The sequence below is a fragment of the Xanthomonas sp. NCPPB 1068 genome, from assembly GCF_041479385.2.
Taxonomy (GTDB): Bacteria; Pseudomonadota; Gammaproteobacteria; order Xanthomonadales; family Xanthomonadaceae; genus Xanthomonas; species Xanthomonas cannabis.
Map to the genome: position 1 here is coordinate 3,960,132 of NZ_CM192986.1, position 56,981 is coordinate 4,017,112.

The window sequence follows — 56,981 nt, forward strand, 5'->3', positions numbered from 1 at the left end:
CGTTGGCCTTGACGTAGAAATAGCCCTCGCGAATTTCCGCATTGGTGCCGACGCCGATCAAGGTGGTCTTGGTCGGGATGTCCAGGCGCGCACGCGTCTTCATGTCCGAGGTCTTGGTGTAGGGCTTGCCTTCGCTGATGTCGATGACACCCTTGACCTTGATGATGCGCCCGTTGCTGCCGACGCTGGCCTTCAATGCGGCCTTCAATTGTGCTGCGGTGCTGACGGTGTAGATGTTCGCGGCCGCTGCCTTGGAACCGCCCTTGGTACCACCGTTCTGGGTGGCCCAACCAGTGGTGGCAACCTCCAGCGCAGGGTCGGCGGCGTGGGCCGTGGTCGACAACAACGTGGCGCTCAACATGACGCCCACAACGGTACGTCCCACAACAGTCGATGCTTTCGACATGGTGATCAAATCTCTTGAATGAGTGGTGCATGGCACACCGCCATGCGGTGTGCTCCCCGTGCGCTCGCCCAGGCCATCAGGCCAGTCCCCTAGCGAGCCCGTCCGATGCTAATGCGTATGTACATTTTTTAACAGTACATTTCGCACATATTGCACCTGCGTTTTTGGAATGACTCCGCAGCACATGCAGCACGCGACGTCGCGCACTGCATGTGGCACGTCATGTCGAAGGTGCGATCGCTTACAGCTTGCCGGCGCCTGCTTTTGCCTTGACGTCGGCGGCGACCTTGTCGGCCGACAACAGGCTGTAGGTGTAGGGCGGGGTCCAGCCGATGTTGCTGTTCCACGAGCAGCTCAGTGCCTTGCCGTTGAGCAGCGAGCCCTGGTCGCGGTACACGCTGCCGCCGTAGTCGGCGGCGATCTTGTCGCAGCTGCTCACGCCACTGATGTCGAACACATTGCGCTCGGAGAAGATCTTCGACTCCTTGCCCACGCCATGTGCGTGCGAGAACGGGTACACCTTATGGCTGGTGCTGCCCACGTGGTAGTTGTTGTACAGATGCACCTGGCCAAAGCGCACCCGCGGCGCACGCGCGGAGATGTTTTCGAACAAGGTGTTGTGGATGGTGACCTTGAGCTTGCCGCTATCGGTACTGGAAGCGCTGTCGCTGGAACCGATCAAGTCGTTCTTCTCGTGCGACTTGAACGCCGAGTACGAGATGGTCACGAAGTTGGCGCCTTTCTTGACGTCCATCGCGCCGTCGTGGTGCTGCTTGGGGCGGCCATTGGCGGTGCCGTTCTGGTCGTCGGTGCGGCGACCATCGGTGAAGGTGACATGGTCCACCCACACATTGGTGGCGCCTTCCACGGTCAGGCCGTCGTACTCGGAATTCCAGTTGCCGGCACTGCCATCATCCGGGTCCCACACCGGCTGCGGGTCCCACGGATTTTCGATGGTGATATTGCGGATGATGACGTCGTTGGCCTTGACGTAGAAATAGCCTTCGCGGATCTCGGCGTTGCTGGTGATGCCGATCAGCGTGGTCTTGGTCGGGATGTCCAGACGTGCGCGGCTCTTCATATCGGCCGTCGTGGTATAGGCCTTGCCTTCGCTGATATCGATGATGCCGCTGATCTTGATGATGCGTCCGTTGCTTCCCACGCTGGCCTTGAGCGCGTTCTTCAATTCCGCAGCAGTCTTGACCGTGTAGATGTTGGCGGCGGCGGCTTTCGAACCGCCCTTGGTGCCACCGTTCTGCGTTGCCCACCCGGTGGTTGCCACTTCCAGCGCAGGGTCGGCATAGGCAACGCCGGTGAGCAGCAACGACCCGACAAACAGCGACGCGGCGGCCGCCGTTGATAATTTCGGCTTCATCTTGGATGTCTCCCTCGAATGGGTTCGATGCACCGCGCAGCGGCACATCCCTCGTCTATCGACTACGGAACGTACTTTTCAGGTTTGTAATTTTCAGTTCCGCGCCACCGATACTAGGAGCATCGCAATCGCTTGTATCTAGGCAATGCATCGATATGCACGCGCAGTCACGCAAACGGTTGCGAGACACACGAGAGAGGACAAAACGCTGCAATCAAGACACGCGAGGACAACGCCAAGGACACTGCAACGCAACATGATGCGTGTCGCAGTGCAGCCGTGCATGGGTCGGATACCGGGTGTCGCTGCGATCACACGCAGGCTGCGTCAACCTGCGTGCGGTGCACAGTGACGTGTCGCTTGCCACGCGTTCAATCGCTGCGCATGTGGTTGCCGCGATAACGCGACCGGTGATGCCGTACGCGTTGGAAGTTCGTCGACGCGCTGCATAAGCGACACGTATCCTGACAGACCCACGTGGCGTGCGCGATCCGGCCGAGACATCCTGCGCACGGGTGCTTGACGCAAGGCACGCAAGAGACGCCGTGATCGCAGACGAAGCATCTCACCGCAACTGCTGGCGATGATGCGGTCCATCAGCGCGTTTGGACCGTCTCGCCTGCGACCAAGCGCAGCATCCGTAGCGGCACGCATGCGGCGCGACGGTGCACATATGTTTCACGAGCGCCCAGCGAAATGTCGCGAGCAGCCGTCATGTGGTGCGGGCGGCATATAGGGTCCGGAATCGACAGATAGCTGTCCATCTCGGGCACCGGCCGCGCCCGCCTGGCGGTGCACGTAGCCGTCTCGTTCGCTGCTCTACCCGCATGGCGAGCCGTGTCCATCGCCAGGATCGTGGTCTTCTCACGCGTACGCTTGCGCCTCTCGCATCGCACCGATGCGCGCCAGATCCGCACTCAAGTCAACGCACAGCGCCCCGCCATGGCAGGACTGCCGCGCTCGCTCAGGAGAAGCCTTCGAAGAACAACTCGATCGCCATCACCAACGCATCCTCGCGGCCGGTGTGGGAGGGGTAGTACCGCGGACGCCGCCCGATCTCGTTGAAGCCTTCGGAGTGATACAGCGCAATCGCCGACGGATTGGATGGGCGTACTTCCAGAAATGCGCGCCGCGCGCCGCGGTCGCAGGCGCCCTTGATCAGCGCGCGCAACAGCACGCGCCCGTGCCCTTGCGATTGTGCTTCGGGCGCAATGCAGACATTGAGCACATGTGCCTCGTCGGCAGCGACGCTGATGACGCCATAGCCGATGACCTGGCCACCCTGCTCCATCACCCATCCCGGGTAACCGGCCTGCAGGCAATCGCGAAAGATGCTGCGCGTCCAAGGGAACGGGTAGGCGCGCAGCTCGATCTCCATCACCACGTCCAGATCGCTTTCGCGCATGGCACGCAACGTGGCGGGCAGCGGCGCGTTCATCGCGCTCATGCCGGGTCCTGGCGACGACGCAACGCGCGCAGCTGCGGCCACAGCGCCCGCTTGGCGGCCGGGTTGCCACGCAATTCGGCCAACGGCCAGGACGCCATCAAGGCTTGGGTGCTGGGATCACCGGGGTTGCAACCGGACGCGCGCAACAGCGCCATCTGCAGTCGATCGGGCAGACCGACACGGCTGCGCCGCTGGGGCGCGGTCGTGGCGGTGGTGTCCGGCACGCGCGGCGGCTCGGCCGGCGCAACAGGCGCCGGACGCCGCGGCGATGCGCTGGCAGCCGGCGCGGTTTGCGGTGCGCGTGGCGCACGCACTGGCGCCGACAGCGGCGCGCTGTCGGCCACGTCCACCGGTGCAGGCAACGCATCGGCCGCATCACGGTCCAGATACACGGTGTGCCCCATTGCCTGCAGGCACGACACCTGCAGATCGGACCACACCGGTTCGCTGGCTGCCTGGTTCATGGACGCCGGCTCACGGGAGCTCGGGCACGCGCCGCCAGCGCCGCCACAGCCACATCACCGGGCCGGACAACGCATACAACACGCCGATCACCAGCAGCGAGCGCGCCAGATCGATCACCAGCAACGCGATCACCACCGTGGCGATGGCCAACGCCAGAAACGGCACACGGTCGGCACGCGGGCCGCGTGCGCCACCCTTGAAGCTCCAGAAGCGGATCCGGCTGACCATCAACAGCGCCGACACCACCGTGACGGCCAGCGCCACATAGCGCAGCTGCTCGCCATCGAAGCCCAGGCTGTCGTCGGCAAAGGCCCACACAAAAGACATCATCAGCCCCGCCGCCGCCGGGCTAGCCAAGCCGATGAACCAGCGTTTGTCGACCACGCCAACCTGGGTGTTGAAGCGCGCCAGCCGCAGCGCCGCGCAGGCCGCATACAGAAAGGCAGCCGACCAGCCTACCCGGCCCATCACGTTGCTGTCGTACTTCAGCGCCGACAGCGACCAGTGGTACATCACCAGCGCCGGGGCCATGCCGAAGCTGACCAGATCGGCCAGCGAGTCGTACTGCACGCCGAACTCGCTGCTGGTGTTGGTCAGGCGCGCCACCCGGCCGTCCAGCCCGTCCATCACCGCAGCCACGAACACCGCCATCGCCGCCTGCACGAACTGGCCATTGGCGGCGGCAATGATGGCGTAGAACCCGGAAAACAGCCCGGCGGTGGTGAACAGGTTCGGCAGCAGGTAAATCGTGCGCGAGCGCGGAGGCGGTCTCATTTCATCCATCCGCCAAGTGTAGGGCCTGAGGTCCGTCCGGCGGTAGCGCGCCCTGCACGCGCGATCACTTGCCAGGGCAGGCGCCGGATGCTGCAATCGCGGCGGGAATCATCCAGGGGAAAGCCACATGCACCTGCCGTCCGGGCTTTGCGCCCTGTTGCTGCTGGTAAGCGCCACCGCCGGCGCTACCGATCTGTACAAGTGGAAGGACGCCAAGGGCGTGACCCACTACACCGAAACCCCGCCACCGACCGGCCAGCGCTATGAGGCGCGCCGGATCGATGCGCGCAGCGGCACCGCCGCCATTGCGGCCCCGGAGACCACCGCGCCCGAGTCGGCCGACTGCCTGACCGCCCGCCGCAACCTGGAGCTGCTCAGCGGCAAGGGCGAGGTCAGCATGAGCGCCGGCGCCGACGGCAAGCCCGGCGCGGTGCTGGATGCGGACGCCCGCGCCGCGCAGCGCAATCTTGCCGACGCCGCCGTCAAGGCCTACTGCAAGCCGGCAGCCACCGGCACCCCGGCCACCTGAGCCGGACGGCATCGCCAGCGCACGAGCGGCGCTGTCCTGCCTGCGGACCGAGGCCCATGCACCGCTCATGCTGCCAATACCGGAAGCATCCACGCGGCTGACGTCCTGGCAGCACGACTGCAATACCGGAATGGCCGCAGTGGCCTGACCCATTGCACGATCTCCGGGCTCGCGTGATGACCACCTTGAACCGGCATCGGATGGCTCGCCCACTGCCGATGTCTGCGCGCGGCCGCTCCCCTGGCGAGGCACTCGCGAGCGCAGGCCAGGGCGCCCGAGAGCCGCCGGGCAGCCGCCCTGCCGGCCGGCGACCACCGGCAAAGCGCGCCCGGCGATGACCGGCAGGGCGCGAGACTGGCAAACTATGGGCTTTCCGCCCAAGCGAAGCCCGATGCGTCTTTCCCAGTTCCACCTGCACACCACCAAGGAAACCCCGGCCGACGCCGAGCTGGTCAGCCACCGTCTGATGCTGCGCGCGGGCATGATCCGCAAGCTGGCCTCCGGGCTGTACACCTGGTCGCCGCTGGGCCTGCGCGTGCTGCGCAAGGTCGAGGCGATCGTGCGCGAGGAAATGAACCGTGCCGGGGCGGTGGAAGTGCTGTTCCCCACCATCCAGCCGCGCGAGCTGTGGGACGCCACCGGCCGTTGGGAAAAGTTCGGCGGGCAGCTGCTCAAGATCAAGGACCGCAAGGAGCAGGAGTTCTGCTACAGCCCCACCGCCGAAGAAGCCGCGGCCGAATTCGCGCGCCAGGAGATCAACAGCTACAAGCAGCTGCCGCTGAACTTCTACCAGATCCAGACCAAGTTCCGCGATGAAATCCGCCCGCGCTTTGGCGTGATGCGTGCGCGCGAGTTCCTGATGAAGGACGCCTACTCCTTCCATCTCACCGACGAGGACATGGCGCGCGAATACGACAACATGCGCGCCGCCTACACCCGCATCTTCACCCGCCTGGGGTTGGAGTTCCGCGCGGTGCAGGCCGATTCGGGCGCCATCGGCGGTGACGCCTCGCAGGAATTCCACGTCATCGCCGCCTCCGGCGAAGACTCGCTGGCGTTCTCCACCGGGTCCGATTACGCGGCCAATGTGGAAACCGCCAGCGCCGCACTGCCTGCCGCGCGCCCCGACGCGAGCGAAGCGATGCAGCAGGTGGCAACGCCCACCCAGAAGACCTGCGACGACGTCGCACAGCTGCTGGGCATCGCGTTGCAGCGGACGGTCAAGTCGGTGGCGGTGATGACGCAGGCCGGCTTCGTGCTGGTGCTGGTCCGCGGCGACCATGCGGTCAACGAGATCAAGCTGGGCAAGGTGGCTGGCCTGGCCGACTATCGCCTGGCCAATGAAACCGAAATCCGCGAGCACCTGGGCTGCGAGCCGGGTTTCCTGGGCCCGGTGAACACTGCGCGCCCGGTCCGCGTGGTCGCCGACCGCGATGTCGCGGCAATGGCCGATTTCGTGGTCGGCGCCAATGTGGTCGGCGCGCATCTGGTCGGCGTCAACTGGGGCCGCGACCTGCCGGAACCGGAGACGGTGGCCGATGTGCGTAACGTGGTCGAAGGCGAGCGCGCCGCCGATGGCGGCGAACTGCGCCTGGCGCGCGGCATCGAGGTCGGCCACGTGTTCCAGCTGGGCAGCCAGTACGCGCAGGCACTGCAGGCCACCGTCATCGACGAAAACGGCAAGGCCGCAGTGATGAAGATGGGCTGCTACGGCATCGGCATTTCGCGCATCGTGGCCGCAGCGATCGAACAGAACCACGACGAGGCCGGCATCATCTGGCCGGCGCCGATGGCGCCGTGGCAGGTGGTGGTGTGCGTGATCAATCCCAAACAGGACCCCAGCGTGGTGGCCGCCGCCCAGGCATTGCTGGACGAATTGATTGCCACCGGCATCGATGCAGCATTGGATGACCGCGGTCTACGTCCGGGTGCCATGTTTGCCGATATGGAACTCTTGGGCATTCCGCATCGGGTGGTGGTCTCGGAACGGGGATTGGCCGCCGGCACATTTGAATATCGCGCCCGCACCGCCGATTCGGCAGAAAACCTGGATAAGGCCGGATTATTCTCCCGCCTGGGCCGTTGATCAAACAACGCGCCCCCGCTCCAATTGGATGAACGCAAGGCGCCGAAGTATTTCGGCGCATTTGTCATACCGGTTTTCTGACATTATGATGGCCGCCGCTGCCACGGACCGGCATTCTTTCTCTCTCATTCTTCCGGAGTAGTGATGTCGATCGATCTCACCGGCCTGTCGGCCAAGCAATTGGGCGCCTTGATCAAAAACGCAAAGAAGCAACAGACCGTGGTTGCCAAGCGCGCCCCGATCGCCAAGGTTCGCACTCAGCTGACCCGTGCGGCAAAAGCCCAGGGGTATTCCATCGAAGAATTGTTCGGTAGCGCCGCCAGTGCCGGGCCAGGTCGTCCCGCCGCTGCCGGCAAGCCGGGCCCGCGTGCCGGCCGCAAGCTGGGCAAGGTTCCGCCGAAATACCGCAACCCCGCCAATGCCCAGGAGACCTGGACCGGCCGTGGCAAGCAGCCGCGCTGGCTGGCCGAATTGACCGCTGCCGGCAAGAAAGTGGAAGACTTTCTGATCAGCAAGGTGGGCGGTGCTACAAAAAAGGCAGCGACAAAAAAGACCACGCCGCGCAAGACGGCAACCAAGCGCGCCAGCAAGAAAGCCAAGGCCGCTTAAATCCAGACCAATAAAAACGCCGGCATTGCCGGCGTTTTTATTGGGCGATGATCGGCTTATTCATAAATTCTTGCGCGCCGGAATCAGCAGATTGCCGAACAGCAGGCCGGCCATCAATGCCATCACGATATTGGTCACCGCCAACAATGCCGCTTGCCCGACACTGACATCCTGCTGCTGCACCAGGGTCAAAAATCCCCGCAGGCTGACACTCCCGGGAACCAGCATGATGATGCCCGGCAACCGGATCAGCGCACCGGGTTTTTGAACGACCCGCCCAAACAGATTCCCGGCGGCGGTCAGTGCCATGGCCGAGGCGAATACACCGGCCGGGCCACCCCAGGCATGGCCGGCATAACGCGCGATGACATAACCGGACATTGCCGCGGCCATGATCCATAAATAATCGCGCCGATTGGCCTTGAACAACACCGCAAACGCGTACGCGGCCACCAGCAGCGAGGCCCACTCCACCCATCCAGACTGCGGACGCAAGGCCGCCACCCGTGGGTGCAGGCCGACCAGCTGGGTCAGCGTCACCGCGATCACCGCGCCGACCGTGAGTTTGAGCACCGTAGTGACCGCACCGGCCAGGCGCGCAGTCCCGGACACCCAGTGCTGGCTGGCCAGCTCGTTGAATGCGTTGGTCAGCGACATGCCGGGCAGCAACACCACCAGCGAGGCGATGATCACCGTATTGAGGTTCAACGGCCCGACCAGCGAGGCCACCACTGCCGCCACTACGCCGGCCAGCAGCCCGGCCAGCGCTTCGCCGGCTTCCTTGGTCGCCGGCCGCTTGTCGGTGTACTGGGTCAGCAGGCCGATCGACATGCCGATGGCGCCGGCAGTGGCGATGTCCAGCCAGGGCAGCTTCCACAACCCGGCCACGCCGGCGGCGGCCAGCCCGAACGCCAGCACCTGCATGGTCTTGCCGCGCCGATCGACCTCCCGGTCCAACCGGCGCAAGGCGGTGTGCCCCTGGGCAATGCTCATGCGCCCATTGGCCACGCTGTCGGCCACGTAGTCGGCCACGCTGAGCTTGTACAGATCGTTCTCGCCCGGCGCGAGCCGGATCACCCGGGTGATGTCGCTGGAGCCGATCGCCTTGGTCGGGTCGCTGAAGCTCAGGATGATGCCGGTGGGGTTGGACCAGGGTTCGCAGTCCAGACCGAGTTTTTGCGACAGCCCGACCACTGCCGCCTCCAGGCGCTGCGCAGTGGTGCCATAGGAATGCAGGCGCCCGGCGATTTCCGATACGAAGGCGACGCGCTGGGCGTAGGTGGCGCTGGCGGACGGTAAGACGACGGTGGCAGCGGACATGCGTGGCGGGTCGGGCCGGAGAAACGCCGTGTGGCGAGGCCGCCAGTGTATGCCGCAGCGCGCGTGGCCGGCGCCCCGATTGCCGGGGGCAAGGCGATCGCCGCCGCCGCGTCCCCATCTTTCGCTCACGCCGGCCCTGTATGCTGGTGCCACGGACAGGCCACCCATGATCAAACCGCAACCTCCCCGCATCGAACAAGACTCGCAGGATCAGGCACAGATCCGCCTCGCCGGCAGTTGGGTCCTGGCGACCGCCCTGCCCCAGGCAGAACTGTTGCAGACCGTGCCCGATGGGGTGCGCCGCATCGACGCGCGCGGCATCGGGCAACTGGATTCGGCCGGCGTGCTGCAGTTGCTGCGCTTTGCCGGCCGCATGGGGCTCAAGGAAGACGCCATCGATTTCCGCGACGAGCACCAGGCACTGGTGTGCACCATCGAGGAACTCAACGACGAACGCCCCAAGCCCAAGCGCGATTACGGCTTCGTCGCCGCGCTGGACCGTCTGGGCCGCACCACCCATGGCGTCGGCCAGGGCATCCTGGAATTGAACAGTTTTCTCGGCGAGAACCTGGTCAAGATCATGCGGCTGATCCATGAGCCGCGCCGCTTCCGCCTGACCTCCACCGTGCACCACATGGAGCAGGTCGGTCTGGACGCGGTGCCGCTGGTGGTGCTGCTGTCCTACCTGGTCGGCGCGGTGATCGCGTTCCTGGGCTCGACCATCCTGCGCGACTTCGGCGCAGAGATTTACGTGGTGGAACTGGTGTCCATCGCCTTCCTGCGCGAGTTCGCGGTGCTGCTGACCGCCATCGTGCTGGCCGGACGCACCGCCAGCGCCTTCACCGCGCAGATCGGTGCGATGAAATCGCGCGAGGAAGTCGATGCCATCCGCACCCTCGGCCTGGACCCGATCGACCTGCTGGTGATCCCACGCCTGCTGGCGCTGATCTTCACCCTGCCGCTGCTGACCTTCATCGCGATGATCGCCGGCCTGGCCGGTGGCGTCACGGTGGGCGCGTTCGACCTGGACATCCCGCCGCAGATGTATCTGGCGCGCATGCACGAGACCATCCAGTTGCGGCACTTCCTGGTCGGCCTGTCGAAGGCGCCGCTGTTCGCGCTGGTGATCGGCCTGATCGGCTGCCTGGAAGGGCTCAAGGTCAGCGGCACCGCGCAGTCGGTGGGCGAACGCACCACCTCCTCGGTGGTGCAGACGATTTCCTTGGTCATCATCCTCGACGCGATTGCGGCGTTGTGGTTCATGAAGATGGGGTGGTGATGGAGCCGGGATTGGACATTCGGGATTTGGGATTCGTGCGGAGCAGGCGCAAAGCGCTTGCACTGGTATTCGGGAGAAAAGTGTTTTGACCAATCCCGAATCCCCACTCCCCAATCCCGCCCCAGAGGCCGACGACGAGCAACTGGCGATTTCAGTGCGCGGGCTCACCAACCGCTTCGGCAGCCAGACCGTGCACGAGGAACTGGATCTGGACGTGCGTCGCGGCGAGATCCTGGGCGTGGTCGGCGGCTCGGGCACCGGCAAGTCGGTGCTGATGCGCAGCATCCTGGGCCTGCGCGAGCCGGATGCCGGCAGCATCCACGTGCTGGGGGCGGATGCGCGTTCGGGCAGCTTCGCCGACCGGCAGCTGATCACCCGCAACACCGGCGTGCTGTTCCAGGACGGCGCGCTGTTCTCTTCCATGACCGTGGGCGAGAACGTGCAGGTGCCGCTGAAGGAACATCACGGCGAGTTCCCGGAGCGCTGGTATTTCGAGCTGGCGCTGCTGAAGATCAAGTTGGCCGGCCTGCCGGCCGATGCGTTGGACAAGCTGCCCTCGCAATTGTCCGGCGGCATGCGCAAGCGCGCGGGCCTGGCGCGTGCGCTGGCACTGGACCCGCCGCTGCTGTTCCTGGACGAACCCACTGCCGGGCTGGATCCGATCGGCGCGGCCGCCTTCGACCGCCTGATCCGTACCCTGCAGCAGGCCCTGGGCCTGACGGTGTTCCTGATCACCCACGACCTGGATACGCTGTACGCCATCTGCGACCGCATCGCCGTGCTGGCCGATCGCAAGGTGATCGCCAACGCGCCATTGGCCGAGGTCGAACAACTCGACCACCCCTGGATCCAGGAATACTTCCACGGTCCGCGCGCCCGCGCCGCACGCGCAGCCAAGACCGACTCCACCGAGACCGCCTGAGCATGGAAACCAAAGCCAATTACGTCCTGATCGGCGCCTTCACCATCGTGGCTGGCCTGGCCCTGCTGCTCTTCGGGCTGTGGGCCGCCAAGTACTCCTCCGACCGCACCTGGCAGCAATACCGGGTGGTGTTCCGCGAGGCGGTCACCGGCCTGTCGGTCGGCAGCCCGGTGCAGTACAACGGCATCGCAGTCGGCTCGATCACCGAGCTGACCCTGGCACCAAACGATCCGCGCCAGGTGGTCGCCCACGTGCGGGTGAATTCCACCACGCCGATCAAGAGCGACACCCGCGCCAAGCTGGCCATCACCAGCCTGACCGGCCCGTCGATCATCCAGCTCTCCGGCGGCACGCCCGAGGCGCCGTCGCTGACCACCATCGACAAGAGCGATGCGCCGATCATCCAGACCACGCCGTCGGCACTGCAGAACATCACCGACACCGCCAACCGCATCGTCGAACGCATGGACGAGATGCTCTCGGACAAGAACGTGGCGAGCATTTCGGCCACGCTGCAGAACCTGGAAAAGATCAGCGGCGGCATCGCCGATCGCGACGAAGGCATGCAGGCGCTGATCGTCAGCGCGCGCGATGCCGCACGCAATCTGGACACCACCCTGACCACCACCAACGGCACCATCAAGCGGCTGGATCAGAACCTGGTGCAGCAGCTGCCGGGCATCCTGAGCAAGCTCGATGCAACGTTGGTCAAGCTGGATTCGGCCGCCGGCAATGCCGACAACATCCTTGGCGAGAACCGCGCGGCCATCAACAGTTTTGCCAACGACGGGCTGGGCCAGCTCGGCCCCACGCTGACCGAATTGCGCGGCCTGATCCGCGACCTGCGCCGGGTCAGCGACAAACTGGACAACAACCCTGCGCGCTACCTGCTCGGCCGCGACGCACCCAAGGAGTTCGAACCGAAATGACTGCCATGCGCCTGTTGCGTCCCCTGCTGTGCATCTCGTTGCTGGCGCTGGGCGGCTGCTCGGTCCTGACCGGCGGCGACCAGAAGCCGGCCACGATCTACGCGCCCACCGTGCGCGTGACGCCGAATCCGTCCTGGCCGCAGGTCACCTGGCAGCTGGCCATCAGTAAGCCCAGCGCTGCGCGCGTGATCGACAGCCCGCGCATCAACGTGCGCCCGACGCCGGGCGAATTGCAGATCTACCACGGCGCCGGCTGGGCGCAACCGGCCACCGACATGCTGGAAGACAGCGTCGTGCGCGGGTTCGAGGACTCCGGCAAGATCGCGGCGGTCGCGCGCATCGGCACCGGCATCCGCTCGGACTACAAACTGGCGATCGACCTGCGCCGCTTCGAGTCCGATTACGCCGGCCAGCCGGTGCCATCGGCCACCATCGAACTCAACGCCAAGCTGCTGCACTCCTCGGATCAGCGCGTGGTCGCCTCGCGGACCTTCCTGGTCGCCCGCCCTTCCAGCGGCACCGATGTGGCAGCGGTTGCCGCGGCGTTCGAGCAGGCGCTGACCCAGGTCACCACCGACCTGGTGGGCTGGACGCTCACCACCGGGCAACAGGACAGTGCGGCGCTGCCACGCACACCGTAAGCCGGCACGTCGACCTGCAGCCTGGACGCATCTCACCCGGCATCAGATCCAGCACTTTGCACCGGCATCAGATCCAGCACTTTGCACGCGACGGGATCCACCCGCCTCCCTTCTCCCGCAAGCGGGAGAAGGTGGCGCGCAGCGCCGGATGAGGGCACGCAATGCCCCAAGCCTGATCTCACGCCTGCCGCGGAACACCGTCATCCTGCCGCAGCCGATGCAATCTGCCGAAAAGTCAGATTGATCCGCTCCCCCACCTGCCGCGCCGTGCGTGGCAGGGCGTGCTTGTAGCAGCGCTGGGTGTCGCCACCCATCAGCAGCAAATCGCCGTGCCCCAGTTCCAGCGTCTGCTTCAAGGCCGCATCGTCGCGATGTTTGAACGCAAAGCGTCGCGTTGCGCCCAGGCTCACCGAGGCAATCAACGGCTGGGCGCCCAACTCCGGCTCGTCGTCGCTGTGCCAGCCCATCGCATCATTGCCACTGCGATACCGATTGACCAGCACGCTATTGAACGGGCGGCCGGTGTCTTCCTGCAGACGAGCACGTAACGGCTGCAATGCGTCCAGCCACGGCTGCGGCGAAAACTGCGTGCCCGAATAGCGATAGCTTGCCTCCGGATCGCCGATCCAGCTGCTCAGGCGCGGCGAATCCACCACCCGCCCGAACATGCGGATGCGGTGCACCTCCCACTGCACCTGTGTCAGCAATGTCTGCAGCAGCGCATCGGCCGCCGCCGCCTGCAACCAGCCGCGCCACCACTGCACCTGCGCGCCCGGCAATGGGACCGGAATCTTCATCTCCGAACGCTAGCACGCAGGCCCCTGGCGGCGCTGTCCACGGCGGATGAATCGCAGCGATTTGCCGCCATCACATGCAATCCCGGAAAATGCGCACCAGCCATCGAGCCAACGGGAGCGGAGCAATGTCGGAAGCGGGAATCGGCGCGCAAGCGTCAGAGGCGGTCGAGCGTGACGTCATGGAATACGACGTCGTCACCGTCGGTGCCGGTCCGGCCGGGCTGTCGTTCGCGATCCGGCTCAAGCAGCTCAACCCCGAGCTGAGCGTCTGCGTGATCGAAAAATCCAGCACCATCGGCGCACACATCCTGTCCGGTGCGGTGATCGAGCCCGGCCCGCTGGATGCCCTGCTGCCGGGCTGGCGCGACAACCCGCCGCCGATCTGCGTGGCCGCCACCGACGACGAATTCTGGTTTCTCGGCAAGGACAGCGCACGCAAGTTCCCGGTGGTGCCGCCGGGCATGCGCAACCACGGCAACTTCATCGTCAGCCTGGGCGCGATGTGCGCCTGGCTCGCGCCGCAGGCCGAAGCGCTGGGCGTGGAGATCTACCCCGGCTTTGCCGCTGCCGAGACCCTGCATGACGACAGCGGCCAGGTGGTGGGCGTGCGTATCGGCGACATGGGCGTGGCCAAGGACGGGTCGCACAAGCCCGGCTACACCGCCGGCATCGACATCCGCGCCAAGGTCACCGTACTGGCCGAGGGCGCGCGCGGTCACCTGACCAAGCGGCTGCTCAAGCGCTTCGACCTCACTGCCGACAGCGACCCGCAAGGGTATTCGATCGGCATCAAGGAGCTGTGGCAGGTGCCCGAAGGCCGCGTTACGCCAGGCAAGATCGTGCACACCATCGGCTGGCCGGCCGACAATCGAACCTACGGCGGCAGCTTTCTGTATCACCTGGACAACAACCAGGTTGCGCTCGGCTATGTCAGCGGACTGGACTACGGCGACCCCGAATACCAGCCGTGGGAAGCCTTCCAGCAATGGAAGAACCACACACTGATCAAGTCGCTGCTGGAGGGTGGCAGCATCCTGTCGGCAGGCGCGCGCGCCATCGTCACCGGCGGCTGGCAGTCGCTGCCGAAGGTGGAGATGCCGGGTGCCCTGCTGATCGGCGACACTGCCGGCCTGCTCAACGTGCCCAAGATCAAGGGCACCCATCAGGCGATCCGCAGCGGCATGCTGGCGGCCGAGCATCTGGTGCAATCGCAGCTGGCCCCGCAGGGCTTCGACGCCAAGTTGCGCGCCTCCGATGCCATGGCCGAATTGAAGACCGTCCGCAATATCAAGCCCGGTTTCAAGAAGGGGCTGTGGTTCGGCCTGCTCAACGCCGCCTGGGAGACCGCCCTCAAGGGCGCCTCGCCATGGACCCTGAAGAACAAGCCCGACTGGTCGGCCCTGCGCAAGATCGGCGACTACGAACAACCCAAGCGCGACTACGTCAGCCGCGAGCTCGCCCCGCGCGACCGCCTGCAGGCGGTGTATTTCGCCGCCACCGAGCACGACGAAGACCAGCCGGTGCATCTGCAGGTGCTCGACACCAACATCTGCGCCACCCGCTGCGTGGAGGAGTACGACAACCCCTGCACCCGCTTCTGCCCCGCCAACGTCTACGAGATGGTCGCAGACACCGCCAGCCCCTCCGGCAAACGCCTGCAGATCAATGCCGCCAACTGCGTGCACTGCAAGACCTGCGACATCAAGGACCCCTACGAGATCATCAACTGGGTCACACCGGAGGGTGGTTCGGGCCCGAACTACCAGAATCTGTGAATTATCACGTATGAGCCAGTTCTTTTTTAAACGCCTCCGCACCATTGGTTACTACATGCTACGTGCTGGCTTTCGCGTAGTGCCAATTTCGGATGGCTTGCGTGACCGCTGTAGGAACTGGTTTCTTGAGAGATACACCGATTGGGTCCCGGCCCCTCTAAAGGGTCGAGCCGCAGAGATAGGCACCATGGCTCTGCGCCTGCTACAGCGAAGCGATGAAGCAGCGATCGGCCACACTCCCTACCGATACGATGTTCTGCCAGTGCCTATGCCAGCGACGTTGATCGCGTTCTATCTACCACAATTCCATCCGATTCCGGAAAACGACGCATGGTGGGGCAAAGGATTCACCGAATGGCGCAATGTCAGCCGCGCCTTACCGCAGTTCTATGGCCACATGCAGCCACGGATTCCTGCAGATCTCGGGTTTTACAATCTTCGGGACCGGAACGTTATGCGTCAGCAGGCCGAGCTAGCATCAGAGTACGGAATTGGCGCGTTTTGTTTTTACTTTTATTGGTTTGCGGGAAAAACGTTGCTTGAGGAGCCCGTACGCAAATGGCGCGATGATGCAAGCATCCCTTTGCCCTATTGTCTATGCTGGGCCAACGAGAATTGGGCCCGTCGTTGGGATGGGCGCAACGCCGATATCTTGATCGAACAGCAACATAGTCTTGAAGATGATCTAGCGTTCATTTCTCACGTTAGCACCTACCTCAGCGACCCTCGATACTTGCGTGTAGATGGGAAGCCACTGCTCCTCGTTTATCGCCCGAACTTGATGCCGGACCCTAGCGCAACTGCATTGCGGTGGCGCGAGTGGTGCATGACTCACGGCATTGGCGAAATTCACCTCGCATACGTCCAAGGATTCGAACGTCCTGACCCTCGGGATATCGGCTTCGATGCGGCAGTGGAATTTCCCCCAAACATGAGTTCTCCGCCGTCGTTATCTCAGGCGCAGCTGCTGATAAACCCTGATTTTTCAGGGGAAGTGTTGGATTGGCGTGCTCTCGCTGCCGAAATGGCGGCTAGGCCTTTACCGAAATACACGCTTTATCCGGGCGTAAATCCTGGTTGGGACAATGAGCCGCGTCGCTCTGGGAACGGCCGCGTGTATCACCACTCTTCGCCACGCGGCTATCAAGCATGGTTATCTCAGACCATTCACGAGCGGCTCGCAGCCGTTCCAGCCAGTAGGAACCTGGTATTTATCAATGCTTGGAACGAATGGGCAGAAGGTGCTGTGCTAGAGCCAGACGCGCGACTCGGTTATGCTTGGCTTGAGGCGACCCGTAGGGCGTTGCAACCGCGACGTCTGTGCAACGTACTACCTCATGTGATCATCCACGCTTGGTACGTTGATGTTCTAGAAGAACTTTTGATACAACTACGCGAAGCGGCATTCGATCATCACCTTATTATTACGACAACGGATAATAACCTCCTTGCAGTCAATCGCATCATCAAACTTCAGGGAATGGAGGCAGAGGTAGTAGTACATGAAAATCACGGTCGTGACATCCTGCCGTTTTTGAGGGTTGCAGATCGGCTTATCGATGCGGGTGTATCGGTGATACTCAAGTTACACACCAAGCGCTCCACACATCGCCGAGATGGCGATCAATGGCGACGAGATATGGTTAGCAGCCTGCTCGCCCGCGAACGTGTCAGGAGCATTATCGATGCATTTGATCAGCGGCCTAATTTAGGACTGGTTGCACCTGAAGGCCACATCCAGCCGCTGAGCTTCTATTGGGGAGCAAATGAGTCCGCAGTGCGGTCGCTAGCCACCCGGATAGGGATAACTCAACCAGACATAGGCTCTGCGAGCTTCGCATGCGGAAGCATGTTCTGGCTGCGCCTACAAGCAATTCAGCCAATTTTAGATTGTCATCTGCGACCAAGTGAGTTTGAAAAAGAAGCAGGTCAGGTAGACGGCACAATGGCACATGCAATTGAACGCCTACTAAGTCTCTCTACAATTGACAGAGGTTATGCATTAGCCAGTGCCGCCTCCATCGTCGGAGCCAAGGAACAGGCCCTGGCTCCGTACAAATACGCGCATAAAAGCTAGTTCAAGTCGCTGCCGTCAAAAACGGCACTCCTGTCTTAGCCCGCGCTTCCTTCTCACTTACCCCTTCTGCAATCTCCACCAGGATCAACCCGTCGGCAGTGACATCGAACACCGCCAGGTCGGTGATGATGCGATCCACCACGCCGACGCCCGTCAGCGGCAGGTCGCATTCGCGCAGGATCTTGTGGCTGCCGTCCTTGGCGACGTGCTCCATCAGCACCACCACGCGCTTGACGCCGGCCACCAGGTCCATCGCACCGCCCATGCCCTTGACCATCTTGCCGGGCACCATCCAGTTGGCCAGGTCGCCGCGGTCGGTGACCTGCATTGCGCCCAGGATCGCCAGGTCGATATGGCCGCCGCGGATCATCGCGAACGAATCGTGGCTGCCGAAATAACTGGCACCGGCGCGCGCGGTGACGGTCTGCTTGCCCGCATTGATCAAGTCCGCATCCACTTCGTCTTCGGTGGGAAACGGGCCGATGCCGAGCAGTCCATTCTCTGATTGCAGCCACACGTCCACGCCTTCCGGGATGTGGTTGGCCACCAGCGTCGGCAGTCCAATTCCCAAGTTGACGTAGGCGCCATCGGTCAGTTCGCGCGCCGCACGGGCGGCCATCTGGTCTCGGGTCCAGGCCATTACTGCTGTCCTTCGCGCACGGTGCGCTGTTCGATGCGTTTTTCCGGCGTAGCGTTGAGTACCAAGCGGTCGACGTAGATACCGGGTAGATGCACGTGGTCCGGGTCGATGGCGCCCAGCTCCACGATTTCTTCGACTTCGGCAATGCAGACACGACCGGCCATGGCGCAGGCCGGATTGAAATTGCGCGCCGTCTTGCGGAACACCAGGTTGCCCGCGGTATCGGCTCGCCACGCCTTGACCAGCGCGACGTCGGCCTGCAGTGCGGTTTCCAGCACATAGTGCTTGCCGTCGAATTCGCGGGTTTCCTTGCCCTCGGCCACGATCGTGCCGTAGCCGGTGGCGGTGTAGAACGCAGGAATTCCCGCACCGCCCGCACGCAGGCGCTCGGCCAGCGTGCCCTGTGGGTTGAACTCAAGCTCGAGCTCGCCAGCCAGATACTGACGCTCGAACTCCTTGTTCTCGCCCACGTAGGACGAAATCATCTTGCGAATCTGCCGCGTGGCCAATAATTGACCAAGCCCGAATCCATCGACCCCGGCGTTGTTGGAAATCACCGTCAACCCGCCCACCCCGCTGTCGCGCACGGCGGCGATCAGCGCCTCGGGGATCCCGCATAACCCGAAGCCGCCTACTGCCAGGGTCTGGCCATCGGCCAGCACGCCCTCGAGCGCCGCCTCGGCACCGGCGTAGCGCTTGCCAGCTGCCTTGTCACGTCCACCATTGCGCATCACCGCCCTCACCTCGCTGATGTGAAGCGGCCATTCTATCCGCTGACTGTTCCCTGTCCTCGGTCGCAATTCCGCCACACCCAAGACACGGCGCACCCGCTAAACTCGGGTGTCCCCCACCCCAGGAATTGCCCATGACGCTACCCGCCTTCAAGGCCTACGACATTCGCGGCCGCGTGCCGGATGAACTCAACGAGGACTTGGCCCGCCGCATTGGTGTGGCACTGGCGGCGCAGCTGGATCAGGGGCCGGTGGTCCTGGGCCACGACGTGCGCCTGGCCAGCCCGGCGCTGCAGGAAGCGCTCTCGGCCGGCCTGCGCGCCAGCGGCCGCGAGGTCATCGACATCGGCCTGTGCGGCACCGAGGAGGTCTATTTCCAGACCGATTACCTCAAGGCCGCCGGCGGCGTCATGGTCACTGCCAGTCACAACCCGATGGACTACAACGGCATGAAGCTGGTCCGCGAGCAGGCGCGACCAATCAGTTCCGATACCGGCCTGTTCGCCATCCGCGACACCGTCGCGGCCGATACCGCCGCACCCGGCGAGCCCACAGCCGCCGAGCAGAGCCGCACCGACAAGACTGCCTACCTGGAGCACCTGCTCAGCTACGTGGACCGCAGCACGCTCAAGCCGCTCAAGCTGGTGGTCAATGCCGGCAACGGCGGCGCCGGCCTGATCGTGGATCTGCTTGCGCCGCATCTGCCGTTCGAGTTCGTCCGCGTGTTCCATGAGCCCGATGGCAACTTTCCCAACGGCATCCCCAACCCGCTGCTGCCGGAAAACCGCGACGCCACCGCCAAGGCGGTCAAGGACCACGGCGCCGATTTTGGTATCGCGTGGGACGGCGACTTCGATCGTTGCTTCTTCTTCGATCACACCGGCCGCTTCATCGAAGGCTATTACCTGGTCGGCCTGCTCGCACAAGCCATCCTGGCCAAGCAGCCGGGCGGCAAGGTCGTGCACGACCCGCGCCTGACCTGGAACACGGTCGAGCAGGTCGAAGAAGCCGGCGGCATTCCGGTGCTGTGCAAGAGCGGCCACGCCTTCATCAAGGAAAAGATGCGCAGCGAGAACGCCGTTTATGGCGGCGAAATGAGCGCGCACCACTACTTCCGTGAATTCGCCTACGCCGATTCCGGCATGATTCCATGGTTGCTGATTGCCGAGCTGGTGTCGCAGTCCGGTCGTTCGCTGGCCGATCTGGTCGAGGCGCGCATGCAGAAGTTCCCCTGCAGCGGCGAGATCAACTTCAAGGTGGCCGATGCCAAGGCCGCGGTTGCCCGCGTGATGGAGCACTACGCCGATCTGTCGCCGGAGCTGGACTACACCGATGGCATCAGCGCGGACTTTGGCCAATGGCGCTTCAACCTGCGCAGCTCCAATACCGAGCCGCTATTGCGTCTGAACGTGGAAACCCGCGGCGATGCCGCATTGCTGGAAAGCCGTACGCAAGAGATTTCCGATCTGCTGCGCGGCTGATTTACCCTCCTCCCCCACTTTGACGCACTGGAGTTTCCCCCGCTCATGAGCGACGTCCTTCCGATTATCTTGTCCGGCGGCTCCGGCACGCGCCTGTGGCCGCTGTCGCGCGAGTCCTATCCCAAGCAATTCCTGCCGCTGGTCGGCGACAAGAGCATGTTGCAGGCCACCTGGCTGCGCGCGGCTCCCGTTGCAGGCCATGCTCCCATCGTGGTGGCCAACGAGGAGCACCGCTTCATGGCCGCCGAGCAGCTGCAGCAGCTCGGAGTCAAACCTTCTGCCATCCTGCTTGAACCCAAAGGCCGCAATACTGCCCCGGCAATTGCAGTCGCAGCCTTGGAAGCCAGCCGCGATGGCGCCGACCCCTTATTGTTGGTCCTGCCCTCAGATCACGTCATCCAGAACGAAGCTGCGTTCCAGGCAGCGGTGACAGTGGCAGTCGCTGCCGCAGAGCAAGGCAAGCTGGTGACCTTCGGCATCAAGCCGACCGCACCGGAAACCGGCTACGGCTACATCAAGGCCAGTTCGGGCACCGGTGCGAGCACGGTCGAACGCTTCGTCGAGAAGCCCGACCTGGCAACCGCGCAAGGCTACCTGGCCAGCGGCGAGTACTACTGGAACAGCGGCATGTTCCTGTTCCGTGCTTCGCGATACCTGGAAGAACTGCGCAAGTTCCATCCGGCCATTGCCGATGCCTGCCAGACCGCGTGGCAGAACGGCAAGCGCGACGCCGACTTCACCCGCCTGGACAAGGACGCCTTCGCAGCAAGCCCGTCGGATTCGATCGACTACGCGGTGATGGAAAAGACCGCCGATGCGGTCGTAGTGCCGTTGGATGCCGGCTGGAACGACGTCGGCTCGTGGTCGTCGCTGCTGGACGTGTCCGAGCAGGATGGCCAGGGCAACGCGCATCATGGCGATGTGATCCAGCTGGATTGCCGCAACACCTACGCCTATGGTTCGCGCCTGATCGCCATGGTCGGCCTGGAAGACGTCGTCGTCGTCGAGACGCCGGATGCCGTACTGGTCGGCCACCGTGATCGCATCCAGGAAGTGAAGGATGTGGTCGGCCGGATCAAGTCCGACGGTCGCTCCGAGGCCACCTGGCATCGCAAGGTGTATCGCCCGTGGGGCGCCTACGACTCGATCGACATGGGCCAGCGTCACCAGGTCAAGCGCATCACCGTCAAGCCCGGTGCCGTGCTGAGCCTGCAGATGCACCACCACCGCGCCGAACACTGGATCGTGGTGAGCGGCACTGCCGAAGTCACCCGTGGCGAGGAAGTGCTGCTGCTGACCGAAAACCAGAGTACCTACATCCCGCTGGGCGTCACGCATCGCCTGCGCAACCCGGGCAAACTGCCGCTGGAACTGATCGAAGTGCAGTCCGGCAGCTATCTGGGCGAAGACGACATCGTGCGTTTCGAGGACACCTACGGCCGCGCCTGATCGCGCACTTCACGTAGACGGCAACATCGACGGCGGCCAATGGCCGCCGTTTTGCGTTATCCCTGTCTCGCTTCGATCACAACACGCTGCGCAGGCAGGTCACAGGTCGCCTGCTTCCGCAGGCTGCATCGCACGTGGATGCGACCGGGCAATGCCACTGCCGCCCCGTGGCGTTCGCCTGCAAGGCCGCGAACGGCCCCGTAGCCCAAGACAACATCATGGATGGCCTGGACGAGTGGCATTTGCCACCCGCCAGACGCAGGGCCTGCCCGACTCAGTTGTCGCCGAACAGGTCGCGCGTATAGACCTTGCCCTGCACGTCCTGTAGCGCGTCGGCCATGCGGTTGCTGATGATGACGTCGGCCTCGCGCTTGAAGGCCTCCAGATCGTTGACCACGCGCGAGCGGAAGAACTCCGGCTCGCTCAGCGTCGGTTCGTACACGATGACGTCCACGCCCTTGGCCTTGAGGCGCTTCATCACCCCCTGGATGCTGGACGAACGGAAGTTGTCCGACCCCGCCTTCATAATCAACCGGTAGATGCCGACGACCTTGGGATTGCGCCGCAGCACGTCGGCGGCAATGAAGTCCTTGCGGGTGGTGTTGGAATCGACGATCGCCCGGATGATGGTCTGCGGCACGCTCTGGTAGTTGGCCAGCAACTGCTTGGTGTCCTTGGGCAGGCAGTAGCCGCCGTAGCCGAAGGACGGATTGTTGTAGTGGCTGCCGATGCGCGGATCCAGGCAGATGCCCTCGATGATCTGGCGGCTGTCCAGCCCATGGGTGAGCGCGTAGGTGTCCAGTTCGTTGAAGTAGGACACCCGCATCGCCAGGTAGGTGTTGGCAAACAGCTTGATCGCCTCGGCCTCGGTCGGCTCGGTGAACAGCACCGGCACGTCGAGCTTGAGCGCGCCTTCCTGCAGCAGCCGCGCGAAGGTTTCCGCGCGCGCCGAGCGCTCGCCGACGATGATCCGCGACGGGTACAGGTTGTCGTACAACGCCCGCCCTTCGCGTAGGAATTCGGGCGAGAAGATGATGTTGTCGGTACCGAACTGCGCGCGCAGCTTGGCCACGTAGCCGACCGGAATGGTCGACTTGATCACCATCGTCGCCTGCGGGTTGATCTCCAGTACCTTGGCGATCACGACCTCGATCGAGCGGGTGTTGAAGTAATTGGTATCCGGATCGTAGTCGGTGGGTGTGGCGATGATCACGAATTCTGCGCCGGCGAATGCCTCGTTGGCGTCGAGCGTGGCCTTGAAGTTCAGGCCGCCCTCGGCCAGCGCAGCCTCGAGCTCCTTGTCGACGATCGGCGAGCGGCCTTCGTTGAGCAGCTTGACCTTGGCCTCGACGATGTCCAGCGCCACGACCTCATGGTGCCTGGCGAGCAACACGCCATTGGACAGACCGACATAGCCGGTACCCGCGACAGCGATCTTCATTGGGATTCCTTGCGATTTTTGGAAGGGGGGAGGAGGCAGCGCGCTGCGCGCAGGTCGTGGCGTGATGACGGTACGGCCGAGCCCGTCATGGGCCGGCGCGCCCGCTGGGGGACACGCGAAAACCTGCACGGTGCCAACCGATGCGACGTAGCGCACACACATGCACGCATCCAGCCCATGCATCACGCATCGCATCCGCTTCAGCGGCACATCCACGTTGGCCACGACCTGCGCAGAGCAGGTCGCCGGCCTGGCGCGGACCAGTCACCGATGGTAGCCGAAGCGAGAGGCAAGCTATGAGTCGGTGCTGAAGCCGCACCGATCTATGCCGCTATTGAAGCCGCTCAACCCTGGGCGAGCGTGTCCAGCACCTGGCTCAGTCCATCCTGCCAGTCGGGCAGGCGGACGCCGAACGTGTCCTGCAGGCTGTGGGTATCCAGCCGCGAATAGGCCGGGCGCGTGGCCGGCGTTGGATAGTCGGCGGTGGTGATCGCCTCCACGCGCGGCGCACGGGCAATCAGCCCGCGCGCGTGCGCCTGGGCGAAGATGGCTTCGGCGAAGCCGTGCCAGCTGGTCTCCCCGGTGGCGGTCAGATGCCACAGACCGGAGGGTTCACCGGGCTGGCGCAGCGCGTGCGCCGTGATGTCAGCGATCAACGCCGCCGGCGTTGGCGTGCCGATCTGGTCGGCGACCACGCGCAGCACGTCGCGCTCGGCTCCCACGCGCAGCATCGTGCGCAGGAAATTGTTCCCGTGCGCGGCGTAGACCCAGGCGGTGCGGAAGATCAGATGCCGGCCGCCGGCCGCCTGCACCGCCTGTTCGCCAGCCAGTTTGCTCTGCCCGTAGACGCCGAGCGGCGCGGTGGCGTCGTCCGGCCGATAGGGGCGAGTGCCCTGCCCATTGAAGACGTAGTCGGTCGAATAATGGACCAGCGGCACGCCGGCGCGCGCGCACCACTGCGCAATGACCGCCGGCGCCTCGGCATTGGCACGGAAGGCCGCATCACGCTCCTGCTCGGCACGATCGACGGCGGTGTAGGCAGCCGCATTGACGACGCGGGTGGGCGCAAGGTGATCCAGCAATTCGCTCAGGCGATGCGGTGCGTCGAAGTCGGCCATCTCACACGCGGTACCGTCCGGCAACCGACCACTGCGGGTTGTGGCAAGGATCGGACCATCGCCTGCCAATGCGCGCAGCAATTCCGTGCCGACCTGTCCATTGGCTCCCAGTACCAACGTCGTCATGGTGCAAAGACCGGCAGACGCTCGCCCGGCACATCTGCCAGGAAAGGTGCTGCGGCATCCTTGGCCGAGAGCACCGGATCGCTGATCGGCCAGTCGATGCCGATCGCCGCATCGTCCCAACGCACGCCCGCATCTGCTTCCTTGACGTAGACGTCAGTGCACAGATAACTGAACACTGCACGCTCCGACAGCACAGCAAACCCATGGGCGAAGCCTTCCGGAATCCAGAACTGCTTCTTGTTTTCCGCGCTCAGTACAACCGCCGCCCACTGCCCGAAGGTTGGCGAGCCGTGGCGAACATCCACAGCAACGTCATAGACCTCACCTTCCAGAACGCTGACCAGCTTGCCCTGCGGACGCGGCCACTGGTAGTGCAAGCCACGCAGTACGCCCTTGGCGGAGGTCGACACGTTGCTCTGCACGAACCGGGTCGGCAGATTGTGCTGACCAAAGCGCTCGGCATTCCACGTCTCGAAGAAGTATCCGCGCTCGTCGCCGAACACCGCCGGCTCGATCACCACACAGCCAGCCAACTTCGTTTCAATCACCTTCATGGAACAACTCCTCTCACAGCCAATTCGTGCAGATACTTACCGTAGTCGTTCTTGCGCAATGGCGCAGCCAGTCGCTCCAGTTGTTCGGCATCGATCCAGCCATGCCCAAAGGCAATCTCCTCCGGGCAACACACCTGCAAACCCTGACGCATCTGGATGGTTTCGATGAAATTGGCTGCCTCGTGCAACGACTGGTGCGTGCCGGTGTCCAACCACGCATAGCCGCGCCCCAAGGGCTCGAGATGCAGGTCGCCGGCATCGAGATAACAGCGATTGAGATCGGTGATCTCCAGCTCGCCGCGCGGCGAAGGCGTCAAGGCAGCGGCATAATCGCTGGCCTTTCCGTCATAGAAATACAGACCGGTCACTGCATAATTGGAACGCGGTTTTTCCGGCTTTTCGGCAATGTCGATCACCTTGCCGTGCTGGTCGAACTCGGCCACGCCGTAACGCTCGGGATCATTGACCCAATATCCGAAGACCGTCGCCCCCTGCTCACGCGCATCCGCGCGACGCAGCGTGTCGGTCAGACCATGACCATGAAAGATGTTGTCGCCCAATACCAGGCAGCTCGGCTTGCCATCGACGAACTCGCGACCGATCAGATAGGCCTGCGCCAGACCGTCAGGGCTGGGCTGCACGGCATACTGAATATTGACGCCCCACTGAGAGCCGTCGCCCAGCAGCGACTGGAATAGCGCCTGCTCGTGCGGCGTATTGATAATCAGAATGTCGCGGATACCCGCGAGCATCAGCACGCTCAGCGGGTAGTAAATCATCGGCTTGTCGTACACCGGCAGCAGCTGCTTGCTGACGCCCTTGGTGATCGGATACAAACGCGTGCCGGAACCGCCCGCGAGGATGATGCCTTTACGTTGAGTCATGAGAGCGTCCTTGGAGGTCCGCACAGCATGTACGGACGCTAAGATGAGTATCAGGCGGTGGCGCCAATGCGTTGCAGGCGATAGCTTCCGTCAAGCACGCCCTGCACCCACACTTGATTGGTCAGATACCACTCGACCGTCTGCGCGATGCCCTGCTCGAAGGTGTAGGCAGGCTCCCAACCCAGTTCGTTCTTCAACTTCGACGCATCGATCGCGTAACGACGGTCGTGCCCAGGCCGGTCGGTGACATGGGTGATCTGGCTTGCCCGCGGCTTGCCGTCGTCGCGTGGACGATGCTGATCCAGCAGCGCACAGATGGCCTGCACGACCTCGATGTTCTGGCGCTCGGAGTTACCGCCCACGTTGTAGGTCTCGCCGACCTTTCCCTTGGCCAGCACGGTGCGGATCGCCTCGCAGTGGTCGCTGACGAACAACCAGTCGCGCACCTGCTTGCCATCGCCATACACCGGCAACGGTTCGCCGGCCAGCGCCTTGGCGATCACCAGCGGAATGAGCTTTTCCGGGAAGTGGTACGGCCCGTAATTGTTCGAGCAATTGGTGGTGAGCACCGGCAGCCCATAGGTGTGATGGAACGCGCGCACCAGATGGTCGGAGGCCGCCTTGGATGCCGAGTACGGAGAATTGGGCGCATACGGCGTGGTCTCGGTGAACTTGCCGGTCTCGCCCAGCGTGCCATAGACCTCGTCGGTGGACACATGCAGGAACCGAAAGGCCTCGCGACGCGCGTCCGGCAGCGCTTTCCAGTAATCGCGCACGGCCTCGAGCAATGCCAGGGTGCCGACCACGTTGGTCTGGATAAACGCGCCAGGACCTTCGATCGAGCGATCCACATGGCTTTCGGCAGCGAAATTCAGCACTGCGTCCGGCTGATGTTCCTGCAGCAGGCTGGCCACAAGCGCGCCGTCGCCGATGTCGCCCTTGACGAAGACATGGTCGGCATTGCCTTCCAGCGACGCCAAGGTATTCAGGTTTCCCGCATAGGTGAGCGCGTCAAGATTAATCACGCGGATCCCGCGCGCGACTGCCTCAAGAACAAAATTTCCGCCGATAAAGCCGGCCCCGCCGGTTACTAGCCAAGTCGCCACTGTCTACCCCTCCTGGTCGCGCGCGCAGCGCTGCGTTCTCAAACCACACAGGATATACGGTCGGAGCAATCCCAGGCCCAAACGACACGCGCAAGCGTTGCACTGCACCATCCATACGCCATCGCATGGTGCGCCCTGCCCGGTTAGAATGGCCCCACTCCCGAGCCTGCCGCCGCGGCCGGGCCTTCCCGCAACAGCTGAAGGATCTCGTACACGATGAAAATCCTCGTCGCCTACAAGCGCGTGGTGGACTACAACGTCCGCATTCAGGTCAAGCCGGATGGCTCCGGCGTGGTGACCGAGGGCGTCAAGCTCTCGCCCAACCCGTTTGACGAAATCGCCCTGGAAGAGGCGCTGCGCCTGCGCGACGCCGGCATCGCCACCGAGGTGGTGGTCGCCACCCTGGCGCCAGCCGATGCGGCCGCGCATCTGCGCAATGGGCTGGCCATGGGCGCCAACCGCGCCATTCACGTGGTCACCGACGCGGCGATCCAGCCGCTGACCGCTGCACGCGCACTGCTCAAGCTGGTGGAGAAGGAACAGCCGGACCTAGTCATCCTGGGCAAGCAGGCCATCGACGACGACGCCAACCAGACTGGCCAGATGCTGGCCACCCTGTGGGGCCGCCCGCAGGCGACCTTCGCCGGCAAGCTCGTCGTTGCCGATGGCAAGGCCACGGTGACCCGCGAGGTGGACGCTGGCCTGGAAACGCTGGAGGTGGACCTGCCGGCGGTGATCACCACCGATCTGCGCCTGAACGAGCCGCGCTTCATCAAGTTGCCCGACATCATGAAGGCCAAAAGCAAGCCGCTGGAAACGCTGGCGTTTGCCGATCTCGGGGTCGCGGCGCATGACAGCTTGACCACTACCCACTATGCGGCGCCGTCCAAGCGCAGCCGTGGTGTGATGGTCAAGGATGCCGCCGAGCTGGTGGCCGCACTCAAGCAGAAGGGGTTGCTGTAATGGCCAAGGTTCTCATCGTTGCCGAACATCTCAACGGCCAGCTCAATGCGGCTACTGCCAAGACCCTGAGCGCCGCGCAGGCGATCTCGGCCGACTCCATCGATGTGGTCGTGCTGGCCGCCGACCCGACCGGCGTTGCCGCACAGGCCGCGCAGCTGGCCGGCGTCGCGCGCGTATTGACCGTGGCCAACGCGGCCAACGAACACGCCATCGCGCAGGTGCTGGGACCGCAGATCGCCCAACTGGCCGGTCAGGGCTACACCCATGTCTTCGGCCCCTCCACCACCTTTGGCAAGGATCTGATGCCGGTCGTGGCGGCATTGCTGGGCGTCAACCAGATCTCCGATCTGATGACCGTCGAAGACGCGTATACCTTCAAGCGTCCGATCTATGCGGGCAACGCCATCATCACCGTCAAGGCCCCGGCCGACCAGATCGTGGTTGCGACCATTCGTAGCGCGTCGTGGCCGGAGGCCGCCAAGGGCGGAAGTGCGGCGGTCGAATCCGTCTCGGTTGACGCCACGCTGCCGACCCACAGCCGCTTCGTCGGCCTGGCCGCAGGCAGCTCCGATCGCCCGGACCTGCAGAGCGCCAAGCGCGTGGTCTCCGGCGGCCGCGGCGTCGGCTCGGCGGAGAACTTCCAGCACATCTACAGCCTGGCCGACAAACTCGGCGCCGCCGTGGGCGCCTCGCGCGCCGCGGTCGATGCCGGCTACGTGCCCAACGAGCTGCAGGTCGGCCAGACCGGCAAGATCATCGCCCCCGAGCTCTATGTGGCGATCGGCATCAGCGGGGCAATCCAGCACCTGACCGGCATCAAGGACGCCGGCACGATCGTGGCGATCAACAAGGACCCGGAGTCGCCGATCTTCGAGATTGCCGACATCGGGTTGGTGGGGGATTTGTTCGCCCTGCTGCCGGAGCTGGAGGCTGCGCTGGGCTGAGGCCCTTCTGCTGCAATGGATTCACCTTCGCCACCCAGCATTGGCAGTGCCGCAAGATTGCGGCACCGCCTGGATTATCTGGCCGCCTTCGTGTTGCTGCTGTGCGCGGGGTACGTCGCCGTCTTGGTCTGGGTGGACCACGGAAACGGGACGTTTTCGCGGCTGAGCGAAGTCTGGCAGTCGATGGCGCTCGCCATCGTGCCCGTCTCCATCACGTATCTGTTCCGGTACTGGCGGTGGCACTGGCTCCTCCGCCGCAAGGGGCATCACGTACCAGTACTACCTGGCCTGGCTGGCTATCTGGCGGGCTTTGCCCTGACAGCAACGCCCGGCAAGGCCGGCGAACTGATGCGGATCCGCTATTTCGCGCGCATGGGCATTCCGGCCGAGCGCACGCTGGGCGTCTTCATCTTCGAGCGCGCGTCTGATCTGCTGGTCATCCTGTCGCTGTCCTTGTTGGCCGCGTCGGTGTTCCCCACCCTGGGCACCCTAGTGGCGCTGGTGCTGGGATTTGTCTGTGTGTTGTTCGGCGCGGCGGCATGGCCTGCACTCTTGAATAGCCTGTCACGCGTGAGCGAACGCCTTCCCGGCCGCTGGTTGCGACGCCTGGCCCGCTTCGGCCTTGTAGCCGCATTGGAGCTGCGTAGTTGCCTGGATCTGCGCGCGTTCGGGCAAAGCATGTTCGCCGGATTCGTCGCCTGGGGACTGACATCGGCTGTGTTCGTGAGCCTGTGCGCTGGTATGGGCTTGCAGCTGAACCCCATGGTCGCGCTCGGTATCTATCCACTTGCGATGCTGATCGGCGCATTGTCGTTCGTTCCCGGTGGGGTCGGCACCACCGAACTAGCCATCGTATTGATGCTCAATCGGCTTGGGATCTCTACCCCGGACGCAATTGCGGCCGCCGTCGCGGCGCGCTTGGTCACGCTCTGGTACGCCATTGTCGTCGGTGCTGCGGCCATGCTGATCGCAGAATTTGCATCGCGGGAAGAAGCGGGTTGATCGACTAGGTATAATCGCGGCCCCGCAATGGATCGCCAGGCAGTCGATGTCCGCCCCTACCATCAGCTCCACCCGTCCGGCGGTTTCTGGACGCGCCCTTTGCGTGGATCTGGATGGCACGCTTTTGAATTCCGACATCCTCTACGAATCGGTGCTAGCCCTACTGGCGCGAAATCCGCTGTACCTGTTCCTGCTGCCGCTGTGGCTGTTGCGTGGCAAGGCGGCGCTGAAGCGGGAACTTGCCTCTCGCGTCGTCCTGCCTGCGGAGACCCTGCCCTATAACCACCAGGTGCTGGAGCTGCTGCGCGCCACGACACAGCGCCCGCGCGTGCTGTGTACTGCGTCCGACGCACTCTTGGTGAAGCCTATTGCAGACCATCTGGGCCTGTTCGAGCAGGTGATCGCCAGTGATGGCAAACGCAATCTGTCTGGTCGCAACAAGGCGGACGTGCTGGTCGACGCCTTTGGTCAGGGCAATTTCGATTACGCAGGCAACGGCAGTGTGGATTTGCACGTGTGGGAAAAGGCCGGTGGCGCCTGGGTCGTCAACAATGGCGCCACGCTCGCCCGGGCCGCAGCGCAGCGCACCACGGTGCATGCGCATTGGCCGGCACCACCGCGTGCCCGTGCATGGCTGAAGGCGTTGCGCCTGCATCAGTGGCTGAAGAATCTGCTGGTATTCGTTCCCTTGCTGACCGCGCACCGCTTCCTGGATCTGGCATCGGTGTTGCAGTCCGCGCTTGCGTTAGTGGCGTTCGGCCTATGCGCCTCCGGCGTCTATGTGCTCAACGATCTGCTGGACCTGACGCCTGATCGCCAGCACCCGCGCAAGCGAAAGCGCCCGTTTGCGGCAGGTCGGCTTCCTCTCTTGCAGGGTCTGCTGGTCGCCCCTGCGCTGACCGTCGCCGGGCTGCTGCTGTCGCTGGCATGCAGCATCGAGTTCACCCTGGTATTGCTTGCCTACTACGTCATGACCTTGGCGTATTCGCTGCGCTTGAAGCGCATCGTGATGATCGATGTCGTCCTGCTCGCAGCGCTCTACACCGTACGCATCATCGGCGGCGCCATGGCGATCGGCGTCGAACTGTCGTTCTGGCTGCTCGCCTTTTCGATGTTCATGTTCCTGTCGCTGGCCCTGCTCAAGCGCTACACCGAACTGCATGCCATGTTGAGCAGCGGCAAGACCAGGGCCAGCGGTCGCGCCTATTCGGTGGAGGATCTCTCGCTGCTGCAATCCATGGGCGCGGCGGCTGGCTACATCGCGGTGATGGTGATGGCGCTGTACATCAACAGTCCCGAGAGCGTGGAGCTGTACCGCAATCCCAAGTTGCTCTGGCTGGTGTGTCCGGTGCTGCTGTATTGGGTGAGCCGGGTCTGGATCATCGCCCATCGCGGAGAGATGCACGACGACCCGATCGTGTTCGCTGCCACCGATCGCGTGAGCCAGATCGTCGTCGTGCTGTGCGGGTTGTTCGCCCTGAGCGCCATCTGATGGCAGCGGGGCAGTCCTGGGGACGCTATCCCAAAGCACAGCAGACGCTGCTACCGATCCACGATCGCGTGGCAAGCCTGCCGGTATTTGATGGCTTTGCCCTGCCCCGTGGCAATGGACGTAGTTATGGCGACAGCTGCCTGAACCCGGATGGTGCACTGCTGTGCGCACGCGGGCTCGATCGATTTATCGCCTTTGATCCGGGCAATGGCGTCCTGCGCTGCGAGGCAGGCGTCACCCTTGCCGACATCATCGAGCTGGTGTTGCCGCAAGGCTGGTTTCTGCCCGTGACGCCCGGCACGCGCTACGTCACCGTAGCCGGTGCAATCGCCAACGACGTGCATGGCAAGAACCACCATCGCACCGGCAATTTTGGCCATCATGTGCGCGCGTTCGAGCTGTTGCGCAGCGACGGCGAACGGCGGCTGTGCACCCCGGACGACGCCGATCACTGGTTTGCTGCCACGGTAGGAGGGCTGGGTCTGACCGGCCTGATCACATGGGCCGAAATTCAGTTGCGCCGCGTCGGCAGTCCCGCGCTGGAAGCAGAGAATGTCCGCTTCGGCTCGCTCGGCGAGTTCTTCGAGTTATCGGCGGCATCTGCCGACAGCCACGAGTACAGCGTGGCCTGGATCGATTGCCTGGCAAGCGGCAAGTCACGCGGACGCGGGCACTTTACTCGCGCTGATCATTGCACCGGACTTGCCCAAGAGCGACCGACAACGCCAGGCGCAGGCTTGTCTATGCCTGTCACGCCACCGATTTCGTTGGTAAACAAGTTATCTCTGCGGCCTTTCAACGCGCTTTATTACTGGCGCCAGCCCGCTCCGCGCAAACGCTTCGTCAGCCACCTGTTGCCCTTTTTCTACCCGCTGGACGGCATCCGTGACTGGAACCGCATGTACGGCCCGTCCGGCTTTCTGCAATATCAATGTGTATTACCGCCTGCAGCCGCACGGGACGGGGTCGACGCGCTACTTGCCGAGATCGCGCGTAGCGGCAGCGGCTCTTTCCTGGCAGTGCTGAAAGAGTTCGGCAACACGCCCTCCATCGGCATGCTGTCTTTCCCGAGGCCGGGGACGACGTTGGCGCTGGACTTTCCCAATACCGGTCCTGACGTCTTCCGCCTGCTTGAGCGACTGGACCGCATCGTCGACGAAGCCGGCGGTGCTCTGTACCCTGCCAAGGACGCACGTATGACAGCGCAGTCGTTTCAGCGTGCCTATGGCCGCTGGCGCGAGTTCGGCAGCTATCTCGACCCACGTTTTTCTTCCGGCTTCTGGCGCCGGGTCACGGAGTAGACATGCAACGCGTCCTTATTATCGGGGCCACCTCGGCCATTGCCGAAGCAACCGCCCGACGCTACGCCGCACGCGGGGCGGCCATCCACCTGCTCGGCCGGCAGGCCGCGCGCCTGGAAACAATTGCGGCTGACCTCACCACCCGCGGCGCGCGAAGCAGCATTGGCGTGCTGGATGTCAACGACAATGCGCATCATGGCGAAGTTCTGGATGCAGCCTGGGCTGCCTTGGGCGGTGTCGATGTCGCGTTGATCGCACACGGCACGCTGCCGGATCAGGCTGCGTGTGACGCGTCGGTAGAACTGTCGCTGCGCGAATTCGCCACCAACGGCACCTCCACGATTGCGCTGTGCGCAGCGATTGTGACGCGACTGACGTCGGGTGCCACGCTGGCCGTCATTTCTTCTGTGGCGGGCGATCGCGGCCGAGCCAGCAACTACCTTTATGGCAGTGCCAAGGCCGCCGTGACCGCCTACTTGAGCGGCCTGGGACAACGCCTGCGCCCGCAAGGCATCAACGTCCTCACGATCAAGCCGGGCTTCGTCGACACCCCCATGACTGCGGCCTTCAAAAAGGGCGCACTGTGGGCGAAGCCGGACCAGATTGCCAAGGGGATACTCAGCGCGGTGGACAGCCGTCGCGCTGTGGCTTACCTGCCTGGTTTCTGGTGGGTAATCATGCTGGTAATCAAGAACATCCCGGAATTCATTTTTCGCAGGATCAAGCTCTGACATGACGGACAAACACGCCAAGATCGTCATCACCGGCGCCGCGGGCCTGGTCGGCCAGAACCTAATCGTCGAACTCGAACAGCAGGGCTACACCCAGTTGGTAGCAATCGACAAACACGCGCACAACCTGCAGATCCTGCGCGAGCTGCACCCGGCCGTGCGCGTGGTGCAGGCAGACCTTGCCGAGCCCGGCGACTGGGCACGCGAGTTCGGGGGTGCAGCCTGTGTCGCCCAATTGCACGCGCAGATCACCGGCAAGACCACTGACCTATTCACCCGCAACAATCTGACTGCGACCGCGCACGTGCTCGATGCCTGCCGCGCGGCGGAGGTGCCGTATCTGGTGCACATCAGCTCCTCTGTGGTGAACTCGGTGGCCAAGGACGACTACACCAACACCAAGCGCGCACAGGAAGAGATGGTGGTCGCCAGCGGCCTGCGCCACTGCGTGCTACGCCCAACCCTGATGTTCGGCTGGTTCGATCCCAAACACCTCGGTTGGCTGTCGCGCTTCATGGCCAGGACGCCGGTGTTCCCGATTCCGGGCGATGGCCGCTTCATGCGCCAGCCGCTGTACGAGCGCGACTTCTGCCGTTGCATCGCCAAGTGCATCGAACGCGAGCCCGACGGCGATGTCTACGATATCGTTGGCGATACGCGCGTGGACTACGTCGACATCATCAAGACGATCAAGCGGGTTAAAAAACTGCATACCCTGATCTTGCATATCCCGATCGGCTTCTTCGCCTTCCTGCTGCGTGTGTATTCGCTTTTCAGTTCTAAGCCACCATTCACCGCCGACCAGCTCAAGGCGCTCAGCGCCGGCGACGACTTCAAGGGCGTCGATACCGAGGCGGTGTTCGGAGTGCGGCAAACGCCATTCGAGGACGCGATCCGCGAAAGCTATACCGACCCGCGCTACAGCCATATTGTGCTCAAGCGCTGAACCGTCATACGAGACTTAAAACTATGAGTACATTCGCGATCGTCGGCAGCGGCCCAATGGGCCTGATGGCCGCCATGGAACTGCTGAAGAAGGGCCATCAGGTCGACGTGTACGAACGCGACGACCGCATCGGCGGCATGTCAGCGGACTTCGATTTCGACGGTCTGCGCATCGAGCGCTACTACCACTTCATCTGCAAGACCGATTTCCCGCTGTTCAAGCTGCTCGAGGACCTGAAGCTGTCCGACCGCCTGCATTGGACCGACACCAAGATGGGTTACTACTATCAGGGCAAGCTGCACAAATGGGGCACGCCGTTCGCGCTACTCGGTTTCCCGCATCTGGGGCTGATCGACAAGATCCGCTATGCGCTGCACGTCATGCACACCAAAAGCATCAGCGACTGGACCGCGCTGGACAAGGAGAACGCACGCGACTGGATCACCCGCTGGATCGGCCCGAGAGCCTACAAGGTGATGTGGGAGAAGGCTTTCGCACTGAAGTTCTTCGAGTACCAGAACGACTTGTCCGCTTCGTGGATCGGCACCCGAATCAAGCGCGTGGCATTGTCGCGGCGTAATCTTCTTAACGAAAGCATGGGCTATCTGGAAGGTGGCTCAGCCGTGCTGCTGGAACGTATGGCCGCGGAAGTGACGCGCCTCGGCGGACGCATTCTGCTGTCACAACCGATCGAAGAGGTCACCTCGGCCGACGGCAAGGTCACGGGCATCCGCACCCGCGACGGCCATCATGCCTATGACGGCGTGGTATCGACGGCACCAATCCAATACGTGCCTGGCATGGTGCCCGGCCTGCCCAAGACCTTCGCCGACCAGGTGGCCGCGATCGAGAACATCCCGGTTGCCTGCGTGATCCTGAAGCTGTCCAAGCCGGTCAGCGAGAACTTCTGGATGAACATCAGTGACGACCGCATCTCTATCCCCGGCCTAATTGAGTACAGCAATCTCAATCCCGGCAAGGGCCACGGCGAGCATATCGTCTACGCACCCTACTACATGCCTAAGACTCACCCGAAGTGGCAGTGGAGCAATCAGCAACTGATCGACGAAGTCATCAGCTATCTACCGATGATCAACCCGGACTTCAAGCCGGAGTGGATCCGCGCCACCCATTGCCATCGATACGAGTACGCGCAAACCATCTGCCCGCCAGGCTTCCAGGACATGCTGCCGCCAATGAAGACGCCGCTGCAAGGCTTCTACATGGCGGATACGGCGTACTACTACCCGGAAGATCGCTCGATCAACGAGAGCATCGACGTAGGTGCGAAGCTGGCCGCTGTCGCCGCGTCACATACATCGTGAGCCTGAGATATGTTGAGCCGACAGTTCACATTGTTCCTTCTTGTCGGCGGCCTGGCCGCGGCTGTCAACTTTGGCTCGAGAATCGCACTGGGCGCAGTGCTCAACTACGTCCCCTCGATTATCGTCGCGTATTGCCTTGGCATGGTGACCGCGTTCGTGCTAAACCGCGCAATCGTGTTCAAATCAGCCAGCAAGCCCCTCCACCACCAAGCCACATGGTTCGTTGCAATCAACCTGCTGGCGGTACTCCAGACGATATTGGTCAGCCTGGCACTGGCACGCTGGGCACTGCCCGGCGCGGGGCTCGAAGAACATGCAGAGACCATTGCACATGCGGTGGGCGTCGCCGTGCCTGTGGTTACCAGCTACTTCGGGCATAAGTATCTTTCGTTCTCGACCCGATAGCCTGCCTGCCGCCTCCATTCCATCCGCCAGTCGTCGGATACAGAACTACGGAAAATCCAACAATGAGCACCCAACCCGCCACGGCAGCGAAAAAGAGCAGTTGGATCACAGCAGACAAAGCCGCGTTCTTCCTAGTCATCCTGGTCGTAATGGCTTACAAGAGCAATGATGCGCTGAGCAATCCGCAGTTCTGGGCGGAGGACGCCACTGTCTTCTTTAAGGGACAGTTCGGCACGTATCTGCCTCAGCTCTTCAGTCCTTACGCGGGGTATCTGCACTTTGTGCCGAGGCTGGTTGCCTGGATTGCGTCATGGCTTCCCGCCGCGAAAGCGCCGCTGATCTACAACGCATCGGCAATTCTTTTGACGACCGCAGCCATCGTTGTGACCTGTAGGCGCATGAAGTCATATGTGCCCATGTGGATCGTGGCGCTGTCATTTCTGGCGGTTCCCAACAGCGGCGAGATCTTGGGCACCATCACCAACGCGCAGTGGTTTCTTCAGTTTGCCCTGGCAGCTGTTTGCCTCACCCCGATGCAGGTCGCGCACGGCTGGATGATCTGGATGCGCCCGCTGGCAGTCCTTGCCATGGCGCTCACCGGTCCTTTTTCCATCGTCCTGGCGTTGATCATTGCGGGCATGCTGGCCACGGCCTATCTGTCGCGACGGATCAAGCTGGACCCGTTCAATGGAGCGTTGGGTGAGTTCGCTGCAACCCGCGATTGGGTGGCCTTGGCAGCAACGTGCGCCGGCGCCATCGTCCAAGCTGCCATCGTTGTCACGCACCCTCCGGTCAAGGAGGAAGGCCAAGAGGGTCTCCTCTCGCTGCTCAAGATCACCTTCGGCGAGCTGGTCCCCATTCATACCTTCGGCAGCTCTTTCCTGACCTCGACCGCATGGTTGGTGTTGTTCGCTGTGATCGTCGGGACGTTGATTTTATCGAAGCGGATCGAAGGACGTTCTCGCCTCATCGTACTCGGCTTCGCCGCCTTCGCAGCGGCAGAAACATTTGCGCCTGTGCGACTGAAGGAAGTCGCTCCCCTGTACCAATTTTTCTTGGCTGACCGCTATTTCTATCTGATCAAGGTTGTACTGTGGTGGGCGGTATGGCTGTCGATGACAGGTGGCAGCCGCCAGAATCGATGGAACGCCACAGTCGCCACGACAGCGCTGCTCTGCCTGGTGGCAGTGACCAACCAGCAGTACCTGCGTCGCCCCGCGTTTGTCGATTTCAATTGGCAGAGCCACGCAAAGCAGCTGAAAACACCTGGTTCGTATACGGTTCCGCTGAATCCCCAGGGATGGGGAGTGATCATCGACTCGAAACCTTCTGAGAGCGGCCAATGAGCTCAAACGCGCGCAGCAACAACTTCGATGCACTCAGGCTTCTCGGCGCGCTGCTGGTGGCGTTGGGTCATTCAATGGACATCGCCCTGGGGTACGACGGGCTCGGCAGGGCCACCAACAATCAGAGCTTCGGCGGACTCGGACTGAACATCTTTTGCACCATCAGTGGGTTTCTTATTGCCAAGAGCAGGTTCAGGAACGACACACTGCCGTTCTTCGAGGCCCGCGCCCTACGCATCTTCCCGGCCCTCTGGGTGGCGTTGCCGTTGCTTGCGTTTGGACTAGGGCCGATGTTCTCCGCGCTCCCGCTGCGCGAGTACCTTATCCATCCAGGTACCCGGTCTTTCCTCGCAACGGCCGCTGTGTTCCCATTAAATCCGAGTCTGCCTGGCACGTTCGGCGGCGCTCCGCTGGTGGGCCAGCTGTACTCTCTGACCGCCGAACTCGGCTTCTACATTCTGGTTGGACTATTCGGGGGCTGGCGCCATTTCCCCAAACTGGTCGCGCTCCTGTTCGTTGCGGTAGTTGCCATCTTTGTAAGAACTGACTATGGCTCGCTCCCGTTCTCGCATCTTTTCGTTGTCTCCACCGGCGACCTTGTCACCTTCTTCTTCCCCGTGCGCTTAGGGTTTACCTGTGTCTACTATCTACTGGCAGGATGCCTGCTCGCCACTGTCGGCCCGTCGCCAGAGAAACTGAAGAAGCTCGGCTGGGTGCTATTCCCCATCTGGCTGCTCGCGCTTACTGGCCATGACAGGCGGGTCTATGACATGGTCGAGTTCGCAACGCTTCCTGTCGTGATTCTGGCAGTGGGCATGGCCTCACGTTTCACGCTGCGGATCCCTGACTGGTTCGGCGATATCTCGTACGGCATGTACATCTACCACTTTGCGATCGCCCTTGCGCTGGTTCAGATCGTGCCCTCGTCGCTGTCGGGCTGGGCTACCATCGCTCTGGCACTTGCGCTTTCCACAGCTGCGGGCTGGATTTCGTTCAGGCTTGTGGAGAAGCGCGCCCTCTCACTGAAGCGACCCTCCCGCACCGCTACTCCCGAGGCGTCCGTGTCCGAACGCGCCGCCCATCAACCTTCGTAGGAGATTCTCCATTGCTTTCTTCAACGCGACTGTATCTGACGATCGCCTTGGCCCTCAGTCTTGTGGTGACCAGCTGTAAAGTAGAGAACCGCGGCGCCAGCAAGGACGCGCCGGCGCCGGCGAGTACCGATAACCCGGCCGTCAAGCTGGATGCGGGCCTAAAGGCCACCAATCACGATGCGCTCCAATGCCACCTCGATCTTGCATCGGGTCTGCCGGTTTCCGGTCCCGTGGTGGTTCGCCGCGGTCAGGGCGCCTCCTTCGAAGGGTGGGCGTTCGAGAAAGGCCAAGGAGTGCTGGCAGATAGCCAGCTTGTGTTCCAAGGCACCGCCGGGTCGTATCACGCCAAGCTGAAGGCCGGTGCCGCGCGACCGGACGTTGCAAGTGCGTTTGGTCCTGAGCTAGGTAACGCAGGCTTCACCACCGTCGTGGACATCTCCAGCGTGACCGCAGGCGAGTACGCGCTGTGGCTTGCCACGGGTATGGAAGCGTCCGACAAGGCCTGCGACCTCAAGACCACCGTGAAGATCGAGGACTGACTTGGCACTGTACGAACACTGCCGCTAAGGAAGAATAGGGAGCCGGCGACAGCCGGCTCTTTTTTGGGGCGGCGGATCCACGCCTACCCGGATGTATGGGCTTCCACCGCCCTGCGCATCGATGCAAAGCGATCAGCGACGGCCCTGTCGAAATCGCCACCGAAATCGATGGCTCTTGCGGCAACCGCCATCTGGTGGCGCAGATCCCGGTTGGAAACCAGGCGGTCCAAGGCCTCGAACCAGTCGCTGGACTGTTCAGCCACCAGCATGCCGTTGACCCCATGGGTGACGGTCGACCGGTAGGGCTCTAGATCCGATACCACGGGCGCCAAGCCCAGGGCAGCGTAATCGAGCACCTTGATCTCGCTCTTGCTTCTATTGAATCGAGTATCGCGCAAAGGCGAGATGCCAATGTCGAACGGCGTGATTGAACCGATCCAGGACGCGAACGCCGGATACGAGCCGCCCACAGATGGGGGAACGGCAAGGGCCGAATACCACTCCCGGGTCACCGCGCCCTCCTTAACCCCGATCAGAGAGATATCCACACCGCCGCCGTGCTTGTTCTTAAGCTCCTTCAGTCCGTCCGAGACCATCATAAGGTCGTCGTTGTGCGTCATGGTTCCCATGTAGAGGATACGGACCGGATCGGACAGGCCTGACGTCGGCGACCGCTTCAGGGCGGCTTCCCATACAGTGGGATCCAGCGCATTGCGGTGAACCTCCACGTTGGAGGCGCCCGCCGCCTGGAGCTCACTGCACAGTGCAGGTGTGGATGCCCAGATGACATCCGCGCTTGCGCTGAAGTGATGCACCACGGCCAGAAGCGGTTGGTATCTGCCATTTTCCGCGTGCGGATCCAAGGCAGTTAGGTTGTCGTCCAGATCGTAGATCAGAGGAATTTTGTGCCGGGCGGCGTACGCGGAAAGCGCTTCCGCTTCAGCCAACGTGGTTACGGCGGTCCGGTGGGTCACGATGACGTCAGCTCGATAGCGGACTACGTCCCTTGCCCGGACATAGCGAACCCACGCCTGCCCTCGAGCCTGCATTGCGTCGAAGAAAGCCATCAGGCGAATGTGGGCACATGGGCTAGGTATGTCGTGCCCAATCTCCATCACCACCACGATGCGCAACCGATCGCCGAGCGGTCGTGGCTGAGGCACCGGCAGGCGCTGCATCGCTTCCTGCGAATAGCCCGCGTCAGGTCCAGACGTGGGGATCAATGCCGTTCGTTCGGGAAGCAGTGTCTCGGTGTGGGTGTTCTCACCGAGAACGTCACGGAGTGCCAGAAGCCGCGTCACAAGCGCGTCAGGCGCAACATCTGCAGGAATCACGAACGACCAGGGGCGCCCGCTGACGCGCTCGGAGAACGCCCCGATGTCAGGCACGATGACGGGCAATCCTGCCTCGAGACCGGCACTGAGCGTATAACTATAGGTCTCTGGCCAACGCGATGCGAAAAGCAGTACGTCAGGCTTCTCGCTGTCCAGAATAGAGGCAAGCTCATCCTCAAGGTACCGCCCGGTCGTCCGGACCGCCGCCACGGTCGAAGGCGGAAGCTCTCCCTGCGGGTCACCGATGACGATGAACTCGATGGGTAGGTTCCGCTCCAGGGAGATGATCGCCGCATTGATCAGCAGTTCACGCCCCTTGTGCCGGGCAAGTACGCCGATGACGCCGACCCGGAGCACATCCTGCGCGCCCAAGCAGCGCTGCGGGCGTGCGTGACGCCACTTCTGCGGCGTCTCTTCATGATGAACAACCGTCACATTCGCATCCGGCGCGTAGCCCCTGATGCGTTCCGCCGCGTCGATGCTGGGCGCGATGACGCGGCGCGCATCGCGAAGTACCCATTCGTAACGAAGTCGCCACGAGCGGATATCGCCTACGCCGCGCCTGTCGTTGCGCAGAATGCATGCGTTGCATCCGGCCGGATCGGGCTCTCCGCAGTACGAGACACCGTCGCTGGACAGGTTGATCTGGGGGCAGACCGTAAAATAGTCGTGGGCGGTAAAGTCAAATGGGACACCCAGCGCAACCAGCGCCTGCTCGACCTCTGGCCCGTAGCCGTAAAGATGATGCACGTGCACCGCCGTCACGGGGAACACGACAAGCAGCGCAGCCAGCTCATCCCCGTTTGAGAACGCAAAATCGACCGTGATGTCGCTGTAGTCGTCCCACGCCCGTAGCGCGATCCCTGACGAAGACGAGATCGCCGATGGCCGCATAGTCAAAATCTTGTAGTCCTTCGCATAGCGCTTGGTCAGTTCCTGCACGTGCCGCTCGGTGCCACCGCCGAGCCCATGGCTCACCAGCAGCATCACCTTCGCCCTCTGCACCTTCCAGAGCTGCGCCGTGATGGCGAGACGATACACACGACCCGGATCTTCTGCGACGTGGCTCCCAACCTCGAGATTGTAACGGGGATGCTTGCGCAGCAACGCCGTGGCGCCAGCCTGCTTGCCAGCGGCCGCCCCGGCGGCAAAGCTCACCTCGCCGGCGTGAAACACAAACGTATCCATCGCTAGGATGTTCTTCCAGCCGTTTTCCATGGCGCGCATGCAGAGGTCGTTTTCTTCGCCGTAGCCTTTGCCGAACGCGTCCTCATCGAAGAGTCCGATCTCATCAAGGCATGCGCGCTTGACAAGCATGCAGTAGCCGACGCCGGTCGGGATGGAGACACTCCGCCCGCGATTCGCGTCGGCGCAGACCTGATCCATTTCCTTCACGGAGACGCCCGCCGGCAGCTTCCGCCGCCCGGAAAACTCCGGGTAGCTGCAGATGGTCGCGTTGTTGGACAGCGGGGTGACCGTCGCGACGCGCGGATCCAGATCGGCATGCGCGACGATTCGATCGAGCCAGTCGTTGGCCACCTCAGTATCGCTGTTGAGCAGCAGGACGTCATTCTCAAGACCGAGTGCCATGCCCCGATTAGCCGTCCCGACAAACCCGAGGTTAACCTCATTTTTGAGCAGCAGGAACCCGAACCTGGCCGCGGCCTCCTCAAGATAGACATGCATCTGAGGATCCGGAGAACAGTCATTGATGACGACCAGCCGGGCCGGAGTGCTGTTGCTTGCACTTGCAGCAACGTAACTCTCGATGCAACGCGATGTTTCTTCAATGCCACGGTAAACCGGGATAATCACGTCAATCATCCGACGCGATACATCCACCTCATGCGCGGGCTCGCGCGATGGCGCGACATCGTCAACAGTCATCAGTCGTAGCGGCTGCGCGCGACTCTCGGCACGACCAATACGCAGATAATGCAGCAACGGGTCCATGCCCGCCACGGCAACATCGGGGTGGTCGGCAAGATAACGCCGGGTGTCGAACGCTGGGCCGGGCTGGCGCCCTTCGAGATAGCCGCTAAACGCGTAGTGCTCCAGGGGGTTCTTCTTGGCACGCGCCACATCCTGGTATTTGGACAGGTACCACGCACTGTTGAAGAACTGGTTCGGGTCGCGCCCTTCATAGGCGCCCGACGCCATGTAGTGAACCAGCGGATTGAGCCCTGCCAGTGCCACGTCCTGGTAGTTGGATATGTACCACTGCGTCGAGAACAAGGGATGCGGGTCACGTAACTCACGCGCGCCGTGGGCCAGGAAGTGGGCCAGGGGATTCATCCCTGACTCAGCAACATCCGGATACGCGCCTAGATAGAACGCCGTGTCGAACAGCGGAACCGGCCGGCGTCCTTCGGACGCGCCGTAATAGATGTAGTGCGCAAGCGGGTTGATATGCAGCCGCGCGACGTCAGAACTGCTGCGCGCATACCACTCAGGATCGAAAAGCGGATTCGGCCAGAATCCCTTGTCGGCGCCTTCCTTCATGAAGTGCGCCAGATAGTCGGTCACGCCAGCAAGATGGTTCGCGTAACGCTCGGCGTACCAGTCATCATGGAACAGGCCGCTCGCGCGCACGCCTTCGTACTCGATGCTTGAGCTGCGCATCAATCCCATGACGAGATGGAAGGTGCACTTGGCGCGCCACGCCACATGGCGCGAGCCAAAGTAGATCTTTCGCAGCAGGGGCACGCTAGCCGCGCGACGCCGCACAACCGGCATCGCGCGCCACAAATACTTCTGCACGCCTCGCTTCATTTCCTTGATCAACCGCATTTAGAAATCCCCTGGATACTGCTTCTACTACCACTACTAAAGTGGCCCTTCACTTGTCTCACCATTTGATCTTCGACCAAAGTGCGGCGGTTGCGCAGGAAGTCGACGAGCGATGACACATTGCGCCCCATCGTTCCGCTCAATTCATTTCCTTCCCAAGCTTGTGAGACAGTGAGGCCATTGCATCCAGCAGCCGCTCCATAAGCTGGAGCTGCATGCCACTGCTCTTGTTGACACTGTCCAGCAGCTTCATCGCTTCACGGAGGCGTTCGGAGGTGTCGTGCGACTCTACGCGGGCAAGGCGCTCGCCCTGGCGTAGCGCCTCCAATAACGTTTCAAACTGGGAACTGTGGTGGGTGAAGCACAGTTCGACGACTCCAGCTCCCTCGCCCGCAACATGGTCCGACGCCCAAAGGTCACCCACGGACAGCTCGAAGAAGGGGTGCCCGTTCGCTGAAAGCAGCTTGACCTTGTCGCCTGCGTCTACTCTGATGCCGTTGAACGCGACCAGCCGATTGGACAGATCGAACAGTGGAAACAGTGCGGCGTCATCCGCTGACTGCTTCCAGCCCCAGCGCACCTCGGCAAGCTCGTACGTTCCTTCATCCGAACCTGGGTCGAACCGCACGAACTCCGGCTTCAGCCCCGCAGGCAATGTGAAACGTATGCGCTGCGAGAAACCGTCGCTTCTGATGGCCACCCCGTTTCGCGAGAATTCTTCCTGGTAGTGGTCATCGGCGTCGCGGTAGTAGAGCTTCAGACACGCCTGTTTGGCCTGCAGGTCGTCGACCACAGGTTCCACCGCTACTCCATCGATGTTCTCCGACATGGCACGGAGAATGCCGGTGGGCGACGCATGCGAGCCGCCTTGAGATAACAGCTCCGCCACCGTGCTGACTCCATAACCCTCTAGATGCCGGGCAACGATCTGCGATTCTGTCGGCTTATCCAACCGGAACCGGATGTAGCTGGACGAGAACATCAGATCAAACGGGACGAGATAAGCAAACAGATAGAAGGAAAGCTTACGCAGTCGCTGGATTGGATCACTTTCCTCGGCGACATAGCGATAAGAGGCCTCTCCAAAAACGTCGACAGGTACGTCGAAGAGAATAGCCTCAAGACCCACACTGGAATTGATGCTCAACACCTTCCGGCATTCCCCGAGGAATGCCACCACCGAAGGCGAAAGGTCGCGCGCTGCTTTGCCCGGCTTGAGATCAAAACGGCTGCCAGGGTGGGCCCTGATCAGCAACTGGTCCTCGCTCCCCTCGATTAGCGCACGAGTGATGAGTCCGATGTTATCGTATCCGTTGTTGAAACTGAGCAAATTGGAGTCGTCCTCCACCTGCAGCACGACTCCCAGCATGTGGCCCTTCGGTTTGCGTTCCAGTTGCTGCAACGCAAACCCGCGGCGCAGGTCATCGATGGTCGCGGCAATCTCGGGAAAGTCGTTGGCCTTTGCATTCCTGGCTTCCGCCTCAGTGTTTCCGTTGACACCGCTGAAATCCAGATAACCGGTAGAGCGGTATTGCGGACTGCGGAGCGGACCGATCTCCATGTAGATAACTGGGATCCCTCGCTCTGCCGCGACCGCCGCCAGTGAAGGGCAGTTGCTCCAGGTTGCGATCGCTTCGATATCCGATGGAAGCGTCGCGAGGCGATCGCGCAGCTCCTGCATCAGCTCCGGAATCTTCTCGCTCAGGTACGCCTTGAAGAACGCGAGCGGATTGCCACCGTAGCGCGGAAGGAGCTGATGCATCAGCCCGCTGTCCATCAGCGCAAAGTGGTGGCGGGCGAGTACTTCCGCGCTCGGCTTGGCGTAGCCCAGTGCGGAGACACGAGCCGGATCAAGCTCGGCCCGCCCATCCAGGATCGGGCTGCCGGGGGCCGCGAGGTAGTCTGCGGACAGCAAGAAGCAGATAGGCTCTTCGATGCTGGCCAGAAACTTGTAGAACACCCAGAGATAAGGCGCGGGTTCGCCGCGGAACGCGTATGGAGAAAGGAAGACGGCGATCATTGCGCCTCTCCGGTGACTTTGATCGGCGCAAACACAACGCCCACTTGCTCCCGGGCAGACCAGAATTTGATGCTCTGCATGGGCCGACGCTGATCAAGTTCCTCGCGCGTACCGTTGGCGATGCACGCCAGACCGCAGTGCACAAGATAATCACCCGCACTGATGGGAAGCTTCACCGTGAACTCGATCCGCTGACGCCCCCGTTCGAGGGTAATGGGGTGACCGGCACGAATGTTGTTATCACCCCACACGTCCCCGCCCTGGGTACGCGTGATCGATATGCCAAGAGCAACGTCACTGATAGTTTCCGAAGAAGCAAGGGTGAACCTGAAGATGACTTCCTCGCCCGAGCGAATGACGGGTGATTCATTAAACGTAGTTCCGTCGGATCGCACGATCTCCAGCGATTCGATGATCGCCCGGGCCGAACCGAAGCGCTTCTCAGAGACATGCTCATTGACGCTGGAGCGCTGGATTTCAGTCAGATCCCCCACTGTCAGGGCGTCGCCAATCACCAAGTTTTTGAGCGGCTTGCTCTCGCGAGCCGCGATCATCCCCTTCTCGTACGTCAACACCGCCGCGAGCACATCACGCGTATCGGCCTGGATCTTCCCGCCGTCCATCACGATGCAACGATCCGCGTATTCAAGGATGCTTCCGGTGGAATGGGTGACCATCAGGATGGTCACGCCCTTCCTGCGCAATTCCTCCATTCGCTTGTAGCACTTGTACTGAAACCCAATGTCGCCGACGGACAGCGCCTCATCGACGATGAGGATCTCCGGATCCACGCACGCCTGCACGGCAAACGCCAAGCGGACGTACATACCACTTGAGTAGGTCTTGATGGGTTGGTCGATGAACTGACCGATGCCGGCGAATTCCTCGATTTCCGGAAATCGTCGCAGCATTTCGGTCGAGGACAATCCCAACAGTTCGCCATTCAGAAAGACGTTCTCCCGCCCGGTGAATTCCGGATTGAACCCGGCACCCAACTCCAGCAAGGCCGCCACCCTCCCATTGACAACGATATTACCGTGGCTAGCAGCCAGGGTGCCGCAGATGATTTGCAGCAAGGTAGACTTCCCCGCGCCGTTACGTCCGATGATGCCTACGGTCTCGCCGCGGTTGAGGATAAAGCTCACGTCCTCGAGTGCACGAAACTCCCTGAAGTAGCGACGCGGCTGCATGCCGACTGCGCGCTGCAAGCGAGGCAGGATGAATTGCTTCAGCCTATCCCGGGGAGTTTCGTAAATCGAGAACGACTTGCTTAGGTTGTTGACTGAGATCGCGACTTCAGAGGACATCGGCGAAACCTTCCCTGGTCTTCTGGAACCATGCAAATCCCACCCATGCGACCAGGATGCTACCCGCCAGACGAAGCGAGTAGCCCCCCCATTCTGGCATCGAACGCTGGATCAGCACCGCCCGGACATCTTCAATGACTGACGTCATAGGATTCCACTGCATGACGTGCTGATATTCCATGGGGAGTGCCGAGACCGGATAGAAAATCGGCGACAGGAACATTAGTGCCGTCGTGAGCAACATCACCACCTGGGTGACATCGCGCAGATAAACGCCAAGCGAGGCAAGCAGCCAGCTGAGCCCCGTCATGATGAACAGCATGGGTAGCAGAACAATCGGGAACAACCACGCTGTAGCGGCGGGCATGCCGAAGAACACGCAGTAGAAAATCAGCCAGACCAGAAAACTCACTGCACCATGGAAAAGCGCGCTACCCAGGGAAACGACCGGCAGAATCTCCAGCGGAAATACCACCTTCTTCACGTAGTTGATGTTCATGAGGATGAGACTGGGTGCTCTGTTTATGCATTCGGAGAACACGTTGAACACCATCAATCCTGAGAACAGGACCATAGCGAATTCGATCTTGCTGCCTGACCCACCTGCCCAGCGTGCCTTGAACACCACGCTGAAAACAAGCGTGTAGATGAGCAGCATGAGCAGTGGATTGAAGAATGACCAAAGGATTCCGAACATCGACCCACGATAACGGCCAAGTACCTCACGTTTTACCAATGACCATGTTAGATGGCGGTTCCCGGCAATCGCCGAGAACATCACCAATGGTGATGTATGAAACTTCTGCATTAATCGGTCTCTTGCTTTGGAGTATCAGGCATGCCACTACGAGAGCCTAAACAAGGTGTTATTGACGCAACGCCTCTTCCAGATCCCCCCGCAAATCCCCCACATCCTCAACCCCCACACTCAGCCTTACCAGCGCATCGCTGATACCAAGCTGGTCGCGGCGGGCCACGGGGATGGAGGCGTGCGTCATGACCGCTGGATGGTTCACCAGGCTTTCCACGCCACCTAGCGATTCGGCCAGGGTGAACAGTTCGGTCTTCTCGCAGAAACGCTTGGCCGCGTCGAAACCGCCCTTGAGGACGATCGAGACGATGCCGCCGAAGCCGGACATCTGGCTTTTCGCGAGCGCGTGCTGCGGGTGCGAAGGCAGGCCGGGGTAGATCACCTTTTCAATCGCAGGGTGAGTTTCCAGCCACTGCGCCAGCGCCAGGGCGTTCTCGCAATGCGCGCGCATGCGCAGCGGCAACGTCTTCAATCCACGTAACGCGAGGAAACTGTCGAATGGGCCCTGGACGCCGCCGATGGAGTTCTGCAGAAACGCCAATTGTTCGGCCAGTTCGGTGTTGTCGCCGACCACGGCGATGCCGCCCACCATGTCCGAGTGACCGTTGAGGTACTTGGTGGCCGAGTGCACGACGATGTCGGCGCCCAGGCTGAGCGGGCGTTGCAGCATCGGCGAGGCGAAAGTGTTGTCGACCACGATCAGCAGACCGTGCTTGCGCGCGATCGCAGCGATGGCGGCGATGTCGACCAGCTTGAGCATCGGGTTGGTCGGGGTTTCGATCCACACCATCTTGGTGTCGGGGCGGATCGCGGCTTCGAATGCGGCTGCATCGGTCAGATCGACGAAGCTGAAATCCAGGCTGGCGGTGCGGCGGCGCACGCGCTCGAACAGGCGGAAGGTGCCGCCGTACAGGTCGTCCATCGCCACGACGTGGCTACCGGCATCCAGCAGTTCCATCACCGTGGAGGTGGCGGCCATGCCGGAGGCGAAGGCGAATGCACGCGTGCCCCCTTCCAGCGATGCGACACAGCGCTCATAGGCAAAGCGCGTGGGGTTGTGGGTGCGCGAGTACTCGAAGCCCTGATGCTCGCCCGGGCTGGACTGCGCATAGGTGGACGTCGCATAGATCGGTGGCATCACCGCTCCGGTGCTGGGATCCGGCGACTGCCCTCCATGGATCGCCAGCGTCGCGAGCGACAGTGCGCGCTCGCCATCATGGCTATTGGTGGTGCGATTGGACATGGAGGTTCCCGGAAAAAGTGGCGGATTGTAGCAAGCAGGTCTGAATGGCCGGTGCCGCGCGTCTCATCCGGCGCGCGGCGCTGGCTGATCACTGCATGCGATCACTGCACGCGGCGGCGCAGGTAGTTGAGCAGGTCGATACGGGTGATCAGGCCCAGGAACTGCTTGCCGTCCATGACGATGGCAACCTGGCCGCGGTCGAACACCGGCAGCAGCGCTTCGATCGGCGACGCGACATCCAGGCGATCGAGCTTGCTGACCATGGCAGTGGAAATCGGGTCGCGGAAGCGCGCCTCGTCGCCATACACATGCAGCAGCACGTCGCTCTCGTCGACGATGCCGACCAGCTCGCCGTCGTCGATCACCGGCAACTGCGAGACGTCGTACAGCTTCATGCGCTGGTACGCGGTGGTCAGCAGGTCCTTCGGGCCGACCACGACGGTGTCGCGCTTGTTGTACGGACGCAGGATCAGGTCGCGCAGGTCGCCGTGCTGCGGGCGCTCCAAAAAGCCGTTGTCCAGCATCCAGTAGTCGTTGTACATCTTCGACAGGTACTTGTTGCCGGTGTCGCAGACGAACACCAGCACGCGCTTGGGCGTGGTCTGCTCGCGGCAGTACTTCAGCGCGGCGGCCAGCAAGGTGCCGGTGGACGAGCCGCCGAGGATGCCCTCCTTGGCCAACAGCTCGCGCGCGGTATGGAAGCTCTCCGCATCGCTGATGGAATAGGCCTTCTTGACGCGCGTGAAGTCGGAGATATCCGGCAGGAAGTCCTCGCCGATGCCTTCGACCAGCCAACTGCCGGACTTTTCGCTAACCGTGCCCTCTTCGATGTACTGGGTCAGGATCGAGCCGACCGGGTCGGCCAGCACCAGTTCGGTGTGCGGCGAGGCGCTGGCGAAGGCGCGCGACAGGCCGGTCATGGTGCCGGAGCTGCCGCAGCCGAACACGATCGCATCCAGCTGGCCGTCCATCTGCGCCAGGATTTCCGGGCCGGTGCCGAATTCGTGCGCGGCCGGATTGTCCGGGTTGCCGAACTGGTTGATGAAGTAGGCGCCCGGGGTCTCGGCGGCGATCTTGGCGGCCAGGTCCTGGTAGTACTCCGGGTGGCCCTTGGCCACGTCCGAGCGGGTCAGCACCACGTTGGCGCCCATGGCCTTGAGGTTGAAGATCTTCTCGCGGCTCATCTTGTCCGGCACCACCAGGATCAGCTGGTAGCCCTTCTGCTGCGCCACCAGGGCCAGACCCAGGCCGGTATTGCCGGCGGTGCCTTCCACCAGGGTGGCGCCGGGCTTCAGGTCGCCGCGCTGTTCAGCTGCCTCGATCATCGACAGGCCGATGCGGTCCTTGATCGATCCGCCGGGATTGTTCGCCTCCAGCTTGAGGAACAGCTCGCAGACGCCGGTGTCCAGGCGCTGGGCCTTGACGATCGGCGTGTTGCCAATCAGTTCGAGTACGGAGGAATGAATCGCCATCGGGATATCGTCGCTGCGCCGCGCGGGCTAGACCGGTCATTATCCGACGAACCGGCGGGGAATGCTCATTCAGGCGTGAAGCGATTGCGCGCCCCCATGAACAAGCGTGCTCAACCGCCCTGGCAACATGCAACAACCGGCGCTGGCCAAATAAAGACGCGGACGGTGGCAAGCCGACGAGGAGGCCGCCACCGCCCGCGACGGTGAACTTGTTCTAACGGTGGGGAAGGATCAGTGCGTGAGCTGGTCGTACATCCGGGTGAGCTTTTCTTTGGCCTGCAACTTCTCGCGTTTCATCTGGCCCAAGGTCACGTCGTCGATGGGGAGCACCCCAAGTTCGGCATCCATGCATTTCTTGTTCAAGAGCTTGTGGCGTTGGTACAGCTGCTTGAACTCGGGATCGGACTTGATCAATGCGTCGATTTCGGTCTGCGGTTGCCCTTCGAACATGGCGTTACCTCCTTCACTTAAAACAAGAACGCCCCGGCCGAGGGCGGCACGGGGCGCTGCTTGGGGATGGAAGACCCACGAGTCACGGTGGCAAAGGTGACAACGGCACACGCACTGGCGAGACCACCTGCTCTTCCACCACGTTGCGTCGCTGCGTGCCCTTGCGTCACTGGCCCGGCCCTCCGTACTTTCCAGGCAGCGGAGTTGCTGCCTGGAGGTACGACCCTACGCCGGTCGCGCAGGGGGTTCAAGGCCGAAAGGGCCGCTCCGCCGTTTCTTGGCGTGAATCAGTGACCGCGGTTCAACCGGGCGTCATGCCGGAGTTAAAAGACCTTAACTTCCAACCACTTGCCGTCAGGGCGCAACAACGACCTCGGCTGCCCGCGTCTTGCTGGCGGCACCCTTGGCGCCGCTGACCTGCAACCGCGACGCAGCCACCCCGCCGGCCACCAACGCATCGCGTACCGCCTCGGCGCGCTTCTTGGCCGTGGCCGCGTCGCTGTCGAAGCCAACGATGCTGACCCGGCCCTTCTTGCCGATGTTCAGGTATTCGGCCAGGGCCTTGGCCTGCCCGGCCGCATCACCGGACAACGCCGTCTTGCCACCGAAGGCACCGCTACCCAGGGAAAAGACCTCGCCACGGCTATCGAACTTGGCAGCCGGCAACTTGGCCCCGGCCACCAGTTCGGCCTCCTCGTGCGCCAGCTGCACGGCCTTCTGCTGAGCCGCATTGAGCTTGGCGGTCTGTTTGCCGGCCACGCTGGTGAGCGCCAGCTCGGCGTCCTGCCGGGCCAGGGTCTCCTGTTCGGCGGCCTGACGCATGCGCTCGGCCTCTTCGGCCTGGATCTGCGCCTGCACGCGCAAGCGCTCGGCCTCCTGGCGCGCGCGCGAGGCATCGCGGCGGCTGGCTTCGATCAGCAGATCGTTACGGGTGCCTTCCAGCCGATCCAGCTCGCGCCGCGCCAGTGCGGTGCGGGCGGTGAGCTCGGCAATTTCGACCCGGCGGTCGGCCAGGAACACCAGCTCGTCGCGGTCGCGGCGCTTGGCCTCGGCCAGTGCGGCCACGCTTTGCTGAGCCTGCAGCCGCTCGAAGCGGGCCAGGTCGCTGGTCTTCGGGTCGTTCTGCAGCGCGGCCAGGCGCCGGTTGAGCGCGTCGGCCTGCGGGTCGTCCTTGGCCGCCATCGCCAGCGGCGGCAAGCTGGCCAGGCTCAATACACCGATGTAGAGCAGTGGGCGCAGTTTCATCGGCCACCCTCCCCGGTGTTGAGGCTGTTCTGCAACTGCGCCACTTCCCGCTTGCGCTGTTCCAGCTGGGCGGTGACCACCGCCTCTTCGCTGCGGGCCTTGGCCAGATCGGCGTCGGCGGCAGCGCGCAGGGCGATCTGCGGCACCTGCTTGCGCTGGCGCTTGTCCAGTTGCGCCTGCTGAGCCTGCATCAATTCCTGGCGTGCCAGGTTGACCAGATCCGGGGCGTATTGGTCGGCATCGGCCTGGGTGGCGCGTTGCACGGCCTGTTCGGCGGCGGTGAGCTCCGGGGCCACCTGGGCGGCGGCCGGAGAGGAAAGAACCATGAAACAGGCGATGCCATACAGGGATCGCCGCAAGTATGCGAAGCTAGCCGTCATTAGGGGAGCCGTAGCGAGGAAGTCTCGAGCACGGCCATTGTCGGAAGCCTGCGGCGGACTTGCAACGAGACGCTGCTGTTTGTTGGGGAACCATTGCGCATGGATATCGGCTACTTCCTGAAGCTGATGACCGAAAAGAATGCCTCGGACATGTTCTTGACCACCGGCGCGCCGGTGTACATCAAGATCGAAGGCAAGCTCTACCCGCTCGGCAATACGGGGTTGCCGCCGGGAATGGTCAAGAAAATCGCCTATTCCTTGATGGACGAGGGCCAGGTGCCGCAGTTCGAGCGCGAGCTCGAGCTCAACATGGCCATCGCCCTGCCCGACGCGGGCCGCTTCCGCGTCAACGTGTTCAAGCAGCGCGGCGAAGTGGGCATGGTGATCCGTGCCATCCGCAGCCGCATCCCGAGCATCGAAGAGCTCAACCTGCCGCAGGTGCTCAAGGACGTCATCATGACCCCGCGCGGGCTGGTGCTGGTGGTGGGGTCCACCGGCTCGGGCAAGTCGACCTCGCTGGCGTCGATGATCGACCACCGCAACAGCACCACCACCGGGCACATCCTCACCATTGAGGACCCGATCGAATATCTGCACAAGCACAAGATGTCGATCGTGAACCAGCGCGAGGTGGGCCTGGACACCCACGCCTTCCAGAGCGCGCTGAAGAACGCGATGCGCGAGGCGCCGGACGTGATCCTGATCGGCGAGATCCTGGACGCCGAAACCATGGAGGCGGCCATCGCGTTCGCCGAAACCGGCCACCTGTGCCTGGCCACGCTGCACTCCAACAATGCCGACCAGACCATCGAGCGCATCCTCAATTTCTTCCCGGAGAGCGCGCACAAGAACGTGCTGATGAATCTGGCGCTGAACCTGCGCGCGGTGGTGTCGCTGCGCCTGGTCAAGGGCGTGGACGGACGCCGCCGGCCGGCGACCGAGGTACTGCTCAACACGCCGATGATCCGCGACCTGCTGCGGCGCGGGCAGGTGCACGAGGTCAAGCAGGCGATGGAGGAGTCGCTGGAAGAAGGCATGCAGACCTTCGACCAATGCCTGTTCCGGATGGTCAAGACCGGCGAGATCGAGCAGGAAGAGGCGCTGCGCGCGGCCGATTCACGCGATGGCCTGGCGCTGAAATTCCGCCTGTCGGAAGGTGGCTCGGGCGAGCACGACCCTTACGCGGATTACGAAGCGGCGGCTTCGCCGAAGATCAGTCACGGGTTCATCTGATCGGTCTGGCAGCGAGGGTCGGTCATTGCGGCGCTCGCGTTGCCGGCTCCTAAACTGTCAGGCGGACGCTGCGACGAGCCCCTCATTCGCGATATCGATGCGACAAGCGCCCTCATCCGGCGCTGCGCGCCACCTTCTCCCGCATGCGGGAGAAGGGACCTAAGTGAGCGTGCGGTGCCTTGGCGCTGGCCTTTGAACCGTAAGGGTTTGCGTCGCAACATCAGCCAGCATCGCAACGGCCCGGTTCCGGCCAGACGCCTGGCCTGCCCTTCTCCCGCCCCACGGGAGAAGGGACACCAGTGAGCGTGCGGTGCCTTGGCGCTGGCGCTTTGGCCCTACGGCTTCACGTCGCAACATCAACCAGCATCGCAACGGCCCGGTTCGGGCCAGACGCCCGGCTTTCCCTTCTCCCGTGCCACGGGAGAAGGTGCCCGAAGGGCGGATGAGGGCCTCGATGCGCAGCCCTCACGCCACCGCATCCACCTGCATTTCCGGCCGTGCCGCGTCGAAGGCCGGTAACGCCAGGCAGGCCTGTTCGATGCGCTGCAGGGTAGGATACGGGCCCAGATCGACCTCGAACCGGTGCGCGTTGTAGAGCTGCGGGATCAATACGCCATCGGCCAGGCCTGGCACATCGCCATGACAGAAGCGGCCAGTGAGCGGGTCGCGTGCCAGCTGCTGTTCCAGTGCGGCAAAGCCGCGCTCCATCCAGTGCCGCGTCCAGTGCTGGCGTTGCGCCGCATCCAGCGCGAACTCGCGCTCCAGCAACTGCATGACGCGCAGGTTGTTGAGCGGATGCACATCGCAGGCAATGACCTGCGCCAGCGCACGCACGCGGGCGCGCTCGGCAGGCGCCGCCGGGAGCAGACGAGGCGTCTCGGGGAAGGTATCTTCCAGATACTCAAGGATCGCCAGCGATTGCGCGATCACCACCGGGCCATGCCGCAGGGTGGGTACCAGTTCCTGCGGATTGAGCTGCGCATAGGCCGGCGCATGCTGTTCGCCACCGCCGCGCACCAGATGCACCGGATGCGCACGATAGTCCAACGCCTTCAGGTGCAGGCCGATGCGCACGCGATAGGCAGCACTGGAGCGCCAGTACGAAAACAGCTCCAGCGGCGTGCTCATGCGCGGGCGCCGGTGGCGACGTCACGCGACGCGGCAGCGCAGCTCACGGCAGCGGCTGCCGTTCGACGCGCTGTTCGATCGCCCCGAAGATGCTGGTGCCGTCGGCCGCGAACATTTCGATCCGCACCACGTCGCCGAAGGCCATGAACGGCGTGCTGGGCTTGCCGTCGCGCAGGGTCTCGACCACGCGCTGCTCGGCAAAACACGAGGCACCCAGGCTGGTGTCCTGGTTGGCAATCGTGCCCGAGCCGACGATCGTGCCGGCCGACAACGGGCGGGTCTTGGCGGCATGGGCGATCAGCTGGGCGAAGTCGAACTGCATGTCGTTGCCGGCTTCCGGCGCACCGAACCAGGTGCCGTTGACGTGGGTCACCAACGGCAGATGCACCTTGCTGTCGCGCCAGGCATCGCCCAGCTCGTCCGGGGTCACAAACACCGGCGACAGCGCCGAGCGCGGCTTGGATTGCACAAAACCGAAGCCCTTGGCGAGCTCGGCCGGAATCAGGTTGCGCAGCGAGACGTCGTTGACCAGGCCGACCAACTGAATGTGCCCAGCCGCCTGCTCGGACGAAGCGCCCATCGGCACGTCATCGGTGATGACCACCAGCTCGGCTTCCAGGTCGATGCCGTGCTCTTCGCTGATGACCTTGATTGCATCGCGCGGGCCGTAGAAGCCGGCGCTGGTGGCCTGGTACATCAGCGGGTCGGTGTAGAAGCTCTCCGGCACCTCGGCGTTGCGCGCGCGGCGTACGCGCTCCACGTGCGGCAGGTAGGCACTCCCGTCGACGAACTCGTAGGCGCGCGGCAGCGGCGCGGCCAGGGCCTGCATATCCAGATCGAACACGCCGTCGGCGCTGCCGTCATTGAGCGAGGCCGACAAGGCGTTCAGACGCGGCGCGACATTGCTCCAGTCTTCCAGCGCGCGCTGCAGTGTCGGCGCAATGCCGGTGGCACGGACTGCCTTGCCCAGGTCGCGGGAGACCACGATCAGGCTGCCGTCGCGGCCGCCTTCTTTCAGGGAACCTAGCTTCATGACCTTCCTGCTGCAGTGACGGATCGGCCGATTGTACGACCTGCTGCAGCAGCCGTTACACCTGAAACAACTGAGCCGCAGCACAACCGCACCACGTGAATTTTGTGCAGCGCGCCAAACCCGCGTACACTTGCCGGGTCTGCATGCGGCCGTCCGTTTCCCTTTGGGACCGCCGGCGAGGCCAGGATCGATCGATCCGCTCGCCCGCCCCACCCGACGCCTTTCGTGGTGCCGACAAACCCATCGCTCTTTGATCGGGTTGTTCCACCATCTCGCAGCGCGGTTCACGGGAACGCTCCGAGCCTCACCTTTTTGCATCTGCAATGCGTCTGCGCTCCGGGCTGTGCCTGGCGGCGACGCTTTACTTGGAGCTTCCTGATGTCTTTTGAATCCCTGGGCCTTGCGCCCTTCCTGCTGCGCGCGTTGGCCGAGCAGGGCTATGAAACCCCTACCCCGATCCAGCAGCAGGCGATCCCGCTGGTGCTGGAAGGCCACGACCTGCTGGCCGGCGCACAGACCGGCACTGGCAAGACCGCCGCGTTCGGCCTGCCGCTGCTGCAGCACCTGGGCACCTCGCCGCAGCCGGTCAACGGCCCGCGCAAGCCGCGCGCGCTGATCCTGACCCCCACCCGCGAGCTGGCCACCCAGGTGCATGACAGCCTGCGCGGCTATAGCAAGTACCTGCGCATTCCCAGCGCGGTGATCTACGGCGGCGTGGGCATGGGCAACCAGCTCGACGCGCTGCGCCGTGGCGTGGACCTGCTGATCGCCTGCCCGGGCCGGCTGATCGACCATATCGAGCGTCGCAGCGTGGACCTGTCCGGCATCGAAGTGCTGATCCTGGACGAAGCCGACCGCATGCTCGACATGGGCTTTTTGCCGTCGATCAAGCGCATCCTGACCAAGCTGCCGCGCCAGAACCGCCAGACCCTGCTGTTCTCGGCCACCTTCGAAGAGAACATCAAGCAGCTGGCGCTGGAGTTCATGCGCAACCCGATGCAGATCCAGGTCACCCCGAGCAACACCGTGGCCGAGAGCATCACCCACCGCGTGCACCCGGTCGATGGCGCGCGCAAGCGCGATCTGCTGCTGCACCTGCTGGCGCAGGACAGCCGCGAGCAGACCCTGGTGTTCGCGCGCACCAAGCATGGCAGCGACAAGCTGGCGCTGTTCCTGGAGAAGTCGGGCATCAAGACCGCGGCGATCCACGGCAACAAGAGCCAGGGCCAGCGCATGCGTGCACTGAGCGACTTCAAGGCCGGCCGCGTCACCGTGCTGGTGGCCACCGACATCGCCGCGCGCGGTATCGATATCGACCAGCTGCCGAAGGTCATCAACTACGACCTGCCGATGGTGGCCGAGGATTACGTGCACCGCATCGGCCGCACCGGCCGTAACGGCTCCACCGGCGAGGCGATCTCGCTGGTGGCGCAGGACGAAGCCAAGCTGCTGCGCCAGATCGTGCGCATGCTGGGCCGCGATGTGG

The 56,981-nt window shown here is 63.1% G+C and carries 50 protein-coding genes (2 of these 50 cut by a window edge); 25 read left to right on the forward strand and 25 right to left on the reverse strand.

All coding sequences use genetic code 11. The features are described 5' to 3' along the window. The 5 genes from ACCQ12_RS16700 to pssA all read right to left on the reverse strand — a co-directional run. On the reverse strand, positions 1-361 hold the 5' end (the start) of the coding sequence (locus ACCQ12_RS16700) for a pectate lyase family protein (protein WP_228314561.1). Its footprint begins 737 nt before the window's first position; 361 of the gene's 1,098 nt are visible here — the first part of the coding sequence; its start codon is at positions 359-361; its stop codon lies beyond the left edge, outside the window. A 286-nt stretch (positions 362-647) separates the two neighbouring features. Further along, positions 648-1,781, reverse strand: coding sequence for a pectate lyase family protein (locus tag ACCQ12_RS16705; RefSeq protein WP_039412517.1), 1,134 nt, complete (start codon positions 1,779-1,781; stop codon positions 648-650). 964 nt (positions 1,782-2,745) lie between these two features. After that, a complete protein-coding gene (gene rimI / locus ACCQ12_RS16710) occupies positions 2,746-3,228 on the reverse strand; it encodes a ribosomal protein S18-alanine N-acetyltransferase (protein ID WP_184556021.1) in 483 nt (160 codons plus the stop codon). Next, positions 3,225-3,692, reverse strand: a complete 468-nt coding sequence (locus tag ACCQ12_RS16715) for an alanine acetyltransferase (RefSeq protein WP_372382281.1) — start codon at positions 3,690-3,692, stop codon at positions 3,225-3,227. Before ACCQ12_RS16715 ends, rimI begins: the two co-directional genes overlap by 4 nt. A 10-nt stretch (positions 3,693-3,702) precedes the next feature. Then, entirely contained in the window at positions 3,703-4,476 is a 774-nt protein-coding gene (pssA, locus tag ACCQ12_RS16720) for a CDP-diacylglycerol--serine O-phosphatidyltransferase (protein ID WP_039412527.1), read from the reverse strand. A gap of 118 nt (positions 4,477-4,594) precedes the next feature. Here pssA and ACCQ12_RS16725 point away from each other — a divergent pair, with 118 nt between their 5' ends. From ACCQ12_RS16725 to ACCQ12_RS16735, 3 genes are all read left to right on the forward strand, one after another. Continuing rightward, the gene (locus ACCQ12_RS16725) at positions 4,595-4,996 is read left to right on the forward strand and encodes a DUF4124 domain-containing protein (RefSeq protein WP_047695001.1); all 402 of its coding nucleotides are present in this window, start codon (positions 4,595-4,597) and stop codon (positions 4,994-4,996) included. 391 nt (positions 4,997-5,387) lie between these two features. Then, a complete protein-coding gene (locus ACCQ12_RS16730) occupies positions 5,388-7,082 on the forward strand; it encodes a proline--tRNA ligase (RefSeq protein WP_372382282.1) in 1,695 nt (564 codons plus the stop codon). A 144-nt stretch (positions 7,083-7,226) separates the two neighbouring features. Continuing rightward, positions 7,227-7,691, forward strand: a complete 465-nt coding sequence (locus tag ACCQ12_RS16735; RefSeq protein WP_166744262.1) for an H-NS histone family protein — start codon at positions 7,227-7,229, stop codon at positions 7,689-7,691. Between the two features lie 60 nt (positions 7,692-7,751). Here the strand turns inward: ACCQ12_RS16735 and ACCQ12_RS16740 are convergent, their stop codons facing one another. Next, complete coding sequence (locus ACCQ12_RS16740) at positions 7,752-9,011, reverse strand: threonine/serine exporter family protein (protein WP_039566260.1); 1,260 nt, start codon at positions 9,009-9,011, stop codon at positions 7,752-7,754. Positions 9,012-9,060: 49 nt separating this feature from the next. Here ACCQ12_RS16740 and ACCQ12_RS16745 point away from each other — a divergent pair, with 49 nt between their 5' ends. From ACCQ12_RS16745 to ACCQ12_RS16760, 4 genes are all read left to right on the forward strand, one after another. Next, on the forward strand, positions 9,061-10,290 hold the full coding sequence (locus tag ACCQ12_RS16745; RefSeq protein WP_355605116.1) for an MlaE family ABC transporter permease: 1,230 nt from the start codon (positions 9,061-9,063) through the stop codon (positions 10,288-10,290). 85 nt (positions 10,291-10,375) lie between these two features. Further along, on the forward strand, positions 10,376-11,212 hold the full coding sequence (locus ACCQ12_RS16750) for an ABC transporter ATP-binding protein (protein WP_166749294.1): 837 nt from the start codon (positions 10,376-10,378) through the stop codon (positions 11,210-11,212). 2 nt (positions 11,213-11,214) lie between these two features. Next, positions 11,215-12,141, forward strand: a complete 927-nt coding sequence (locus tag ACCQ12_RS16755) for an MlaD family protein (protein ID WP_039412542.1) — start codon at positions 11,215-11,217, stop codon at positions 12,139-12,141. Then, entirely contained in the window at positions 12,138-12,782 is a 645-nt protein-coding gene (locus tag ACCQ12_RS16760) for an ABC-type transport auxiliary lipoprotein family protein (RefSeq protein WP_372382283.1), read from the forward strand. The genes ACCQ12_RS16755 and ACCQ12_RS16760 overlap by 4 nt, the downstream gene beginning before the upstream one ends. A 200-nt stretch (positions 12,783-12,982) precedes the next feature. Here ACCQ12_RS16760 and ACCQ12_RS16765 read toward each other — a convergent pair whose 3' ends face one another. After that, positions 12,983-13,579, reverse strand: coding sequence for an alpha-ketoglutarate-dependent dioxygenase AlkB family protein (locus ACCQ12_RS16765; RefSeq protein WP_372382284.1), 597 nt, complete (start codon positions 13,577-13,579; stop codon positions 12,983-12,985). 125 nt (positions 13,580-13,704) lie between these two features. Here ACCQ12_RS16765 and ACCQ12_RS16770 point away from each other — a divergent pair, with 125 nt between their 5' ends. Together ACCQ12_RS16770 and ACCQ12_RS16775 are read left to right on the forward strand one after the other, a co-directional pair. Continuing rightward, positions 13,705-15,354: an electron transfer flavoprotein-ubiquinone oxidoreductase gene (locus ACCQ12_RS16770; protein ID WP_372382285.1), complete on the forward strand. Its 1,650-nt coding sequence runs from the start codon at positions 13,705-13,707 to the stop codon at positions 15,352-15,354. 10 nt (positions 15,355-15,364) lie between these two features. Beyond that, positions 15,365-17,431: a glycoside hydrolase family 99-like domain-containing protein gene (locus tag ACCQ12_RS16775; RefSeq protein WP_372382286.1), complete on the forward strand. Its 2,067-nt coding sequence runs from the start codon at positions 15,365-15,367 to the stop codon at positions 17,429-17,431. Position 17,432: 1 nt separating this feature from the next. Here the strand turns inward: ACCQ12_RS16775 and ACCQ12_RS16780 are convergent, their stop codons facing one another. Together ACCQ12_RS16780 and ACCQ12_RS16785 are read right to left on the reverse strand one after the other, a co-directional pair. Continuing rightward, positions 17,433-18,071 carry a CoA transferase subunit B gene (locus ACCQ12_RS16780; protein ID WP_372361380.1) on the reverse strand — a complete coding sequence of 213 codons (639 nt, stop codon included), beginning with the start codon at positions 18,069-18,071 and terminating at the stop codon, positions 17,433-17,435. Further along, positions 18,071-18,802, reverse strand: a complete 732-nt coding sequence (locus tag ACCQ12_RS16785; protein WP_372383648.1) for a CoA transferase subunit A — start codon at positions 18,800-18,802, stop codon at positions 18,071-18,073. The genes ACCQ12_RS16780 and ACCQ12_RS16785 overlap by 1 nt, the downstream gene beginning before the upstream one ends. Before the next feature lie 134 nt (positions 18,803-18,936). Between ACCQ12_RS16785 and ACCQ12_RS16790 the strand changes: the two genes are divergently transcribed. Next, complete coding sequence (locus ACCQ12_RS16790; protein ID WP_039403516.1) at positions 18,937-20,283, forward strand: phosphohexomutase domain-containing protein; 1,347 nt, start codon at positions 18,937-18,939, stop codon at positions 20,281-20,283. 45 nt (positions 20,284-20,328) lie between these two features. Further along, positions 20,329-21,732 (forward strand): mannose-1-phosphate guanylyltransferase/mannose-6-phosphate isomerase, encoded by a 1,404-nt coding sequence (locus ACCQ12_RS16795; RefSeq protein ID WP_372382287.1) that lies wholly within the window; start codon positions 20,329-20,331, stop codon positions 21,730-21,732. Positions 21,733-22,006: 274 nt separating this feature from the next. On the opposite strand, the gene ACCQ12_RS16800 is transcribed toward ACCQ12_RS16795, so the two are convergent. The 5 genes from ACCQ12_RS16800 to rfbB all read right to left on the reverse strand — a co-directional run bounded on the left by ACCQ12_RS16800 (position 22,007) and on the right by rfbB (position 26,961). Continuing rightward, positions 22,007-23,173 (reverse strand): nucleotide sugar dehydrogenase, encoded by a 1,167-nt coding sequence (locus ACCQ12_RS16800; RefSeq protein WP_372382288.1) that lies wholly within the window; start codon positions 23,171-23,173, stop codon positions 22,007-22,009. A 344-nt stretch (positions 23,174-23,517) separates the two neighbouring features. Beyond that, positions 23,518-24,417, reverse strand: a complete 900-nt coding sequence (rfbD, locus tag ACCQ12_RS16805) for a dTDP-4-dehydrorhamnose reductase (RefSeq protein WP_372382289.1) — start codon at positions 24,415-24,417, stop codon at positions 23,518-23,520. Further along, complete coding sequence (gene rfbC / locus ACCQ12_RS16810) at positions 24,414-24,971, reverse strand: dTDP-4-dehydrorhamnose 3,5-epimerase (RefSeq protein ID WP_166749303.1); 558 nt, start codon at positions 24,969-24,971, stop codon at positions 24,414-24,416. The genes rfbD and rfbC overlap by 4 nt, the downstream gene beginning before the upstream one ends. Next, complete coding sequence (rfbA, locus tag ACCQ12_RS16815) at positions 24,968-25,855, reverse strand: glucose-1-phosphate thymidylyltransferase RfbA (protein ID WP_166749541.1); 888 nt, start codon at positions 25,853-25,855, stop codon at positions 24,968-24,970. Before rfbA ends, rfbC begins: the two co-directional genes overlap by 4 nt. Before the next feature lie 50 nt (positions 25,856-25,905). Then, the gene (gene rfbB / locus ACCQ12_RS16820) at positions 25,906-26,961 is read right to left on the reverse strand and encodes a dTDP-glucose 4,6-dehydratase (protein WP_372382290.1); all 1,056 of its coding nucleotides are present in this window, start codon (positions 26,959-26,961) and stop codon (positions 25,906-25,908) included. 216 nt (positions 26,962-27,177) lie between these two features. Here rfbB and ACCQ12_RS16825 point away from each other — a divergent pair, with 216 nt between their 5' ends. From ACCQ12_RS16825 to ACCQ12_RS16880, 12 genes are all read left to right on the forward strand, one after another. Then, complete coding sequence (locus ACCQ12_RS16825; RefSeq protein WP_005991844.1) at positions 27,178-27,924, forward strand: electron transfer flavoprotein subunit beta/FixA family protein; 747 nt, start codon at positions 27,178-27,180, stop codon at positions 27,922-27,924. Further along, positions 27,924-28,868, forward strand: coding sequence for an electron transfer flavoprotein subunit alpha/FixB family protein (locus tag ACCQ12_RS16830; RefSeq protein ID WP_372382291.1), 945 nt, complete (start codon positions 27,924-27,926; stop codon positions 28,866-28,868). Before ACCQ12_RS16825 ends, ACCQ12_RS16830 begins: the two co-directional genes overlap by 1 nt. A 15-nt stretch (positions 28,869-28,883) precedes the next feature. Beyond that, a complete protein-coding gene (locus ACCQ12_RS16835; protein ID WP_372382292.1) occupies positions 28,884-29,870 on the forward strand; it encodes a lysylphosphatidylglycerol synthase transmembrane domain-containing protein in 987 nt (328 codons plus the stop codon). 103 nt (positions 29,871-29,973) lie between these two features. Continuing rightward, entirely contained in the window at positions 29,974-31,362 is a 1,389-nt protein-coding gene (locus tag ACCQ12_RS16840) for a UbiA family prenyltransferase (protein ID WP_372383649.1), read from the forward strand. Then, entirely contained in the window at positions 31,362-32,663 is a 1,302-nt protein-coding gene (locus ACCQ12_RS16845) for an FAD-binding oxidoreductase (protein ID WP_372382293.1), read from the forward strand. Before ACCQ12_RS16840 ends, ACCQ12_RS16845 begins: the two co-directional genes overlap by 1 nt. A 2-nt stretch (positions 32,664-32,665) precedes the next feature. Then, entirely contained in the window at positions 32,666-33,394 is a 729-nt protein-coding gene (locus tag ACCQ12_RS16850; RefSeq protein ID WP_372382294.1) for an SDR family oxidoreductase, read from the forward strand. 1 nt (position 33,395) lies between these two features. Then, complete coding sequence (locus ACCQ12_RS16855; RefSeq protein WP_372382295.1) at positions 33,396-34,340, forward strand: NAD-dependent epimerase/dehydratase family protein; 945 nt, start codon at positions 33,396-33,398, stop codon at positions 34,338-34,340. 23 nt (positions 34,341-34,363) lie between these two features. Continuing rightward, positions 34,364-35,665, forward strand: a complete 1,302-nt coding sequence (locus ACCQ12_RS16860) for an NAD(P)/FAD-dependent oxidoreductase (RefSeq protein ID WP_372382296.1) — start codon at positions 34,364-34,366, stop codon at positions 35,663-35,665. A gap of 9 nt (positions 35,666-35,674) precedes the next feature. Then, positions 35,675-36,070, forward strand: a complete 396-nt coding sequence (locus ACCQ12_RS16865; RefSeq protein ID WP_372382297.1) for a GtrA family protein — start codon at positions 35,675-35,677, stop codon at positions 36,068-36,070. Between the two features lie 62 nt (positions 36,071-36,132). Further along, a complete protein-coding gene (locus tag ACCQ12_RS16870) occupies positions 36,133-37,416 on the forward strand; it encodes a hypothetical protein (RefSeq protein WP_372382298.1) in 1,284 nt (427 codons plus the stop codon). Next, positions 37,413-38,510, forward strand: a complete 1,098-nt coding sequence (locus tag ACCQ12_RS16875; RefSeq protein ID WP_372382299.1) for an acyltransferase family protein — start codon at positions 37,413-37,415, stop codon at positions 38,508-38,510. The genes ACCQ12_RS16870 and ACCQ12_RS16875 overlap by 4 nt, the downstream gene beginning before the upstream one ends. Positions 38,511-38,521: 11 nt before the next feature. After that, positions 38,522-39,049 carry a hypothetical protein gene (locus tag ACCQ12_RS16880; RefSeq protein ID WP_372382300.1) on the forward strand — a complete coding sequence of 176 codons (528 nt, stop codon included), beginning with the start codon at positions 38,522-38,524 and terminating at the stop codon, positions 39,047-39,049. Between the two features lie 83 nt (positions 39,050-39,132). Here ACCQ12_RS16880 and ACCQ12_RS16885 read toward each other — a convergent pair whose 3' ends face one another. From ACCQ12_RS16885 to ACCQ12_RS16925, 9 genes are all read right to left on the reverse strand, one after another. Beyond that, complete coding sequence (locus tag ACCQ12_RS16885; protein WP_372382301.1) at positions 39,133-43,173, reverse strand: glycosyltransferase; 4,041 nt, start codon at positions 43,171-43,173, stop codon at positions 39,133-39,135. Between the two features lie 139 nt (positions 43,174-43,312). Beyond that, positions 43,313-45,193, reverse strand: coding sequence for a GT99 family glycosyltransferase N-terminal domain-containing protein (locus ACCQ12_RS16890; RefSeq protein ID WP_372382302.1), 1,881 nt, complete (start codon positions 45,191-45,193; stop codon positions 43,313-43,315). Beyond that, entirely contained in the window at positions 45,190-46,500 is a 1,311-nt protein-coding gene (locus ACCQ12_RS16895; RefSeq protein WP_372382303.1) for an ABC transporter ATP-binding protein, read from the reverse strand. Before ACCQ12_RS16895 ends, ACCQ12_RS16890 begins: the two co-directional genes overlap by 4 nt. Then, a complete protein-coding gene (locus ACCQ12_RS16900) occupies positions 46,490-47,308 on the reverse strand; it encodes an ABC transporter permease (protein WP_372382304.1) in 819 nt (272 codons plus the stop codon). Before ACCQ12_RS16900 ends, ACCQ12_RS16895 begins: the two co-directional genes overlap by 11 nt. A 58-nt stretch (positions 47,309-47,366) precedes the next feature. Next, positions 47,367-48,554: a cystathionine gamma-synthase gene (locus tag ACCQ12_RS16905; protein WP_372382305.1), complete on the reverse strand. Its 1,188-nt coding sequence runs from the start codon at positions 48,552-48,554 to the stop codon at positions 47,367-47,369. Positions 48,555-48,655: 101 nt separating this feature from the next. After that, positions 48,656-50,026, reverse strand: coding sequence for a pyridoxal-phosphate dependent enzyme (locus ACCQ12_RS16910; RefSeq protein ID WP_039403582.1), 1,371 nt, complete (start codon positions 50,024-50,026; stop codon positions 48,656-48,658). A 231-nt stretch (positions 50,027-50,257) separates the two neighbouring features. Continuing rightward, positions 50,258-50,476: an HP1242/YdcH family protein gene (locus ACCQ12_RS16915; protein WP_005991804.1), complete on the reverse strand. Its 219-nt coding sequence runs from the start codon at positions 50,474-50,476 to the stop codon at positions 50,258-50,260. 354 nt (positions 50,477-50,830) lie between these two features. Next, complete coding sequence (locus ACCQ12_RS16920) at positions 50,831-51,721, reverse strand: hypothetical protein (protein WP_372382306.1); 891 nt, start codon at positions 51,719-51,721, stop codon at positions 50,831-50,833. Then, complete coding sequence (locus tag ACCQ12_RS16925) at positions 51,718-52,101, reverse strand: DUF4398 domain-containing protein (protein WP_166744243.1); 384 nt, start codon at positions 52,099-52,101, stop codon at positions 51,718-51,720. The genes ACCQ12_RS16920 and ACCQ12_RS16925 overlap by 4 nt, the downstream gene beginning before the upstream one ends. 99 nt (positions 52,102-52,200) lie before the next feature. On the opposite strand from ACCQ12_RS16925, the gene ACCQ12_RS16930 reads away from it, so the two are divergent. Next, positions 52,201-53,334: a PilT/PilU family type 4a pilus ATPase gene (locus ACCQ12_RS16930; protein WP_039403605.1), complete on the forward strand. Its 1,134-nt coding sequence runs from the start codon at positions 52,201-52,203 to the stop codon at positions 53,332-53,334. 465 nt (positions 53,335-53,799) lie between these two features. Here ACCQ12_RS16930 and maiA read toward each other — a convergent pair whose 3' ends face one another. Continuing rightward, positions 53,800-54,462, reverse strand: a complete 663-nt coding sequence (gene maiA / locus ACCQ12_RS16935; protein WP_372382307.1) for a maleylacetoacetate isomerase — start codon at positions 54,460-54,462, stop codon at positions 53,800-53,802. A gap of 43 nt (positions 54,463-54,505) precedes the next feature. Beyond that, positions 54,506-55,495 carry a fumarylacetoacetate hydrolase family protein gene (locus ACCQ12_RS16940; RefSeq protein WP_372382308.1) on the reverse strand — a complete coding sequence of 330 codons (990 nt, stop codon included), beginning with the start codon at positions 55,493-55,495 and terminating at the stop codon, positions 54,506-54,508. A gap of 378 nt (positions 55,496-55,873) precedes the next feature. Here ACCQ12_RS16940 and ACCQ12_RS16945 point away from each other — a divergent pair, with 378 nt between their 5' ends. Then, positions 55,874-56,981 carry the 5' portion of a DEAD/DEAH box helicase gene (locus ACCQ12_RS16945; RefSeq protein WP_039403615.1) on the forward strand. 275 nt of this gene lie beyond the right edge of the window, so the window shows 1,108 of its 1,383 coding nt (coding positions 1-1,108); it begins with the start codon at positions 55,874-55,876; its stop codon lies beyond the right edge, outside the window.

Bases quoted from the DNA above. Each gene is read 5' to 3' on its own strand.
- ACCQ12_RS16705 (WP_039412517.1), bottom strand. From the start codon at position 1,781: ATGAAGCCGAAATTATCAACGGCGGCCGCCGCGTCGCTGTTTGTCGGG.
- rimI (WP_184556021.1), bottom strand. From the start codon at position 3,228: ATGAGCGCGATGAACGCGCCGCTGCCCGCCACGTTGCGTGCCATGCGC.
- ACCQ12_RS16715 (WP_372382281.1), bottom strand. From the start codon at position 3,692: ATGAACCAGGCAGCCAGCGAACCGGTGTGGTCCGATCTGCAGGTGTCG.
- pssA (WP_039412527.1), bottom strand. From the start codon at position 4,476: ATGGATGAAATGAGACCGCCTCCGCGCTCGCGCACGATTTACCTGCTG.
- ACCQ12_RS16725 (WP_047695001.1), top strand. From the start codon at position 4,595: ATGCACCTGCCGTCCGGGCTTTGCGCCCTGTTGCTGCTGGTAAGCGCC.
- ACCQ12_RS16730 (WP_372382282.1), top strand. From the start codon at position 5,388: ATGCGTCTTTCCCAGTTCCACCTGCACACCACCAAGGAAACCCCGGCC.
- ACCQ12_RS16735 (WP_166744262.1), top strand. From the start codon at position 7,227: ATGTCGATCGATCTCACCGGCCTGTCGGCCAAGCAATTGGGCGCCTTG.
- ACCQ12_RS16740 (WP_039566260.1), bottom strand. From the start codon at position 9,011: ATGTCCGCTGCCACCGTCGTCTTACCGTCCGCCAGCGCCACCTACGCC.
- ACCQ12_RS16745 (WP_355605116.1), top strand. From the start codon at position 9,061: ATGCCGCAGCGCGCGTGGCCGGCGCCCCGATTGCCGGGGGCAAGGCGA.
- ACCQ12_RS16755 (WP_039412542.1), top strand. From the start codon at position 11,215: ATGGAAACCAAAGCCAATTACGTCCTGATCGGCGCCTTCACCATCGTG.
- ACCQ12_RS16760 (WP_372382283.1), top strand. From the start codon at position 12,138: ATGACTGCCATGCGCCTGTTGCGTCCCCTGCTGTGCATCTCGTTGCTG.
- ACCQ12_RS16765 (WP_372382284.1), bottom strand. From the start codon at position 13,579: ATGAAGATTCCGGTCCCATTGCCGGGCGCGCAGGTGCAGTGGTGGCGC.
- ACCQ12_RS16770 (WP_372382285.1), top strand. From the start codon at position 13,705: ATGTCGGAAGCGGGAATCGGCGCGCAAGCGTCAGAGGCGGTCGAGCGT.
- ACCQ12_RS16775 (WP_372382286.1), top strand. From the start codon at position 15,365: ATGAGCCAGTTCTTTTTTAAACGCCTCCGCACCATTGGTTACTACATG.
- ACCQ12_RS16780 (WP_372361380.1), bottom strand. From the start codon at position 18,071: ATGGCCTGGACCCGAGACCAGATGGCCGCCCGTGCGGCGCGCGAACTG.
- ACCQ12_RS16785 (WP_372383648.1), bottom strand. From the start codon at position 18,802: ATGCGCAATGGTGGACGTGACAAGGCAGCTGGCAAGCGCTACGCCGGT.
- ACCQ12_RS16790 (WP_039403516.1), top strand. From the start codon at position 18,937: ATGACGCTACCCGCCTTCAAGGCCTACGACATTCGCGGCCGCGTGCCG.
- ACCQ12_RS16795 (WP_372382287.1), top strand. From the start codon at position 20,329: ATGAGCGACGTCCTTCCGATTATCTTGTCCGGCGGCTCCGGCACGCGC.
- ACCQ12_RS16800 (WP_372382288.1), bottom strand. From the start codon at position 23,173: ATGAAGATCGCTGTCGCGGGTACCGGCTATGTCGGTCTGTCCAATGGC.
- rfbD (WP_372382289.1), bottom strand. From the start codon at position 24,417: ATGACGACGTTGGTACTGGGAGCCAATGGACAGGTCGGCACGGAATTG.
- rfbC (WP_166749303.1), bottom strand. From the start codon at position 24,971: ATGAAGGTGATTGAAACGAAGTTGGCTGGCTGTGTGGTGATCGAGCCG.
- rfbA (WP_166749541.1), bottom strand. From the start codon at position 25,855: ATGACTCAACGTAAAGGCATCATCCTCGCGGGCGGTTCCGGCACGCGT.
- ACCQ12_RS16825 (WP_005991844.1), top strand. From the start codon at position 27,178: ATGAAAATCCTCGTCGCCTACAAGCGCGTGGTGGACTACAACGTCCGC.
- ACCQ12_RS16830 (WP_372382291.1), top strand. From the start codon at position 27,924: ATGGCCAAGGTTCTCATCGTTGCCGAACATCTCAACGGCCAGCTCAAT.
- ACCQ12_RS16835 (WP_372382292.1), top strand. From the start codon at position 28,884: ATGGATTCACCTTCGCCACCCAGCATTGGCAGTGCCGCAAGATTGCGG.
- ACCQ12_RS16845 (WP_372382293.1), top strand. From the start codon at position 31,362: ATGGCAGCGGGGCAGTCCTGGGGACGCTATCCCAAAGCACAGCAGACG.
- ACCQ12_RS16850 (WP_372382294.1), top strand. From the start codon at position 32,666: ATGCAACGCGTCCTTATTATCGGGGCCACCTCGGCCATTGCCGAAGCA.
- ACCQ12_RS16855 (WP_372382295.1), top strand. From the start codon at position 33,396: ATGACGGACAAACACGCCAAGATCGTCATCACCGGCGCCGCGGGCCTG.
- ACCQ12_RS16860 (WP_372382296.1), top strand. From the start codon at position 34,364: ATGAGTACATTCGCGATCGTCGGCAGCGGCCCAATGGGCCTGATGGCC.
- ACCQ12_RS16865 (WP_372382297.1), top strand. From the start codon at position 35,675: ATGTTGAGCCGACAGTTCACATTGTTCCTTCTTGTCGGCGGCCTGGCC.
- ACCQ12_RS16870 (WP_372382298.1), top strand. From the start codon at position 36,133: ATGAGCACCCAACCCGCCACGGCAGCGAAAAAGAGCAGTTGGATCACA.
- ACCQ12_RS16875 (WP_372382299.1), top strand. From the start codon at position 37,413: ATGAGCTCAAACGCGCGCAGCAACAACTTCGATGCACTCAGGCTTCTC.
- ACCQ12_RS16885 (WP_372382301.1), bottom strand. From the start codon at position 43,173: ATGCGGTTGATCAAGGAAATGAAGCGAGGCGTGCAGAAGTATTTGTGG.
- ACCQ12_RS16890 (WP_372382302.1), bottom strand. From the start codon at position 45,193: ATGATCGCCGTCTTCCTTTCTCCATACGCGTTCCGCGGCGAACCCGCG.
- ACCQ12_RS16895 (WP_372382303.1), bottom strand. From the start codon at position 46,500: ATGTCCTCTGAAGTCGCGATCTCAGTCAACAACCTAAGCAAGTCGTTC.
- ACCQ12_RS16900 (WP_372382304.1), bottom strand. From the start codon at position 47,308: ATGCAGAAGTTTCATACATCACCATTGGTGATGTTCTCGGCGATTGCC.
- ACCQ12_RS16905 (WP_372382305.1), bottom strand. From the start codon at position 48,554: ATGTCCAATCGCACCACCAATAGCCATGATGGCGAGCGCGCACTGTCG.
- ACCQ12_RS16910 (WP_039403582.1), bottom strand. From the start codon at position 50,026: ATGGCGATTCATTCCTCCGTACTCGAACTGATTGGCAACACGCCGATC.
- ACCQ12_RS16915 (WP_005991804.1), bottom strand. From the start codon at position 50,476: ATGTTCGAAGGGCAACCGCAGACCGAAATCGACGCATTGATCAAGTCC.
- ACCQ12_RS16920 (WP_372382306.1), bottom strand. From the start codon at position 51,721: ATGAAACTGCGCCCACTGCTCTACATCGGTGTATTGAGCCTGGCCAGC.
- ACCQ12_RS16925 (WP_166744243.1), bottom strand. From the start codon at position 52,101: ATGACGGCTAGCTTCGCATACTTGCGGCGATCCCTGTATGGCATCGCC.
- ACCQ12_RS16930 (WP_039403605.1), top strand. From the start codon at position 52,201: ATGGATATCGGCTACTTCCTGAAGCTGATGACCGAAAAGAATGCCTCG.
- maiA (WP_372382307.1), bottom strand. From the start codon at position 54,462: ATGAGCACGCCGCTGGAGCTGTTTTCGTACTGGCGCTCCAGTGCTGCC.
- ACCQ12_RS16940 (WP_372382308.1), bottom strand. From the start codon at position 55,495: ATGAAGCTAGGTTCCCTGAAAGAAGGCGGCCGCGACGGCAGCCTGATC.